The sequence below is a fragment of the Psychrobacter sp. H7-1 genome (assembly GCF_904846585.1).
Taxonomy (GTDB): domain Bacteria; phylum Pseudomonadota; class Gammaproteobacteria; order Pseudomonadales; family Moraxellaceae; genus Psychrobacter; species Psychrobacter raelei.
The window spans coordinates 115343-173013 of record NZ_CAJHBH010000002.1; the positions used below are offsets into that span (position 1 = coordinate 115343).

Sequence of the window (57671 nt, forward strand, 5' to 3'; positions counted from 1 at the left end):
TGGCATCTAACAAATCACAGGTCACAAAGTTGGTTTTGGTCATCTCAGTCATGGTTGTTCCCTCAAATAGTATTATGGTTGCACATCTTTTTGGCTTAAGACATCAGCCAGTTTGATTTTAAGCTAAAAACAGCCTTGTGTTTAGCTTAAGACTTTAATTGGGTCATCGCAAGCAGTTGTTTATTGTCTATAATGGTTACTTTATGTACTTGCGACTCTGTCTGGGCATCCATAAATCTATGGCGCTCATATAAATTTTGAGCGGTTACCGCCATAGCAGCGGCGACTCTTTGTGCCTCAATAGGACGAGCCTTCATGGTCTTAGGCACCAAAGGCGAGAATACCTTATAAATACTTTGAGCGGCATTTTCAAGTACGCGCCCTTTGTGTTTGCCAAGTAGTAAAGACGGCTGGAAGATGACCAATTCATTAAAACCCAGCTCGCTTACTGCTTGCTCAAGCTCGCCTTTAACACGGTTATAAAAAAAGCGGCTTTTGACATCTGCTCCAAGAGCGGACAATAAAAAGAAGCGCTGCACTCCTTTTTCGCGGCACACTTTGGCAAATTCGAAATTGTATTCATAATCAATGCGTCTAAAGGCCTCTTCACCACCGGCCTGTTTTTTGGTGCTGCCCAAACAGGTAAAAGCATCTGTATCTGAGCCAATGGCGATACTGGCCATGATTTCTTGTAAGTTGGTAAAATCGCCCAATTGATAAAACTGCATTTCTGCAGACATGCGCTTTGGTGGCTTTCTGGCCACGATGATCAAGCTGTCATACATTAAACTTAGGTGGTTTACCAGTTGCTTACCAACCAGTCCAGTTGCGCCTATAATTATGGCTTTACGTTTCATAACTTAGTACCTATTTGATAACGCTTCTTGTAACGCGCACAGCTTTTGCTGATTTTATAAAGTTTTTCAAAGGTAATCATAGTAGCAGGCTACTCTAAACATTTTTACCCCTTCGCTCAATCAGTTATTGAGGATTGAAACCATTTGATACAAAGCTTGTTAATATCGCCAATAACTGTTATAATCCGCCGCTTTATAGCAACAAGTAATTTTGAAAGGGCTTTAATTATACAGCCTTTATCCTAAAAATTATTTTATTGTAGATGGTTATTTTTATTATCTGTCTTTGCTATAAATCTCCTTGCTGTTGACATGGGGTCAATGGCTACTAATCCGTAAGGAGTCTTAAATGCGACATTACGAAGTGGTGCTTATCGTACACCCTGACCAAAGCGACCAAGTAGTCGGAATGGTTGAGCGATATATCAAATTAGTTCAAGACAACAATGGTATGGTTCATCGTCTTGAAGATTGGGGCCGTCGTCAATTGGCTTACCCAATTAACAAAATCCATAAAGCACACTATGTTTTATTCAACATCGAGTGTGATGGTGCAACTCTAGAAGAGCTTGAAGAGCTATTCCGTTACAACGACGCTATCATCCGTAGCTTAGTTGTTCGTCGTGACGACGCTATTACTGAACCTTCACAATTAGCAAAAAGTGCTGATGAGAAGCGTGCCCGTAAAGCTCCACGTAGCGAAAACTTTGACAACGATCAGGATGATGAGTCTAACGACGATTCTGACGAATAATTTAAGCTCATTTAAGGAGAAGATCCATGGCACGTTTTTATCGCCGTCGCAAATTTTGCCGTTTTACCGCTGAAGGTATTACTCACATCGACTATAAAGATGTTGAGCTACTAAAACAATACATCAGTGACAATGGTAAAATTGTTCCTAGCCGTATCACTGGTACGTCTAACAAATATCAGCGTCAATTAGCCACTGCTATCAAACAAGCTCGTTACTTAGCATTGCTACCATACACTGACAATCATCAGTAAGCCAACTTAGGAGTGACTCATGCAAGTTATTTTATTACAGCGTATCGTCAACCTTGGTAAACTTGGCGAAACTGTGGATGTAAAATCAGGTTACGGTCGTAACTATCTTATCCCACAAGGTAAAGCTCTACCTGCCACACCAGCTAACGTTGAGAAGTTCGAAGCACGTCGTGCTGAGCTTGAAGCAATTGAAGCTGAAGAGTTAGCAGCTGCTAACAAACGTGCTGAAGCTTTAACTGACGTTAACGTTATCATGCGCGCTAAATCTGGTGAAGATGGTAAACTATTTGGTTCAATCGGTACTCGCGATATCGCTGATGCCCTTACCAAATCTGGTCTTGAAGTGGATCGCGCTGAAGTTAAGCTACCTGAAGGTACTTTACGTCAAGTGGGTGAATACAACGTTGACATCCAACTACACCACGATATCTTTGCTAGCATCCTAGTTACTATTCTTTCTGAAGATGGTGATGTAGAAGCAGCACAACAAGAAGCTGAAGAAGACGCAGAGTAATTTATAGCCGAGAGCCAAGCGCCCTCACCTATTTCTTACTTTGATAGTTATCTACCGCTTTTGGTTGTAGAGATCAAAAAAAGACAGCTTAGGCTGTCTTTTTTTATGGGTAAGCGGTTTGGTAAAATTAGTTATCTATATTAATATGTTACCTAATGTAAGAGCCGGCTTACTTGGCTTGTGCTCGATGAAAAATGTCTATATAATTACTCGTTCAATTGGGGATGTTCTGGCTTCGACGCTGGTGATGAAACTCAATGATGCATGTCGAGAGTATATGTCCTCTCGTTAATCAAACATATATTGTTATAGTCGCAAACGACGAAACTTACGCTCTAGCAGCTTAAACCCTGCTTACTCCTCTGCCCTTTACCCATAGTGGGTTAGACGAGTTGAAGCGCACGCATATGGGTTCGCTTAAATGATTGCCTTAATCATTTAGGTTCAAACTTAAAGGATCGCCCTATCCAACCTGACTGTCGGTTCGGTGCGGGTTAAAGCCAAAGACAGACCCTAAACATGTAGATTCATGAGCGTAGTGCTGGCGGACGCGGGTTCAACTCCCGCCATCTCCACCATTTTCTTAATCAAGGCTTACCGTAACATTCGGTAGGCCTTTTTTAATGGGCGTTTGAGGGGTTTAGTGAACATTCTGAACCATAGCAAGCTATATAGAATGTTGGTATTATTGTTGGTATTGAGATTATCTAGTACCAACAATACCAACACAAGGACTAATAGCTATGGCACTCACTCATACCATTATCAATAAACTCACACCCTCCGATAAAGCAATTCAAAGCAAAGCACCTGATAAGTACAGCGATGGAAACGGCCTACAAATATGGGTACGTTATACAGGCGTTAAGTCTTGGATCAGTGCTTACAGATGGCAAGGCAAGCAACAGACCTTAACTATTGGCACTTACCCAGTGATGAGCTTGCAAGAAGCTAGACAGCGTAACCTTGAGATTAAAAGGCTCATTGCTGATGGTATTGACCCAAAAGAGGAAAAGAAAGAACAGCAAGCCAGCCAAGATGGCTCAAGGTTATTCGATAACATAGCTCAATCATGGTATGCAGAGCGTAAGACTTACTTAGCCTCAAGTACATTTACTCGTAACTATTCAGCTTATGAGCGTGATATTAAACCTGCCATTGGTCAAAAGCTTATAGATGAGATAACCCCACCTGATATCTTAGCTATTGGTAAGGCGGTAGAGGCTCGAGGTGCTAACGAGATGGCAAGGCGTACTATTAGAGAGGTAGGCCAGATATTCAAACACGCCATACGCACTGGCTTAGCTACTCACAACCCAGCAACAGACCTTACTGAGGCTATTAAACCCCATCGTACAACACACCACAGCCGAATAACTGCCCAGCAACTGCCAAAGCTTATGCAAGATATTGAGGACTATGATGGTGATATCTTAGTTAAATATGGCTTGTGGTTTATGTGCTATACATTTCTTAGAACTAATGAAGTTAGATATCTTGAATGGCAGGATATCGACTTTACACGCCAACTTATAACTATCCCAGCCGATAAGATGAAAGCTAAGAGATTGCATATAGTACCGCTTTCACCTCAAGTCACTGAGCTACTTAAAAAGATAAAGGCTTTAGGCTTTTCTGATCAGTACGTCTTTTTTAATCCATCAACTCGCAAGCCATACAGCCAAAATGCTTTTATTACTGCCTTATGGAGATTGGGCTATAAAGGCAGAATGACAGGGCATGGCTTTAGAGGTTTAGCTAGTACCACCTTACATGAGCAAGGCTATATGCATGAGGCGATTGAGCTACAACTGGCACATGATAGAGAGAATAAGATAAGCAAGGCCTATAACGGTGCTCAACACCTGCCCTATCGTACTAAGATGATGCATGAGTGGGCTAACTATGTTGATGATGCATACGCTGGCAAGATTGATAATTTAATAGTTATGCCAAAGGCTCAAAAAATACAGAATGGCTAAAAGTACAACTGACAAAACTGACAAAACCCCTAAATTAAGCCAAAAATATTTAAAAGTGCTCAGTTGACCAACTGACAAAACTGACAAAACCTCAAAGGAGATATAAATATGATGACCTTCGACACCAAACCAACCAGCCAGCAACTTGAAGATAAAAGCTTTTGGGACAACCTGCCACCAGAAGGGGCTTTATTTGATGGCTATCTTTATGCCCCAACTTTCGCAATCCTTAAGGACGGCCAACCTATCAGCTATCAATCAGATGGTGATAAGAATATGATTAACCAGTTTTCCTATAGCCTAGCACTAGAAGAAATACAGCGACTTAGTAAAGAGTACGATGATATTTCTATGGAAATAAATGGATACTTTCAAAGCTATGTTAAATATAAAGGTTAAGTGATTTATTGACCTACCCCATTGCAAGGCTAGGAGTAATTACCCGAACGACTGCCATTTACACCTTTAAGCAGTCACCGCCTTGCATCTTATTTAGTAAAGGTGTGGTAAAGGTGATAGCTATGGATAAACACCCTATTCAAGAGTTTTTTGAAATATACGAAGAAGTTACTGGAGTAAAGTACTCACTTGCTAGTGAAGATGCTGGTTTGTACACAGTTAAGTACATTAAAGATAATGCCAAGCAAGATGCACTATTAAGACATGACCCATCACATTTGTATAAGAATTTATGTAATATTTTTAACGATTATTTTTTAGGCGTACTATCTTCTGATGCGTTTGTTGAAACACTAAGCACGTCTGACAGGTTAAACCACTTATTTATTGAGGCCACAAGAGAGCCGAAAAGCAAAGACAAGCGAGTTGTGAAAAAGGACTTACAAAAGATGATACGCCATATTGATGCAGTTATAGACATCTACCAAAAGAACTATGCTGGTGCAGTTGTTGATGAGTTTATAGACACCAGTGGCCTCAATAAAAGGCGACCTACTAAAGCACTTGAAGAATTTAAGTTTACTTGTGAAAAAGCGTTAAGATTTTACTCACCAGAGCAAGGACGCAAAAAATCACAAGAGCGACAAGCTAGAATAAATATGATCAAAAGGTTAATACCTATCTTTGAATTCTATGGCTTGCCTACTGGCTCAGGCGAAGAAGGTCATTTTTTTGTATTTATTGTAGGCTTATATGAGTTATTAAAGATTGAGGTTAATATTCCAACAGCCGACATAAAAGAAGCCAAAAAAAGCTAATTAAGACACAAATCAAAAAATAATTGTCAGAGGAACGACTAAACGAGTTTTTAATCTACTTCTATTCTTTTTGACCTCAAAGCCACCCTATATCATTCATTCCATACCGTAGCACTCAATTAAGAGCCGTTACGGTTTAAATCAACCGATTTTATGGAGTGGATATAAATGAACAATCCTACCGACACTAAAGTAATTAACTTTAGCCAAAGCACTAGCGAACAGATTGAGCAAGTAGCACAAAGCCAGTTTGCTAAGTACCTGCCACCTCAAGGCATGAGCAGAGCTAGAGATATCCTACCTTTCTTACCTTTTGGCCGTACCACCTTGCATGAGTGGAGCAATGATGGCCGTTTTCCTGCTAGTGTGAAGTTATCACCAACTATGGTCGCATGGCGTAATGCTGATGTATTGGCATGGCTTGAGGCTCAACAGCCTAGCACTGCCTCAACTGATGTGGAGGCTTAATCATGCAATCAACCTTAAACCGCCAAGTAATCGACATAACAACCGCAGATGATGACGAAGTAATGTTATTACCGTCTGTCTTATTATCTGATGCCAGTTGTGAAGCCTTAAACGCCATTCAAGTACTAGATGATATTGCTAGCCTGCTTTACATCATTAGCAATAATCAGCTATCAGAGCATCAATATCAAGCTATGGCACGTTTTGCTTATGAAACAGTGACACACACCTCACAGGCTCAATATGACCTATTACAGCGACTTAATGAGCCATTAGAGCAAAGCAAGTTTGGCACTGTGGAGGTGAAGTAATGAGCATTATTAAAAACTTAATCTATATAGTCGCCTCACTTATCATCTTAGTCTTTACGACCTTAGAAGTGGTGAATATGTTAACTGCTATGGGGGTGCTATGAGTAAAGATAAGTTAATAACTAATCAGCAATTAGCTCAGTACCTCGATCAAGATGTACCACTTCAACAGCAAGCCACTGATGAGCCTATCCCTACCTTTATGAGTGCTCAATTAGCTTATGCCAAATCTAAGCACAGCAAACAGGCTGAGCAAAAGAAAAAAGCATATAAAAAGAGATGGTTTAAAAAGGAGGGTAAGCAATGAGAATAAATCCAAATGATTTTTACGTCATAGAGGTTAATGGTGAAATAGTTATTCCTGACTGTTTTGACTTTGTGATGGATTATTGGACGGCTGAGGCGGTGCAAGTGTTTATTCAAGCGGTTAACCCTAAGCTTGAGGTAACTATCCAAGAAGCATATCTCACTGATTTAGATGAGCCTATTGGTGGAGGTGAAGATGATTAACTCAGAGCAACAAAAAACCCATGCAGTAAGCACAGGTTTATTGTCAAAATTAACAGAGTTCAGACCAGCTACATTAGAAGATATAAAGCAAAGCCAAGTATTAAAAGACTTGTATGACCTTGAGCATGGCTTAGGTGAGCCATTAGGACTGAGCCACAAGCTTTTATACCTTGATAGTGATATTAGCATAGGAGGCGAATATCTGCCAACTGCCAACACTTTAGGCCTCGTATTAACTGACAACCAAGGCCAACCTGTTAGCATTGCAAGCGTTATTGATGACAGCAAACCACCTTTACTGACTGACTCAAGCCAGCCTTATGCTTTTGTTATCGGTAACTATAATGCTAATGGTGATAAGTGGGCGGTAACAAGCTTAGAAGATGGCAAAAAGCTATACTTTGAGCTTAACTCAACTAATGGCAGGCAGGATACTGTTTTAGTGAGCTTGCACCATTGGCAGTTTGATAGCATGGTTAAACATTTTGCCAAAGCCAGTACCATTAAAATTAATACCACGCTCGAAAATAAGACCAACCTTATTAAGTCGCTTAAAGGCCATGATGTTGAGCTAGTTACTACCAGCATACCTATTGATAGCTTATTAAATTATGATGATACCTTGATCAGTTTACTGAATGAGGCTGATACTCTTAATCTTAAGCACTTAGGCTGGGCAAAGCCAAGCGAGGTGAGCAAAACACTACCACAGGTTAAAACCTTTAATAAAGATATGATGCCTACCCTTCTATGGGATTATGCCTCAAACAGTGCAGAGCGTTTAAGTGTACCGATTGAGTATGTTTTGATGCCACTGATGGTGAGCCTAGGTAGTGTGATTGGTACAAAGCTGACTATCTACCCTAAGAGATATGATAATTGGGAAATATCGCCAAACTTTTTTGGTGCTATTGTTGGCAACCCATCAAGCAAAAAATCACCATCATTAAGCGAGGGATTAAAGCCAGTAACACACCTTGTCGCTTTATCTAAGGAGAAGTACAACACTGACAAGCTTGAGTATGAGGCTCAAAAAGAGCTTAATAAACACATGGCCAAAGCTACTGAGAAGCAGTTAGGTGATTTAGCCAAGAAACTGGCAGGCCAAGATGACGATGATGACAGTGAGGCAAACCATGAAGCACTAAAGGCTAAGGCTCAGGAACTTGCACAGGCTAAGCAGAATGATGAGCTTATCCCTGAAATGAAGCGTTATATTACTGATGATGGTACAGTAGAGAGCATTGGAGAGCTTGAGAGTAAGCATAAAAACGGTATGTTGGTTAAGCGTGATGAGCTGACTGGCTTACTGGCATCATTAGACAATGAGAGCAACTTACAAGCTAGATCATTCTATCTTGAGGGCTTTAATGGCCTTGGTAGCTTTCAAGTTGACAGAATAGGCAGAGGCTCAATATTTATTGATACTCATTGCTTATCTGTTATTGGTGGCATACAACCTGATAAGCTTGAGTTCTACCTAGGTAAGACAGTCAAAGGATTAGGTAATGATGGGCTTATTCAACGCTTTCAGCTTATTGTTTACCCTGACCCACTAGCCAACAGTAAAGAGAGAGATTTAGCACCTGACAAAGCCAGTCGTGATGCAGTGTATAGCTTGTTTGAAACAATCGATAATATGCAGTTGGGTGATTTTATGCGATATGGTGCAAGCCCTATTGATGAGTACCACAAACGGCCATATTACCGCTTTAGTGATGAGGCTTACCCTGTTTTTATGAATTGGTATGATGACCTCAAGGCTCGAGCAAATGAGGCTGAGCATAGTATCATTGCAGAGCATCTTATTAAGTACGCTAAAACAGTACCATCATTGGCTTTAATCTTTCATTTAGTGGATTGTATCGAATATGGCGGTAACTTAGGCTCAGTGAGCTTAACAGCGTTACAGGCCTCGCTTAAGTGGTGTGAGGTACTAGAGTCGCACATGATGAGGGTTTATAGTGCAGTTACAGACAGTGCAAACATCAAGGCCAACTATTTAGCTGATAAAATCTTGAGGATAGCTAAAAGAGGCACTGACAAAACCGACAAAACTGACTGGCTTGAGCATGGCTTTACAGCTCGCCAGCTTATCCGCAAAGGGTGGAAAGGTTTAACTGATGCTGATGACGTACTCAACGCTTTAGAGGTGCTTACTGAGCATGATTGGCTAAGATGGGAAACAGTAGAGAGCACTGGCCAAGGAGGTAGGCCTACTGAGCGTTATTACATTAACCCTAGATTGAGTGAGATTGGTTAGGTTTTGTCAGTTTTGTCAGTTGTGAATTGGGGCATTATTCAAAAATAGTGCCCTTTTTTGTGCCTGTTAATAGGTTTTGTCAGTTTTGTCAGTACTATATCTGAGCATATTGAGAAATTTTAAGGTTAAATTATTTAAAAAATAAGCAATCATACCTATTATTGTTATAATATAACAAAAATTACTAATGATTTAGATAACCATGCCAAAGCTCGCTACAGTAAAAAGCCTTGAGAACTATCCAAAGTTACCGATTAACTCAGTCACTCACCAACTGAGCAAGGCAGGTGCTTTTATAGTGAATGGTGAGCAAATCACAGTGACAGCGACATCATGCAATTATGGAGGTAGTCGCTATTGGTGGCAGTGCCCTAAGTGTGGCAGGCGTGTAGGAGTCTTATACTTCAATCAATCCTACCAGTGCAGGCATTGCATAGGAGCTAACTACTCGATACAGCTACAGCAACCCATTGACCGCTTATTTAAGCGTGTAGCAGTCATTAGAGAGCGTTTAGGCTGGCCTCAAGGCATTGCAAACGGTAAAGGTGAGAGGCCTCGTTATATGCACCATAAGACATATCAGAAACTTATTGCTGAGCATGATGAGCTGAGCCAACAGATAATAGAGAGATTAATATAATGGCGTACTTACCAACACTAGATGACCTTATCCAAGATTTACAGCTAGCAAAAGAAATAGCGATAAAGCATGAGAACGTAAACGGCCTAATTAATAGCGTTATGAGCCAAGCTAAGTTACTGGGATTAGACTCAAGTACCACAACAGCAACAGACAAGCCCACCACAATTGAACTGATAGCACCTTTATCACCAGAGGCAGTTAAGGCAATCAGTGATCAATTAGATGAGGAATACTAATGACAGTTGACGACCTGATAACAGAGTTAAACGAAGCTCGAGAAGTCGCAAAGGAGAACGGCAATCCAACAGCGATGATAAGTGCAACAATGAGCAAAGCTAAGTTGCTGGGCCTAGATAATCAAACCATAGCACCACAGTCACATTTGCCACCAGTGTTTAACATTGTAGGCGTGTCACCAGATGATATAAGAGTGAGTTAATTTTCGGACATCGTAGGGACTGAGTGGAGATAATCACCACAGAGGGTGGCATTTCAAATGCAGGGATAACCAAAACAGTTATACCAGCATCACTATTTTAGTGACTGAGATATTATATGCCTCATTCTAACCATCACCATTTTAGCCACAGATGGTCACTGACTGAGGTATGATCTTGCTTAGATTTTAGATAAGACCAAGATTGGACTTGTCCCCATCGGTGGGGATATCTCATTACTCAAAGCTGAGCAGTGAATAAGGTTAAATTACAAACCGTAACAATTTTATTTAAAGCTATGAGTAAGGTATTATTTATCGAGGTAAAAAAATCTATTGTTGGTATTATTGTTGGTATTGTGGTTTTTTAAATTCATTAAACCCTTATAAATCAATATCTTACAAGCTTAGTTTAGTTTCCGCCATCTCCACCAAACACTAAAAAAGCTTGTCACATTCATTGTGGCAAGTTTTTTTATGCCTAAAGCTTATATATCCATTTTAGGAATAGGGTTATAACTTACCAGTAATGCCCTATTTTTTTATCTTTGATAAAATGAGCTCACAGACTGAGCTCATAGACATAGATACCTACTCTTATCATGAGGAGATCATCATGAAAAAATTGTTATTGACCACTATTTCGCTGGTTTTGATTGCCAGCAGTCTTCCTGCTCAAGCCGCTCGGGTTAAGTGTTCTGACTTCAAATCGCAAAGAGAAGCACAGGCTTATTTTGATGCCAAAAAGCCCGGCTATCAATCCTTGGATCGCGATAAAGATGGCATTGCTTGTGAAGCTTTAAAATAACAAAGTTGTCTTGCTAACCCCGCTTATCACAATAAATGTGGTCTCATTAATCTGCACCCAAAAAAAAGCTTGCCACCAATTTGTGACAAGCTTTTTTTGAGCCTATTTAAGGTAAGCCAATTTCAAAAATAAATGTTGGTATAAAAACCCACGGTTGGTATTGCCTGACTATTTAAACAAGCCATTTTAATTTAATAATAGTTATTTATAGCCAGTGCTTTAAAAACAGATATATGGCCGTTTTCGCGGCTCTAATATGTACCGCTTGTCTGTCCCCAATAAGCTCACGTTCAATAATAGATATGTTGCCATCAATGCACAAAGCGATATAAAACCTCTTAGCACTTCTACCTGAGGCAACTTGCGTGGCAGGCAAGTCATGGCAGTGGAATAAACCGATGGCTTTAGCCAGCTGATTATCCTCAATAAACTGCATGAACTGCTCATTTACCATATGCTCAGTTAACGGCGGTGCAGCAAACTTGGTCACACTTAGTGTCACATTATCATGCTCATCATCGCAGCTAAGTAGCCTATGACTCAGATAAGCATTGGTATTCACCTCCAAAACACCAAAATCTTTGAGGTTATGACGGCTTAATGTCTGCTCTAAGCTTTCATTTTGCTCACTATATAAGTGCTCAGCTAAGCGCTGTTTTATACGTTGCACGGTAGGCGCAAAGTCATGCTCAGCCTCCTCTGCACTATTAGCCTTCACACTCAAACGCACGGTTATCTCACCAATGCCCGCATAAGGCGCCAAAGACACTTTGCCTTGGCTACTAATTAAGTCCTTGAGTCTATCCTCTACAGCCGACTCGCCGATACCGCCAAATTTCAAGTACTTTGAATACAGTTTACGGCGCTCACCCAGTAACTGATCGAGCCATGGCTTCAGCTCATGCTCAAACATATACGCCATCTCTCGAGGTGGCCCTGGTATCACTGCATAATAGGTTGCGTTGTACTGATGCACAAAACCCACGGCCAGACCCACTTCATTTTTTAATAAATGACTACCCTCAATGGTATTGGCCTGTCTTTTATTAGCGGTGATGAGCGACTCACTGCCGTCTTTGAACAGCTGCATGATTTTTGCTTCAGCCTCTTTATCTATCACAAGCTTAGCACCAGTAAATTCAGCCACGGCATCTTTGGTTAAATCATCTTCTGTGGGACCTAGACCACCGCAGCATACCACTAAGTCTGAGCGCTCACTGGCAATTTTTAGCGCCTCTTGGATCCGCGCCATATTATCGCCTACGACCCCTTGAAAATATACATCGACACCTAAATCGGCCAGTACTTCAGCCATATGCTGAGCATTGGTATTGACTATTTGGCCAAGTAATATCTCTGTGCCTACTGCAATAATTTCTGCTTTCATAAAAGATATCCTTATAATTTTTAGTTGAATGGAGCGCCATAAGCTGTTGTTGGTATTATAACGTGCAAGGGTGAAAAACTTGGTTGCTTTTTATGGCCTACCTTACTGCATAAGAAACCCGAGCACTTGTCTAAAACGGTATAAAAAATACAAAAAAAGCCTGACACGTCACCGTGTCAGGCCTTATGGTATAAAGCAATTAGTAATATTGGTAAGCTTTATCAAATTTTGAACAAAAAAAAGATGGCCCCACTAGCACATCCTCGGCACACCCTGTATCTACTACCGTTGCTACCTTCCGGTCCTGGCGGGGTTCGTAGTACAAAGTTGCGAGGCTACCAATGGAGCCACCAAGCACGTATTATACCTAAACTTTCAATATTTTCAAGTAGATTCACAAATTTATGCGCAGCAAACTTTGCTGTTAATACAGATTGTTCGCCCAAGAGATTGTCATTTGAAATCTAGGTCGAAAGGACGCTAAAAAAGCATTTACACCCTTATCTAAACCCAAAGTATTGCGTAACAATTTTCACATCGATTGCACTTACTGCAAACATGTAACATGATATTATCCAGTTATCTTAGCTACTATAAGCTTATTTAAAGCGCTAAGCCTTTGTTAAATCCTATCAAGACTTAATTATATTAACAACACTAACAAACACAATTAAAAGGATAAATTCATGTCTAATTTACTATCAAAATCATTATCTAAAGTAGGCCTACTATCAATTATTGGCTGTGCTGCAGCTTTTGCTCAAGGCGCACAAGCAGAGCCGACAGGTTATAACCAAATTAGCTTTAATGTAGAAGCCAATCAAGAAGTAGAAAATGATGAAGTAACCGCCACTTTATATAAACAGGCTCAAGCAAGCACCCCTAAGCAATTGGCAACCCAGCTAAATACAGCCATCAATCAGGCACTAAGTATTGCTAAGCGCTACCCCACAGTGACAGCCACTACCGGTCAACAAAACACTTATCCAAAGTACAATGATGACGGTAAAATTGTTGGCTGGACAGGCACTGTAAGCGTTGATTTAAAGAGCAATGACTTTGCTAAGACCAGTGAGCTTGTGGCCAACTTACAAGAAAACTTAGTGGTACAAAACCTTCAATTTGGTGTCTCTGAGAAAAAACAAAAAGAACTTGAAAAAGAGCTGATCAAAAAAGCTTCTTTACAATTTAAAGAGCAAGCCAAATCATTGGCAGAAACGTGGGGCATGAGTGGCTATCAAGTTATTAACGTATCTATTAATACCAACAGTGGCTATAATCCGCGTCCGATGATGATGATGCGTGATGCGTCTGCTAAAGCGGGCGTGCCTGCTCAAAGCTTTGAGGGCGGCAACTCACGTGTGGCTGTTACTGCCAATGGTACCATTGAGCTTATCCCATTTATGAGATAAATATTTAAGACGCTTTATTTATCAAAAAAAATCCCAGCACATGTGCTGGGATTTTTTATTTTAACCTAAATCTTTGAAGATTATAGGCTGTAGTACATATCAAATTCTACTGGATGCACAGTGGTATTTAGACGACGTACTTCTTCAGTTTTTAACTCGATAAACGCATCTAGCATATCTTTAGTGAACACATCACCTTTTAGTAAGAAGTCATGGTCATCTTTTAGTGCTTGTAGCGCGACTTCTAAGTTTTCGGCCACAGTTGGGATTGAACCTTCTTCTTCTGGAGGTAGATCATACAAGTTTTTATCCGCAGCATCGCCAGGATGGATTTTATTTTGGATACCATCAAGGCCGGCCATTAATAAAGCAGCAAATGCTAAATATGGGTTAGCAGTTGGATCAGGGAAGCGAGCTTCTACACGCACACCTTTTGGTGAGCTGACGTATGGGATACGGATAGACGCTGAACGGTTACGCGCTGAGTAAGCAAGCATGATTGGCGCTTCGTAATGAGGTACTAGACGCTTATAGCTGTTAGTCGATGGGTTAACAATCGCGTTAAGGGCGCGAGCATGCTTAATGATACCACCGATATAATAAAGCGCTGTTTCTGAAAGACCGGCATACTCGTCACCAGCAAAAGTATTTACGCCATCTTTAGAGATTGACATATGCACGTGCATACCTGAGCCGTTATCACCAACGATTGGTTTTGGCATAAAGGTCGCTGTTTTACCAAACTGGTGCGCTACGTTATGTACCACATATTTGAATTGCTGTACTTCGTCCGCTTTACGAACCATGGTGTTAAATGACACACCGATTTCTGATTGGCAAGAGGCCACTTCATGGTGATGAACCTCAACACGGTCTGGGCCCATAATGTCTTCTAAACGTTGACACATCACTGAGCGCAAGTCTTGTGAGCTATCTACTGGAGGTACTGGGAAATAACCGCCTTTTACACGTGGACGGTGACCCATGTTGCCCCAATCATATTCATTATCCGTTGACCAAGCTGCTTCTTCTGCTGTGATACGGTGGCGCGCGCCTGACATATCAATAGACCATTTAACGTCATCAAATACAAAAAACTCTGGCTCAGGACCAAAGAAAGCCGTATCACCGATGCCGGTTGATTTTAGATACTCTTCAGCACGGCGAGCGATTGAACGAGGGTCACGGTCATAGCCTTGCATGGTGGTAGGCTCAATGATGTCACAAGTTACCACAACGGTTGTCGCATCAAAGAATGGGTCGATAAATGCGGTCTCTGGATCAGGACGCAAAATCATGTCAGAAGCTTCAATGCCTTTCCAGCCAGCAACAGATGATCCATCAAACATTTTACCATCTTCAAGAACATCTTCATCGATGCTTGAGGCAGGATAGCTGATGTGCTGCTCTTTACCGATCGTATCAGTAAAACGGAAGTCTACCCACTTGGCATTAGACTCTTTGATTAGATCGAATAGTTTGTTTAACATTATATGTCTCTCCATTAATTGGTTACTAAGAACTCGGTTGTGGTAGTGATATTAGCTGCACTTGATTTGAACTTATTATGCTGTACTTAGCTTTTTTAGTTAGTTAGGCAAGCGGCACATCATTTTCATTTTATCAAAATTCAGTATAGGTGACAGTAATTTAAAATCATAGCCAAAATTTAAAGATCAACTGGTTTTTGGTGTGTTCACTTTATTTTGGCATTTTTAGCATTGCTGCTTTCATGACCTAACTGTTGCAACTGACATGCCAGATTTTCAAAAACAGGTTAAAAAGTGGCGCAATATTTTTGTTCTGGCTCAAAATGCCCCAAAAACCGCTATATTTAAAGCAAGTTTAGCGCATTTACGCCATAAAATGTGCGTCTAAAAACATTCATAAACCAAATTGGGGCAAAATATGGCATATTAACGCACCAATATTGTGCATAATATATTAAATTTTATAATTTTGGTGCAATATCTAGGTTTATGGGCACACCCGATAGCTCATGGTTTAATTACCGATTGACGCCAGCGTTAAAGCTTGCTTTTATATTTGCTTAAGCCCTTATCACGGCGTGATGTTTGGGTATAATTGGGCACTATGTATAAGGCAGTTAGCTTAAGCAGCTGCTTTTTTCCGTTTATCATTGCCAGTCCTATCTGTTATTCATAGGCGCGATAACTTTTGTGATAATAATTTATGATTTTGCTTTTAGATAACTACGATAGCTTTACTTATAATATTGTTCAGTATTTACAGCAATTAGGCGCCAAGGTTAGGGTTTGTAAAAACGATCAGGTAAGTTTGGCTGATATTCATGCTTTACAGCCGCAAGCAATTGTCTTTGGACCTGGCCCTGGCACACCAGATGATGCCGGTATTACACTGCCGTCTATCAAACACTTCGCCGATAAGCTGCCCCTACTTGGGGTGTGCCTAGGACATCAGGCCATCGCGCAAGCCTTTGGTGCCCGTGTCATACACGCGCCACAAGTGATGCATGGCCGTATCTCACAGGTACATCATGATCAAAAAGGGGTATTTGAAGGCTTGGATAATCCTAGCGTCTTTACCCGATATCATTCACTGATTGTTGACAAAAGCAGCTTGCCTGATACTCTTAAGGTCAGCGCTTGGACACAAAGCATACACCCTAATGAGCCAATCAGTGAGATTATGGCCATTCGTCATACGCAGCTGCCCATCGAGGGGGTACAGTTTCACCCTGAGTCTATCTTAAGTGAAGCCGGACTGCAGCTGTTTAATAACTTTTTGATGCAGCACAATTTATTACCAAGCTAACATCATAAGCTTGATTCTGTATAATAAATAACACCCACCCCTTTATTCCTTATCCCAACATAGTGTTCGAACTTATGCCAAATACCGCCTTATCTACCGCTGAGCTGACTGATGATCAAGTTCATGACATTCTCACCACAGCCTTAGCCCGCATACTCAGACGTATTGATCTAACGCAACAAGAGATGCGTCAAATTATGACCATTATTATGGATGGTCGTTGCCCTGATGCCATGCTAGGCGCCCTACTTACAGGGCTTAATATGAAGAGTGAGTCTATTGATGAGATTACTGCCTCTGCCAGTGTGATGCTCGATTTTGCCAAAAAAATTGAACCAAAAAACCGCACAAATATGGTCGATATTGTTGGTACGGGAGGCGATGGCAGTAACTTATTTAACGTCTCTACTGCCTCAGCATTCGTGGCCGCTGCTGCAGGTGCGACTGTCGCCAAACATGGTAACCGCGGAGTATCATCAAAATCTGGTAGCTCAGATTTACTGGAGCAGGCAGGTCTTAATCTGAACATCACCCCAGAGCAAACGCGCGAATGTATTGAGACTCAAGGCATCGGCTTTTTGTTTGCACCCAATCACCATACGGCGATGAAGCATGCCATTCCCGTACGCCGAGCTTTAAAAGTACGAACCATATTTAATATTCTAGGCCCACTGACCAACCCAGCTGGGGTCAAAAACTTAGTGGTTGGGGTATTTACTGATAATATGTGTGAGCCTTTAGCACACGTATTCAAAAACTTAGGCGCCAAGCATGTGATGGTGGTCGGCTCAAAAGATAGACTGGATGAAATCAGCCTGGCAACCAGTACCAAAGTGGCCGAATTAAAAGACGGTGAGGTTACCGTGTATGACATCTTCCCAGAAGATGCCGGTATTGACTCTCAGACCTTAGTCGGACTTGACGTCAACTCTTCTGAACAAAGCCTGCAACTGATACAAGCCGCGCTATCTGGTAAAGAGACCAATGACTTTGGTATTGCCCAAAACAAGGTCAATAAAGCGCGTGACATGATTGCCTTAAACGCAGGCGCTGCCATCTATGTCGCCGGATTGGCCAGTAACTTCCCTAATGGGGTAAATCAGGCCCAAAACATCCTCCAAAGCGGTAAAGCCCTGCAAAAAATGCAGGCATTGGCTGAATATACCCAAACCTTTGATCGCTAGTTTTTGCTAAATTCATTATTGATAACCCTACGAGCCCAATATGACGCATGATGCCATCCCCTCAATCCTAAAAAAAATTGTGCTGACCAAAGAGTCTGAAGTGGCCAGTGCCAAAGCACAACAAGCGCTGCCTGCGATTAGAGCTGAGGCTGAGCAGCTTGCTGCCTCTCAAGAGGCCCCTCGCCGCGGTTTTGCCCAAGCGTTATTGGCCAAACAAAGCGCTGGCGTGCCAGGCATCATTGCTGAGGTCAAAAAGGCGTCACCATCAAAGGGGATTATCTCACCTAACTTTGATCCTAGCCGAGTCGCTAAGCAATATGAGCAAGCTGGTGCTGCCTGTCTGTCTGTACTGACTGATGAGCAGTATTTTCAAGGCCATAACAGCTACTTACAACAGGCCAAAGCCGCTTGTGGCTTACCCGTACTTCGCAAAGACTTTATGATTGATGAGTATCAGATTTATCAGTCCTACCTACTGGGCGCTGACTGTATTTTGTTAATTGTTGCCTGCTTAGATGACAAGCAATTACATCATCTACATGAGTTGGCCTGCAAGCTTAGCATGGATGTCCTTATCGAAGTGCATACCCTTCATGAGCTAGAGCGTGCCCTAAAGCTACCGGCGTCTGAGCACAATATTTATGGCATCAATAACCGCGATTTAAACACCTTTAATACTGATCTACAAACCTCCATAAAACTCAAAGAGTTCCTTGATAATCAGTCAGCCAAACCTCAGCTGTTGGTGACCGAAAGTGGCATTCATAGCACTGAGGATATGCAGCTAATGCTCACTCATCACATAAACTGCTTTTTAATTGGCGAGCAGTTTATGAAAACTGAGCATCCGGGCGACACCCTAGCCGCCCTACTCAGCTCACTGTAAGAGCGATAACCTTCTAAATTCATTTAATATAAGTGGTACCTATTACTATGGCAAATTCATTATTTTCAAAAGAGATGCAAGACCAGCTCAAAGAGCTAAAAAGCGAACTTAGCAAAGGCCGTGCTACCTCTCCTAGCGATCCTGAGAATGAAAAACCCACTGATCCTGTTACCCTACCGACCAAAAAACAGGTCGAAAAAACCGTTAAGCAATTAGACAGCGCTCATGTTGATGATGGCAAAGTGCTGTTTATGCAGGCCATGGCAGGTGTTCAGCCCATCAAAGACAACAACACCTTATCGGATGTCGCCAAGCCCAAATCAACCAAACCTGACGCAGCCACGTTATCAAAGCGTGCAGCGGCTCAAGGCGCTGACTCTGAAAAGTTAGAAGCGGGATTGTCAGACATGCAGGCACTATTAAACCCTGTGAGCGGCGACTCTTATCTTATTTATAAAACCCCAACGCTACAAAACAAAGTCTTCACTCAGTTAAAACAAGGCAAATTACGCTGGTATGATGCTGTAGACGTGCACGGCTGTACTATTGATGAGGCGCGTGAAGCCATGACTACCTTGATTACGCAGGCACGTAGCAATAATGAATCTGTGGTAAAAATCGTCCATGGTAAAGGTACTGATGCGGTTCTAAAAACTTGCGTTAACGGCTGGCTACGCCAATTACCCGAAGTTCTAGGCTTTTGCTCAGCTCCGCCAAAAGATGGTGGCAATGGCGCTGTACTGGTGTTATTAAAGAAAAATAAATCACAAGACTAACACTCTAGCAACAAGCTATTTTTTGTCATACAGCCTTAGCGCTTTACGCTACAAATGTTAAGCATTAAAAAAGCCACTATCTACAATAGTGGCTTTTTTAATGCCATGTGGTTGGCAGCTACTCTTCTGTATCATGATGACTTTGAAGAGCAGCAGTTGGGCTGTCTTTAGATGATGCGTTATCTTTATTAGCATCAGAGGACTCTACAATCATTTTTTGCGTGGCTAACGCATGCTCAACAGGATACGTTTCTATCTCTTTTAAGATTTCAATTAGCAACTGAGTCTGTTTGTCATAAAACTCATCAGCGCCGCTGGCATAAATATAGGCACGGAATTCTATCACCATAGAGTCCTGACGCAGCTCTGAAATTCTTACCTGGGTCCATTCAGAGTTGGTGACTTCATGGTTAACTAAGAACTCCTCCATCTCTTTTAAAAACTTCTCCAACGTGGAGGCCGCCACATCGCGTTTAATATAAATATTATGCAAAAAGTGAAACATATCACGGGAGGCAAAGTTTTCAATCGACATAGAGGAAAACTCGCCGTTGGGCACTGTCACAATGGTACGGTTTAAGGTGCGCAGTCGAGTGGAACGAATTCCGATGTCTACGACCGTGCCTTCTAGCGAACCAAACTTACAATAGTCACCGACACGCACTGGCTGGTCTGCTACCACCACCACACTACCGACCAAGTTTTCAATCATCTTTTGCGCACCTAGGGCCAAGGCCAAACCACCGACCCCCAGTGCTGCAATCCCTGTGGTTAAATCAAAACCTAAATTACCAAAAATGAAGATACAGGCTAATATTAACAGCACTGTCTTAATAATTTTGTGCAGTAAGCTTAAAATCGATACGCGTTCAGTCTGATTGCGCTTATAACTTTGACGCTCTGCACGACTGAAAATGGCATCGACCACTCTGAGCAGTAGCCACGTTGAGGCAAACCAGCCCACAATATCCTTAATACGGTTCACCGGCTCTCGCACTGTTACCGAAACCCCAGCATACACCATAACCTCATATAAAATCAGCGAGGTCATGACCAAGGCCAGTGGTAACACAAACTTAATATCTATCGGTAGCGGCTTATTACGTACTTTGGGATAGAAAACTTTAAAAATAAAATACAACACAGCGAAGAACACATATGAGGCGGCTATACAGAATAACGCCAACAAAAACACCGCAAAGATATCGGCCAAGTTATAACCACCAATCATTTTATCTTGCAGCGGCTTGAGCGTGTACTTATCAATGATTGAGGGATTGGCTGAAATATCTGATTTTTTTATGGCCTGCAACGTCTCATTAGAGATCTGCCAGTACTGATTACCATGCTCTGAAGTCTTTCTTGCCAGTACAATATCAATCACTTGATCTTGAGCGGTAATGGTGCCCACCTTCTCTAAGGTCGGTGGCAACTGATCGGCAAAATTACCCGAAGGGGTATTATTAATCTGCAGCTCAGCGTCTAGGCGTCCCCCCATGTCTAATGCAAGCTTTACCTGACGCACGGCCTCTACCGAGTTCTCTCCGGCATCTAAGCTTAGATAATTAGCGGCTAATGACGCATTGTTTTCGGCTAATGACTTAATGAAGCCTTGCACTGTGCTGCGCGGCGTCTGTCGACCAAAAGGGTCAACGACTTCTTCTGCGCTCGGGGCTGTATCACTGGCCTCATCGGCTGCTGTCGCAGTCACCGATAGTAGGGATAGGATAAGTGCCAATATTATCCCCAGTGTTACACTGAGCAGCTTCATAGGCTGCAGGCTGACTGAGTTAGCTGAGCTGGAAATATCACGTTTCTCAAAAAAAAGCATGGTTTATAGCCTAATACTTGGGCCTCAGTTATAGAGGTATAAAAAATTGTTTGGGCAATTTTAACATGACCTGCACCAGTGATAAGTAACGGTCAGTGTCTTCTAAATAAAATTAGGTGGCAACAACACTAAAAAAGACAATATATTAAGACCGTATGACGGGTAAACACGCCTATTTTAATGACAAGTTGAGTATTACTAATCAAAACATGAGTAAAAATCGCTTAATTGTTGTTTATTTTTTAATTAGATACGGGATAATAGCCACATTATTTCTTAAGTGTTATTTTATTTAAACGATTGGAACCAGACATGAAAACCTCTTACAGCCCTTTGTATCGCAGTGTTGTTACCGCTTTGGCATCTTCTAACTTGACCCCAAAAGCTTTGACTATAGTGTCTGCTCTTGCAGTTTGTATGCCTGCTATGGCCGCTCAAAATCAAGGGGAAGTGGATGCTGAGCAGCCTAGAATAAATTTTCCAGCGATTACGGTTACTGCAACCCGCACACCGACTGCTGTGAATAACACCATTGCCCAAACTCGTGTTATTGATAGCCAAGAGTTAAGTACTTATAAAGGCCAAACAGTGCTTGATGTTTTAAAGCGTCAGCCGGGCTTTAGTTACTATCAAAGTGGTGGCATGGGAACAAAAAGCAGTTTTTATCTGCGTGGCTATGATAGCCAAAGTATTTTAGTACTGATTGATGGCATTCGCTACAATGCAGCTTCTACAGGGCGTGCTGCTCTTGAACTATTTCCTGTAGACCAAATCGATCATATAGAGATTTTGTATGGTGCTTCTGGTTCTAGTATCTATGGTGCGGATGCTGTTGGCGGTGTGATTCAGATCTTTACCAAAGGTCAAAATGTTGATCAAAATCAATTCTCGGTAACCGCTGGTGCTGGTAGTAATGACCACTATCTGTATGGCGCTTCAGCTCAGATGCGTAATGAAAAAGGCAGTAGCTTAAGCTTAGCAGCTAGCCGTAATCAAACTAAAGGGATTGATGCTATAAAATCAGGCGGTGATGCTTATAAAGATGATGATGGTTTTAATTCTAACAATTTCAGCTTATCTATGCAGCATAAGCTTAACGATGCTGTGACTATTGGTGCAAATGGCATATATGCTAAATCAAATACAGAATACGACTCTGGTTCTACTTTTATAGATGCAAACCAAGACAATAAAAATTATGTATTTAATACTTTTGTAGATATAGAAAATAAGGGTTTAAATACCAAACTTCAATATGGTGAAAGTACGGACAAAAGAGTCAATTTCGATAAAAACTCACCTAATGGCAGTTTCTTTGACACAAAAGATAAACAAGCTAACTTGCAGTTAACTTACCCTACTAATATGGGCACTTTGACTGGTGGTGCAGAATGGTTAAGACAGGAAGCAGATACTAGCTTATATGCTGGGTCACATGAACGTAAAATAAAGAGTATTTTTACAGGCTATTTGCTAAATACCGATCAGTTTGATGCACAAGCTAATGTGCGCTATGATGATAACTCTCAGTTTGGGTCAGAGACCACCTATAATGTTGGAGGCGCATATAAATTTAGCCCTGAGCTTCGCGCTGGTGCTTCTTTTTCAACGGGTTTTAGAGCGCCGTCCTTAGATACAATGTACGATAACTTTAGCGGTAACCCTAACTTAAAGCCAGAGACCTCTGATAACTACGAAGTTTTTATTGAGAAGAGTGATGACCATCACAAAACTCGTTTGACAGGCTATTACTCAGATGTAGAAGACCTAATTGACTATGATGGTGGCAATAACTGGAGAATGGGTAACATTGATAAGGCGCGTATTAAAGGCATAACTCTGGTTTCTGACTGGATCGTAAATCAGTATATCTTTGGAATGAACTACGACTACCAAGATGCTAAGAACCTTTCTGGTGATTACAAAGGTGAACAAATTAAGTTTCGCCCAAAGCATAAGGGGTTGGTATACGCAGGCTACAGAAATTCAGAATTTGATGTTCGTGCAGAAGTGCAGCATATTGGTAAGCGCTATGCGCTTGATGGTGAGTGGTATGGCCCAACCAGACTAGGGACTAAAATGCAACATGCTAATCTTGTTAACTTAAGCGCAAACTATTATGTATCCCCTAATTTGACCATTAACTCACAGATTAATAACTTATTTAATAAAGAGTATACGTCAATTGATACCTATGGGACTCGTTATAATGAAGACGGCACCAACTTCTTTACCTCACTAACCTACACCTGGAAATAATCCCTTTCACATCGTTACCCTTTTATCAAAAAAACCACTCGCTTAAGCGGGTGGTTTTTTTATAGAAGAAAAAAGTTTTTTATTGATGCGCTGCCTTTACTCATTTATAGCATTATATCAATCAAGACAGCTATCTGCGTGGCAAATGCTCAGGTAAGTAACAGCGTAAATAAGCCACTGAAGCCTTTATCGTTTCCTCACACATCTCAGCCGTGATTTCATCAAATTGCTTAAATGATAAGGCAAATATGCTATAAATAATGCCATAAACGATTAAGAACAAATCATCTATATCCTCAAAACTAGACATATCATAATAGTCTGATAATTTACCCACAATCATACCGACCATGTTGATATCGATTCGTTCATCATAATCATGGTCCTGAAACTCAGGGGCATTTGCTCCGTACATCAGTTTGTTCTTAGTCACATCGTTATTAAACACTTGCCCTGACTGTCTAATAACTTGAGCCAAATAGTCTTCCCAGCGCTTGAAATCATGCACTTCTATTTTTTCTAAGGTCTTAAAGGTTTCTATATAGCTTAAGAACCTTAGGGCCAAAAAGATAGATTCTACATTCGGAAAAAAGTGGTAAGCCGAAGCACGAGGGATGCCGGCTTTTTCACAAACATCGGCTAAGCTGATGTCCTGAATATCACGTGTTTCACTCAATTTTTTTGCTGCCATTAGCAGTTTTTGCCGGCGTGCCCGACCTTGCTTGCTGGTGTGCTTAAATTTATTTGGCACGATATTTTTTGCCAATTCAGAGTCAACGAGGACATCTTTAATCAAGTCGCTACTTCTTTCTGTCATAACACGCTCTAAGTCTCTTGGTAGGTGAATAAGACCACTAATCTCTCATTGTGTATTTTATTGTAACACCCCAGTAAATATAGGGTTATGCTATTTATACTCACACAAATGCCTACTATGACTTATTAAGCATAACGTTAATAATACGACATGAGGATCTATTCCACTGTTACTAACTATTTACAGCTATTTATCGTTGTTAAAGCAGTTTTATTTTTGCGCGTACAATACCGTGGTCAGAATACCTGTCTTGATAGTCTTGCTTGAGATGATCATTAAAGTAATCAACCCGCTCCACCTCACCTAGTGAAAACTTACCATCGACCAAAAACTCCTCTGAGACAAACAGCTGGTCGATTACCTCTGGCATGCCTTGGTATAGATGTGTATAAGCCACATCCCGCATCCAGCCATAACTGGTCTGTACGCGTGCCGCATCAAACAAAGCCACATCACGCATACTCTTATCATAAATCACTTCGCTGGTCTCAGCCAGTAGCTGAGTAGTCACACTATCAGTCACATCATTCATATCACCCAACAAGATGAGGGGATGACGAGTATTGTGCAGCTTATCAATCATAAATAATCTAAGTGCGGCTGCCTCTGCTGCACGCATGCATAAGCTTCTAAGCTTAGCCCGTACTCGCAGCAAGGGGTCATTGTAATCCTCAACTCGCCCGCCCGCTTCATCACGGATATACTGTGGACGCTTACTTTTTAGATGAGCAGTAATGACCGTAATCGGTTGACCGTAGACGTCTAAAGTCACGACCAAAGGTGGACGATTGAAGCTTTTATACAAGCCTTGGTCAGGAATATCCACCACAGCCAAAGGATCAAAATCGGTGAGCAATTGCCAGTCAATCACGTTGAATTTGGAAATAATACCCAGTGCAGGTGTGTCCTGTGCCCCTTTGCCTTGGGTTAATTGGCTCGAGGGCTTATTACTTGCCATGGGCGCCAGCACTTGTGACGGCTCAAATCCTAATTTTACTGCCAAGTCTTGTAATGCCTTTTCGTCCCACACTTCTTGAAATGCATAAATATCTGCTTTGGCATTTCGTAATAACTGATGCAATCCATTAAGCTTATGCTGATATTCACTCTGACTATAGGCGTCCATATTAGCGTAATAAGTGCGATTGGGCAGGGCAAAATTAAGCAGATTGCTGGTGGCAATATAAAAACTTTTGTCTACTTTTTGGGTTTGATGCGGCGCCATACTTATTTTATCCTTTTTTTATTATTTCACTGCGTCACTTGTCGTAAGCGAGCTTTATTATGGGTTGTGGCCCTCCTCTTTTATAACATAACAGGGTGTAAGCCGTCTTGTGGTGCCCTGTAATATAAGTTGCAGATTATTGTAGAGTCTTGGTAATTGCTTTATGCCATTTATCCAGATGCGCCTCACGCTCATCAGCAGACATCATCGGCTCAAAGCTATGGTCTAAGTCCCAAGAGTCATCAATGGTGGTCTCATCATAAAGACCGGCTGTAATACCTGCCAGCAGCGCCACCCCTTTGGCGGTAATCTCAGTATCTTTGGGCCGTAATACTGGCACCCCAAGCATATCTGACTGAAACTGCATCAACAAATTATTATTAGCAGCACCGCCATCTACCCTTAACTCAGTCAATGGACTGGGGCTGTCTTTTTGCATGGCACTAAGCACGTCATACGTTTGAAAAGCAATGGATTCTAAAGCAGCTCGGGCAATATGTGCCTTAGTGGTACCACGGCTCATCCCTGAGATACTGGCGGTAATATCTGATCGCCAATAAGGGGCGCCAAGGCCGGTAAAAGCAGGCACTAAGACCACCTCTTCACTGCTTGCAACCTCTTTTGCCAACCGCTCAACATCTTCTGACTTGTTAAATAAACCTAAGTTGTCGCGCAGCCACTGCACAATGGCACCAGCCATAAATACCCCGCCCTCTAGCGCATAAGTTACCTCACGCTTGGCAGGGGTCAAGATACGCTGACCGGACTTAACCAGCTTAGATAATGAAGGATGCTCCATTTGATTGGTACGCAGCGCGGCAGTATCGACTCGGCGCTGCCAGCCCACGGTGGTCAACAACTGATGCTGGCTCAGCTGCACCTCACTACCAATATTCATTAGCATAAAGCAGCCGGTACCATAAGTATTTTTGGCCATACCTGTTGAGATACAGCCTTGACCAAACAGCGCTGCCTGCTGATCTCCCAAGACAGCTTGAATTGGGATTTGCTTGGCAAACAGTCCTTTTTTTGTCTTGCCAAAGTCACCATCTGAGGGCAGCACTTTGGGTAAGATGTTTTTGTTAATACCAAATTTGGAGAGCAGCTCATTGGACCACTCAAGCTTATTGATATCGTACATCAAGGTGCGAGAAGCGTTGGTAATATCTATCACATGCTCACCACCCGTTAATTTAAACATAAGCCAACTGTCGATGGTGCCAACAGCCACTTCACCGCGCTGTGCTCTATCTTTTAGATTGGGGTGATTATCAAGCATCCATATAATTTTACTGGCGCTAAAATAAGGATCGAGACGCAGGCCGGTGATTGACTGCACGTACTGCTGCATGGTCATATCCTGCTTAGCTACACGCTGCTGCTGCATCTGCTGACACCAAGCATCAGAGCGCCTGTCTTGCCAAACAATGGCTGGGGCCAATGGATTACCAGTACGCTTGTCCCAGATCACAATGGTTTCGCGCTGGTTGGTAATCGCCAAACTGCTGATGTCTGTCGCCAGTAAGCCGGCTTGGTTGATGGCATCATGAGCACAGCTAATCTGAGTGTGCCAAATTTGCATAGCATCTTGCTCGACATACCCAAGCTTTGGGGTAAGCAGGGTGGTCGGCTTTTGTGATATCTTAATGGGCCGCGCTTGGTCATCATATATAATGGCACGACTCGAGGTGGTACCTTGATCCAATGCTAAAATGTAACCTGCCATGGGCTCTCTCCTAAGTACAATACTGGATGTCTAACTGTTATCCGCCAGACGCAACACATGTGTCTTGCTCATCATTTTATATAAATGGTAAAGCGAAAGGCACTATCTCATACATACCGCTACAAAAACGCTTGTAAAACCTGGTTAAGATAACGGCGCCCCAAAGCCGTCGGTTCGATCCAATCGGCTTTGGATACCAGTAAGCCTTGTTGCTTTAACTGGCGGATAATCGGCTCAATATCCATAGCGGCCAAGCCTGTTCTGGCTGTATACAGCGTTAAAGGCACACCTAAGCTTAAGCGCAGTACATTGAGCATAAACTCGCCGCTGAGCTCATCTGCGGCGATAGGGGCACAGCCTACCATTTTGGGATAATCCTCATAACTTAGATAGTCTTTGGGCAGCCGAGTCTTACTAAAGCGGTAGATGCCTGGCTGCGTGATCCCCAAGGCATCAATATCCTCCTTGATATCCGGCTGATCAAAGCTTTGTTGCCCGACAGTCACTTTGCCATGAGCACCGGCCCCAATCGCCAAATAATCTCCGAATTGCCAATAATTGATATTATGACGTGAGCCACTATCCGCCTCACTGACCCAAGCCGACACCTCATAATTGCGATAGCCAAGCTCAGTGAGCAGTGCACTACCCTGCTCTTCGATATCTGCCAATCTATCATCATCAGGCAATATCGGGGTATCTCGATAAAACACAGTATTAGGCTCAATGGTCAACTGATACCATGAGATGTGTGTCGCCCCTACTTGATGCGCCATTTTAATATCGTACAAAGCTTCCTCAAGAGTTTGCTCTGGTAAACCATGCATAAGATCGATATTAATGCGCTTAAAACCGGCTTTTTTTGCCGCTTGCGTGGCACTTTGAGCTTGATTGGCACTGTGAATGCGTCCTAAAGCCGCAAGCTTACTATCCGAGAAGCTTTGTACCCCCATAGACAGCCGATTAATCCCCACTTCTAAATACTGCTCAAAGGGAGCATGCTCCAAGGTGCCTGGATTGGCCTCCATAGTGACTTCAATATCATCACTCATAGGCAGCACCTGCTTAAGGTGATCAAATAGGCGCCGATACTGAGTGATGGGCAGCAAAGATGGTGTCCCGCCTCCAATAAAGATAGAGCGAATGATTCGATTTTGCAGCAAAGGCAGCTGCGCATCGATATCCTTGATCAGCGCATCAACATAAAGCGCAAATAAATCACTGTCTATTGAATTACCTTGACGGTCTAAAGCTTTGGTGTCAACGCTTGGCAGGGTATGTGAATTAAAGTCGCAGTAAGGACACTTTTTGACACACCAAGGAATATGAATGTATAAAGCTAGTGGGATATCAGGAACATGAATTAAAGAGGACATAAAGATAAGGTCTTATACTCGCAGGCAGATAGTGGTATAGTCACGCCTTTATTGTTGTCAACAAGTCTCATTCTATAACTCACGCTTTGGGCCATAAAATGCAGCTGAGCTTCCAATAAAGGCAGTTAGCCATAAGACTCTTATTATACGTGCTCCTTGAGCAGATGATACAGTGATTGAGTGGCTGTCTTGATAATGAAGTACTCAGTGGTAAAATAGTACCCCACTCAAGCCACTTTACTGACTCAAAGTATTATCCAAGATGACCTGCCTTTTGGCAGGTTATTTATTTGCCTGATGTTAAAACTCTATATAAAAGGCGGCGCTGCATTGCTATCGCTATAAAAGCGTCTTCTTTTTGTCTCACTCTTTGGGCTGTCACCCTTATATTTAGAAGTTATGTTATGTTGTCTAATTTATCTTTTTCTGAGTTTAAACAGCACAGTTTACGCTTAGGTACCTTAGTTCTTCCCATCTTAATTACTCAGTTTTGTCAGGCAGCGTTAGGCGTGGTCGATGCGCTGATGGCCGGCGGCGTTTCTGCTCTAGACTTGGCAGCAGTGTCCATTGGCTCAGGTATTTGGCTGCCTTTGTTCTTGTTAGCCACAGGGACTTTGATTGCTACCACACCACTGATTGGCGAAAAGATGGGGGAAAAACTGCCCCATCACGTACCGCATATCACTCAGCAGTCCTTGTGGGCAGCATTATTTATTGGCGCCATTGGCCTGGTAGTGGTGTCCTTTACGCCTAATATTCTAGGCCCTATGGGCGTGCCAGCCGATATTCAGCCTAAGGCAGCGCAATATCTACGCTTCGTAGCTTGGGGCTTTCCTGCTATTGCCTGCTATGCGGTACTGCGCAGCTATTGTGAGGCGCTCGGTAGACCTGAGCCGGTCACTATTATCAGCTTAATTGGCTTATTTATTAATATTCCAATCAACTACATCTTTATCCACGGTTTATTTGGCATGCCAGAGCTTGGTGGCGCAGGCTGTGGTCTGGCTACCGCTTGTGTGCTGTGGATTAATGTCATCTTACTATCTATTTATTTGTTTTTCTCGAAGCACACAACCTTTGATGAGACCCGCTTCTTTTACAACTTTGCCAAACCTGATCGTCAGCAAATCGGTAAGCTGTTTCGCTTAGGTGTCCCCATTGGCATCTCGATATTTTTTGAGGCAAGTTTGTTTAGTCTGGCCTCTATCGTAATTAGCCCCTTGGGTGCAGTGGCTGTGGCCTCTCACCAAGTGGCACTGGCGGTGACCTCGCAGCTGTTTATGATTCCGATGTCAGTGGCGATGGGTCTTACCATTATGGTCTCTAATCGCTATGGCGAGAAAAACTGGCTGGCCTTACAGCAAGTGCAGCGCACGGGACTGATTTGGACCGTGGGTATCGCGTTGGTGAGTATGCTTGGGGTATGGTTGTTCCGTGAGAACTTAGCCGATGCCTTTACCGATAATCCGGCCGTAAAAGCACAAGCGATGTATTTATTGCTATTTGCCATTGCCTATCAATTGGTAGATGGATGGCAGGTCAACATAGCGGGTATCTTACGCGGTATGCAAGACACACAAGTGCCGATGTGGATCACTTTATTTTGTTATTGGCTGGTGGCTTTACCATTAGGAACCTATTTGGTTCGTTATACCGACACAGGTGCACAAGGATTTTGGATGGCATTGGTCACTGGCCTGAGTTTATCTTCGGTGTTATTGACATTAAGGCTAATTTATCGTCAGCGCCAAGTTTTGAGCATACCTGCGCGCTAGCCCTTTAAATATAAGGGCTGTATCAAACCGCTTTAAATACTTATAGACAAAAATATGTCTGAAAATTCACAAGATTGGTCACAATTTGTTAATTTTTGCAGAAATAAACGATTTGTGACTCTTCAGGCATGAAAAAATTTGTTACAATATAGTTTACATTATAAGAAAACCGGTAGGGAACCGTATGGAAATTCAGAAAATTCGTACGCTCATCGAGCTAATGGAAGAAAAAGACCTTGTTAATCTTGAGATTAAAACAGGCGATGACAGTGTCAGCTTAACTCGACACTATAATACTCCAATGCCCTCTATGATGGCGGCCAGTCCAACTTTTATGCCAGAATCGCAGCCTGAGGTGGTGCATTCAGGTAGTATTGAAACCTCACCTATGGTAGGTGTGTTTTATGCCGCACCAAGCCCAAATGATCCACCTTTTGTGACCCCTGGTCAAAAAGTTCAAGCTGGGGACACCTTGGGCATCATTGAAGCAATGAAAATTATGAACCCACTTGAGGCCACTCAAAGTGGTATCGTGGATGCCATCTTGGTGGAAAATGGTGATGTGGTTCAGTTTGGCCAACCCGTAATCCGTTATAGAAACTAATATATAGGCACCTTGATGATAAAAAAATTGCTTATCGCCAACCGTGGCGAAATTGCTTTACGCATCGTCCGTGCCTGCAAACAGCTGGGCATTAAAACGGTAGGGGTTTATTCTACTGCCGATGAGGATTTGATGCACTTACGGTTTGTGGATGAGGCCATCTGTATTGGAAAACCCAATGCCAACCAAAGCTACTTGAATATCAATGCGATTATTACTGCCGCAGAGATTACAGGCAGCGATGCCATTCATCCCGGCTATGGCTTCTTGGCAGAAAATGCTGAATTTGCAGAGAGCATTGAGGATGCGGGCATTATATTTGTCGGCCCCCATCCCGATCACATCCGCTTAATGGGCAATAAAGTCTCCGCCATTAATGCCATGAAACAGGCTGGGGTACCGACGGTGCCAGGTTCAGTGGGCACAGTCACTTTAAATAACGCTGAAGAGCAGGCGAAAAATATCGGCTTTCCATTGTTGATTAAAGCAGCTGCCGGTGGTGGTGGTCGAGGCATGCGCATTGTTGAGCGCTTCGATCAGCTTAATGAACAAGTACAAGCTGCCAAGCAAGAGGCAGAACTATGGTTTGGTGATGACAGCGTCTATATGGAGCGTTATCTGCAAAATCCACGCCACATCGAAGTTCAAGTCTTAGGGGATGGCAATGGTAATGCTATTCACTTATATGACCGTGACTGCTCACTGCAGCGTCGTCATCAAAAAGTGTTAGAAGAAGCCCCTGCTCCAGATATCCCAGATGACATTCGTGAACCCATTTTACAGGCGTGTGTTAAGGCGTGTGAAACCATTGGCTATCGCGGTGCAGGCACGTTTGAATTCTTGTTTGAGGACGGTGAATTCTTCTTTATCGAGATGAACACCAGGGTTCAGGTAGAGCACCCAATTACTGAAATGGTCACCGGTGTGGATGTGGTGGTAGAACAGCTAAGAATTGCTGCAGGCTATGGCCTATCGTATCGTCAAAGCGATATCAGCGTTCATGGTCATGCTATTGAATGCCGTATAAATGCCGAGGACCCCAAAACCTTTGCCCCCTCGCCTGGTAAGATTACTCAGTATTTCACGCCTAGTGGGGCCGGTGTCCGCTTTGACTCTCATTTGTACCCCAATTATGAGATTCCCTCGTACTATGACTCACTTATTGGCAAGCTTATCTGCCATGGTCAGACTCGAGAACAGGCCATTGCTAAGACGCTTCATGCCCTTGATGAGCTAATCATCGAAGGCATCAAGACCAACATTCCTATGCACCGTGATCTGATTTTAAAAGATCCCGATTTTGCCTCACGTGCCCAAAATATTCATTATTTAGAAAAATGTCTATTAATGCCAAAGGCTGAATAGCACAGCATAGGCTGTTTGGTTACTTATATTAATGATATAACCATAAAAAAAGCAGAAGTGATATCACTTCTGCTTTTTTGGTGTTAACCGTCACTAATCGATTAAGACAAGTCACGACCACGGCTGGCTTCGATAGACAGACGCAGACCATTTAGGCGGATGAAGCCCTCTGCATCTTTTTGATCATACGCACCTGCATCATCTTCAAAAGTCGCAATCTTCTCATCGAATAAAGAATAAGGAGACTTGCGGCCCACAACGCTGACATTACCTTTATATAGCTTAACGCGCACTGTACCGGTCACATATTCTTGCGACTTATCGATCAAGGCTTGTAGCATTTGACGCTCTGGGCTAAACCAGTAACCGTTATAAATGATTTTTGCATAACGAGGCATAAGCTCATCTTTTAAATGTGCCGCTTCACGGTCTAGGGTCAATGATTCCATACCACGGTGCGCTTTTAGCATAATGGTACCTGCTGGCGTCTCATAACAGCCGCGAGACTTCATACCCACGTAACGGTTTTCTACGATATCTAGGCGGCCAATACCATGCTTACCACCCAGCTCATTTAACTTAATCATTACCTCATAAGGCTCTAATTTTTCGCCATTGATGGCCACGATATCGCCTTTTTCGTACTCAAGCTCTAGATATTCTGGTGTATCTGGTGCTTGCTCTGGGCTAACTGACCAGCGCCACATATCATCTTCAGCTTCCGCATAAGGGTCTTCTAAGATATCGCCTTCATAAGAGATATGCAGTAAGTTGGCATCCATTGAATAAGGAGATTTTTTCTTATTGGCGGCAAAGTCGATAGGAATGTTATGCTCTTTGGCATAGGCCATTAAGCTTTCACGGCTGGATAAATCCCACTCACGCCAAGGGGCAATCGTTTTTACATCAGGCGCCAGTGCAATGGCACCCAGCTCAAATCTCACCTGATCATTACCTTTACCGGTAGCACCATGGCTGATGGCATCGGCATTGTGCTCTTTGGCAATCTCAACCAAGCGCTTGGCAATTAAAGGACGTGCGATAGAAGTACCTAGCAGATACTCACCTTCATAAATGGCATTGGCACGAAACATAGGGAACACATAGTCACGCGCAAACTCAGCTCGCAGATCTTCGATATGTATGTGCTTAATACCCATGGCTTCAGCCTTAGCACGGGCAGGCTCTACCTCTTCACCCTGGCCAATGTCTGCGGTAAATGTGATTACTTCTGCATCATAGGTATCTTGTAACCACTTGGCGATGATCGAAGTATCTAGACCGCCTGAGTATGCCAAAACAATTTTATTAATATTGTCTTTGTTTTCTATCGACATAATGCATCCTTTATTGAGTACGTTTTAAGTGAGTATTGATTAAATATTAAGTGCCTCTAGCACTTATAACACTAAATCTAATCGCCAACCTTGGTATAAGCCAAATTTACCCTTATCATCTAAGCCCGTAAAGCGTGATCAGGCTTAAATCTGGCAGCTTATTGCTTTTATATCTGTTTAAATGACCGATTTTAAATCAGCAGCTCTACAACGCAAACTGCCTTAAACCACTGCGCCCATTCAACATTTCAGTTTACACTATTTAATTGAGCAACAAAAGCTGAGTGGCCCGTATTTACCACTTAATTCAAACAGCTTGGGGGCAATATTGCACATATTTGGTCATGGATAAATGTGCTGATGGCCGAATTTATCAGCAAAACCTGTTATCATTAGCCTATCAGATGCGGCTTGAAAACTGGCGTATAAAAACCTTACTGATTCGCTTAGGCCTATCAAAAGCCCAATGATGGCGACAAAGCCAAGTCAGGCTGCATGCTTACCTACTCTATTAAATAACGACGGCGATAACTTATGACTCATAATACTGCCCCCACCACTGCGGATACCTCTGACACTGCGGCTGCGACACAAGAGGTCCGTCACATTACGCTAACTCGCCCAGATGATTGGCACATCCACCTGCGTGATGGACTATCACTGAGTACCACAGTGGCCCATGCGGCGGCTAATTTTAGCCGAGTTATTTGTATGCCAAACCTTGTGCCACCCGTAAAAAATACTGAGCAAGCCTTGGCTTATCGCAGCCGCATCATGCAGGCATTGGCCCACGCAGATATTGATGACACTGCCAAACGCGCTTTTGATCCACGTATGACCTTATATTTAACCGACAGCACCACTGCCGAAGACATCAAGCAGGCCTCAGAGTCAGGTATGATTCAGGCCGTTAAGTTATATCCTGCAGGCGCTACGACTAACTCAGCCGATGGTGTCACCAACTTAGGCGGGCGCAGTGCGGTATTTGAAGCGATGCAAAAGTACAAACTGCCTTTATTAATCCATGGCGAGGTTACCGATGCACACGTCGACATCTTTGATCGTGAAAAGCAGTTTGTCGATACCACTTTGAGTAACTTGGTGCGTCAATTTCCTGAATTAAAAATTGTGGTTGAACACATTACCACAGGCGATGCAGCAGACTTTGTGCTGTCACAAAGTGCACTGGTGGCTGCCACCATTACCCCTCAACATTTGTTATTTAACCGAAACCATCTGCTGGTAGGCGGGGTAAAGCCGCATTTTTATTGTCTGCCAATCTTAAAGCGTCAGCAGCATCAGCAAGTACTGCTTGATGTGGCGACCAGTGGTAACCCTAAATTCTTCTTAGGTACAGACTCAGCGCCGCATGCCACCAATGCCAAAGAAAATGCTTGTGGCTGCGCAGGCTGCTATTCGGCATCTATTGCACTGCCTTTATATGCGACCGCCTTTGATAGTGTTGGCAAGATTGATCGTTTAGAGGGATTTGCCAGTCATTTTGGTGCCCAGTTTTATGGCCTACCCATCAATGACAGCACCATTACCTTAGTCAATGAGCCCATGACTGTGCCACAAAGCTACCCATATCTTGACACGCAAAGCCTGACGCCCTTAATGGCCGGTGAGACCCTACCTTGGTCTATCAAAAGCTAATAGATAAGAGAGTAGATGGCCTTATTTTTGAGTTGCTTAATTTTTTATTTACTTAATATGTGATTTTTGATTTATGACTGATTTAACTGTACTGGCAGATGATGAGCAAAATGGGTTGAACGATAATCAAGCAGAGCCCAGAACGTGTAGCAATACCTCCACCAATGAAAACAGCTCGGATGCCACCTCAGATCATGGCAATGGTCTAGCAAAGCAGCCGGTATTAAAGATGGTGGAGCGTTTTCGCAAATTTTTACCCGTGGTGGTGGATGTCGAAACCGCCGGCTTTAATGCGGCAACGGATGCGTTATTAGAGATTGCCTGTATCCCTATTGTGATGGATGATGAAGGCAAATTTGTCCCAGGTGAGCCGCTAAGCGCCCACCTAAATCCTTTTGAGGGTGCAAACTTAGAGCAGCGGGCATTAGATTTTACCGGTATTGATCCTAATAATCCAATGCGTAAAGCCATTGCTGAAGAAGAGCAGCCTGCGCTGCGCCGTATTTTTAAAGAGCTAAAAGCGGTACGAAAAGATAACGACTGTTTAAAATGTATTTTGGTGGGTCATAATGCTCACTTTGATCTGTCCTTTTTAAACGCCGCCATTGAGCGTACCAACAGCAAAAACCACAACCCTTTTCACCAGTTCTCTGTACTCGATACGGTGACTCTATCAGCGCTTGCCTTTGGTCAAACGGTATTGGCGCGCGCCTGTAGAGCGGCTGGTATTGAATTTGATGGCTCTGAAGCTCACTCAGCACTGTATGACACTCAAAAAACCGCAGAGCTTTTTTGCAAAATCTTAAACCATTATTCGATGATGCCCATTAGCTTACCTGAAGACAACACAACCGATGAGCAATCAGGAGTAGAGTTGGTTAATAAAGATGATGGTTAGAATGAGGGTGACTGATTCAATTCTATAACTGTCATGTGAAGACAGTGGCTGTAACGACTGTCTTACTTTAAGGCGACTACAGTTAAGGAATGACTATGCAATCAACTCAAATTATCTGGGTAACTATTGTCAGCTACATGCTCTTAGCAGTGACGATATCGTTCATCACCAGTTTATGGATAAGATATCATTTAAGACGTCCCACCGTGTTTCCACACTGCTTATTGACAGACAGACCGGCGCGCAGCACCTATTGCTTACTAACCGATAAGCCGATTGTGCGCTCTTTTTGTCTGCTTTCAGAAAGGCCCGATAAATAATCATACTTTTTTTAAAAAACATGTTGACACATCGAGGCGATATCATTAGAATACGCTCCACTTCGACATTAACGGTGAAAGCGGTCGAAGTGGTCTGTGTCCCGTTCGTCTAGAGGCCTAGGACCCCGCCCTTTCACGGCGGTAACAGGGGTTCGAATCCCCTACGGGATACCACTATTTTGTGATATCTAGTAAGCATTATCCGGTTGATAAATGCTGACACCAAAAAGCCAAACTCGCAAGGGTTTGGCTTTTTTTATGGCTGTTATTGTGCCATCCAGTTGGCTCATTTTGATAACCTGTGATTGGTTTTGGTTTTTTTTGCTATTTTCAAAAAAATATGTTGACACATCGAGTTGATATCATTAAAATACGCCCCACTTCGACATTAACGGTGAAAGCGGTCGAAGTGGTCTGTGTCCCGTTCGTCTAGAGGCCTAGGACCCCGCCCTTTCACGGCGGTAACAGGGGTTCGAATCCCCTACGGGATACCACTATTTTGTGATATCTAGTAAGCATTATCCGGTTGATAAATGCTGACACCAAAAAGCCAAACTCGAAAGAGTTTGGCTTTTTTTATGGCTGTTATTTTAATGGTTTTTAAGCGGTTGACTCATCGCTTTATTGGCCTAATGACTGGCCAATATACGCTCAATTAAGCTTAAATCTTCAGGATAAGTCAGTTTTATATTTTGATGGTTACCCTGTACAATCTGGATAGCATGCCCCATCAGCTCAAAAGCACTGGCTTCATCGGTAATCATCAAATCACGTTTGGCCACCTGCGTTAATACCTCGCGTAATTTGCCGGCACGGAACACTTGGGGGGTCTGAGCCTGCCATAGCTGACTGCGGTCCACTGTGGCCTCAATACGACCATTTAAACCCACTTTTTTGATGGTATCAGCCACAGGTACGCCTAAGATAGCGCCAGAAGAGTGATTATGTGCAGCGGCAATCACAGCATCTATGTGCTGCGCCATGACACAAGGGCGAGCCGCATCATGAATTAAGATCAAATCTTCACAATCAGCGCCTGCTTCAAAAATGGCCTCCACCCCAGATTGGACAGATTGCCAGCGCTCAGCGCCCCCCGTAGCAAAGTTGATGGGTAGACTAAAAGATAGGGTTTGTGCCACAGTGTCATCGGCGGCTATCACCAAAAACACCTCTGTTATATGCTCACTGCGACTAAGCGCCAATACGCTTTGTTGAAGAATGGTCTTGCCATGCACCGGCGTATATTGCTTGGCTATTGTAGAGCCAAACCGGCTCCCCTTTCCCGCAGCCACAATAAGGCCATACACTTTAGGCTTCTTAAGCGTAGCGTCACAGTAAGCGCTGGTTGAATCAGTTAAGGGGGTATCGAGATAAGCGTCAGATGCGGTCATTATCGAGCTGCCTAAGGAATACTTTCAATGGCGTCGTCAGGGTTGATAGGCGGTGTGGGCTGAGTGGTATGGGTCACGGGTGCGGTAGATAACTGCACGAAGGTTTCGCCAGGCTTAATCAGGCCTAAGTCTAATCGTGCATGCTCTTCTACGGCTTCAAGACCATTTTTTAGGTCATTTACATCGGCCAGTAGTACCTTGTTCTCATCCACTTTTTGATCATTAAGCTGCTGCTGTACTTGTATATCTGCATGCAGTTTGTCTAATTCAGCGCGTCCACTTTTACCCAGCCAATATTGATATTGCAAACCCAGCAATACGGCCACTGCAATTAAAAACAACATGAATTGGCTAAAATATTTCATAGGACGACTTATGTTAATTCCAAAATAGTACGCATTAAGATAGCGACTATTGGCTAAAAAATAAAGAAAAGAGGGCTAAGGTTAATAAAAAAAACCATCCCAGCAATAAATGAAAAACACCAAACAACCAGACTGCCCAGCCTTAAATCACAGGCCAAGCAGTCTGGTTGAGTTATCTGAGTAGATAGCAACTAGCCACGTAGGCCGATGAACTCTTCACCGCCACGATAGCTGGCACGAACTTGCTGCTCGATACGCAGTAACTGGTTATATTTAGCGACGCGGTCTGAGCGGCACAGTGAACCGGTTTTGATTTGACCTGCTGCGGTACCGACTGCTAAATCAGCAATGGTGCTGTCTTCAGTTTCACCAGAGCGGTGTGAAATAACGGTCGCATAACCATTTTTCTTAGCTAGGTAGATGGCATCTAAGGTTTCTGACAACGTACCGATCTGGTTGAATTTAATCAAAATGGCATTGGCGATTTGTTTATCGATACCTTCTTGCAAGATGGCTGGGTTGGTTACAAATAAATCATCACCTACCAGCTGTACTTTTTTGCCAAGCTTGCTGGTTAAATACGCCCAACCTTCCCAGTCTGACTCATCTAAGCCATCTTCAATTGAGATGATAGGATATTGCTCAGTTAATTTTACTAAGTAATCTGAGAAGCCTTGGCTGTCAAAGGTTTTGTTGCCCTCACCGGCTAAGATGTACTGACCATTTTTGTAAAACTCACTGGCAGCACAGTCAAGCGCTAAGTGGATATCTTTGCCCGCTTTGTAGCCTGCTTGCTCAATGGCCTGCATGATAACGGTGATGGCCTCTTCATTGGTGCGTAAGTTAGGTGCAAAGCCACCTTCATCACCCACAGCTGTGTTTAGGCCTTGTGATTTTAGAACAGACTTTAGACTATGGAAAATCTCAACACCTGCACGTAGCGCTTCTGAGAAGCTGCTAAAACCTGTCGGCTCAATCATAAACTCTTGGATGTCTACAGTGTTGTCTGCGTGCTCACCGCCGTTTAAGATATTCATCATAGGTACCGGCATGGTCAATGAAGTTTGGCCACGAAGGTTTGCGATGTACTGATGTAGCGGTAGGTTTTGTGAGATGGCCGCCGCTTTCGCTGTCGCTAAAGAAACTGCCAGCATCGCGTTAGCGCCTAGATGATCTTTATTGGCTGTGCCATCAAGCTCGATTAATATGTTATCAATGCCTTGCTGGTCTGTGGCCTCGCTTTCAAGTAATGCGCTTCTGATTTGGCTATTCACATTAGCAACAGCTTTGGTCACGCCTTTACCTAAGTAACGTGATTTATCACCATCACGTAATTCTAAAGCTTCACGAGAGCCTGTAGAGGCACCACTGGGCGCTGCAGCACGGCCCATAGAGCCATCTGCCAAAATAACATCCGCTTCAATAGTTGGGTTGCCGCGTGAATCCAAAATCTCACGAGCACGAATGTCTTGAATTTCAACTGCGTTAGTAATATTTTCTGCGTACATAGCGTCTACAAGCCTCTTTGATTGAGTTATAAAAGATAGGTTTTGAGCCGATTACGGGGCAATTATAGGCAAGAAAAAGCCATCATAGCTTCAAACTTGCCTGCGCTTAAAATCAAAACCTAGTCTCAAAAACAGTTAAAAACACCAATATTTTTAACGTCAATTTTTGCAACAAATAAGTTGCGCCATCATAGCATAAAATGGCAAATTCTTGGATGCCAAAGCCTATCCAGCGCTCATTATACTTTATATCGGGTCAAACGTAACGCATTCATTAGCACCGAGATTGAGCTGAGCGCCATGGCTGCAGCCGCTATCATAGGGTTTAACAATCCAAAGGCGGCTAAGGGAATACCTAGACAATTATAAATAAAGGCAAAAAACAGATTTTGCTTTATATTACGCACTGTGGCTTGGGCAATATCTACCCCAGAATGCACCTGCATAATAGAGTGGCCCATCAAGCGCGCAGAAGCACTGTGTTTGGCCACCTCTGTGCCATCCAGCATGGCGAAGCTGGCATAAGCGGTGGCCATAGCAGGCGCATCATTTACCCCATCTCCGACCATCGCCACTTTATGACCAAGCTGTTGGTAATTCTCAATCCACTGAGACTTATCACGGGGTTTAAGATCGCCATGTGCCACCATAATGCCCAGCTGCTCAGCCACATAACTGACAACAGTAGGCTTATCGCCACTTAATAGCACCACCTCTAGCCCATCAGCTTTTAGCGTCTGTACCGCCTCTAAGCTCTCAGGTTTTAACTCATCGGCTAAAGCGAATATACCCAGCGGCATATCCTCCACACTCACTGCTATGGTACTGGCAATCACCCATGCTTTGGGCAGTTGCTTAGGTAGTTTTAGTCCCGTAAATTCAGCCGTACCTACTTTAACCAAGCCAAAACCTTCTACATTGGCCTGAATACCCATACCGGCCACCACATCGACTTGGCTGGCCGCCAAAAGCGTGATACCCCTCTCAGCTGCAGCATTGACCACGGCGGTCGCAAGGGGGTGGCTGGCGTGGGCCTCGACACTGGCCGCCAGTTGCAGCACATCATCACTATTAATCTGATTGTTAACCATCATAGAGGCGACAATATGCGGCTTGCCTTTGGTTAAAGTCCCCGTTTTATCAAAGACGACGGTGTCAATACTACCGGCCACCTCCAAGCTTTGCGCATCTTTGAACCATACCCCATTGCGCGCGGCCACGCCCATACCCGCCATAATCGCTGCTGGTGTGGCAAGCCCTAGCGCACAAGGGCAAGCAATCACAAGCACAGAGACTGCGTGCAAAACTGCCTTATCCATTGCCCCAGTCAGCCACCAAGTCAGCCCAAAGGTCACCAGCGCAATCATCACCACCACAGGGACGAATACCGCAGCCACTTTATCGGCAAGACGTGCCAAGTCCGCTTTACTGCCTTGCGCCTCACTTAATGCCTTGACCATATCGCTCAATTGGGTCTCGCTACCGGTAGCAGTCACCTGATAATTTAAGCTACCATTATCTATCATGGCACCTGCCAGCACCTTATCACCCACTTTTTTACTCACAGGTACCGACTCACCAGTTAAATGGCTCTCATCACACCAGCCTTCACCAGATACCACGATGCCATCGGTGGCCACACGAGCGCCTTGCTTAGCGCGCAGCACATCCCCTTTGTGTACCTGCGCTAAGCTTACTTGCTCAAAAGTGGTGTCTGTGTCAGGTGACTTTGATCCAACCCGTCTTTCAACGGTGGTGGGGGTCAGCTCAAGCAGCATATTAATACTATTTAAGCTGTGCTTTTTGGTACGCTGCTCTAAGTATTTGCCCAATTTTACAAAGGCAATAATCATCACTCCCGCTTCAAAATACACGGGAACATGGGCGGTATGTGAATGCAAAATATCCGCCCAGCTTAGCGTAAAGCTGCTGCTATCTGCCAGATTTACCCCTAAGCTATCAAACCAGATATAAGTCGAATATGCCCAAATGGTAAAGGTGCCTATCACCACCAGCACATCCATATTGGCCAATCCGCCTTTTATAGACGCCCAAGCACTGCGATAAAACGGCCCTGCCAGCCCAAATTGCACCAAAGTGGCCAGCACAAATTGCAGCCACAAAGGCGGCATCCAGTGCATGCCTTGACCTACTAGCATACCGGCCATACCAATCAAAAATGGAATCATGCACAACCAAATCAGTAGTAAGCGCCAGTCCATCGCTTGTTCAATGGGCTGTGGTATCTGATTGTCAATCATAGGCCGCGCTGTAAATCCGGTCTTACCGACCCACTCAGTGATTTGATCAATACTGGCCTGATTGGGGTGATACGCTACGTTTAAAGTCTCTCCGGCAAAACTGACACTGGCAGACTCAATGGCAGGCTTCTTATTTAGCACCTTTTCAATTCGAGTGGCACAGGCCTGACATGACATGCCCTCAATTTGAAACTGTGTTTTCGCCAAGTCATCCCTTGGCGGCTCATTCATAGGGCTATGGGTGGTATCGGTATTGACAGAAGAGGTAGATTTAGACGTATCTAGGACGTGCGGAGTAGACATAAGGGGTACCACATTTTGGTTAAAAACAGTTATCTAAAGCCTGAAGGAGGTTTGGTATCAGTATCTTAGTATGGCTTTAGTATATAGATTATAACGTACAGTACTATCATATAAGAGATTAAAAAAAGCCAGCATCACTGCTGACTTTTTAGGTAACGGGCATCAGTCAAAACAAAATCTGGCTCAAGTATGACAAGGATTATCTAGCCACCGTGGCATCAAAACCGGCATCTTCGATGGCTTCTAGCACCGACTCAATTGAGGTGACATCATTATCGAAGCTCACCACTGCTTGATTGGCCGCCAAATCCACATCAATGCTTTGCACAGCCGATAACTGACTGACGGCGCCCTCGACACTTTTTACACAGCCACCACAGGTCATGCCCTCGATATGAATAGTCGTTGTCTCTAGACTCATTTTATACTCCTTTTATGGTTATCTTTACCCCAATCGTTAGTTAATGGCTATCAGCAGTTAACTGTTATCAGGTATCAGGATTTTGCGGCGCCCCTTCGGGGAAAGGCTGAGTGACGTAATCTACCATAGAAAGCGCTGCTTCAATGGCATGACTGGATGTTTTAGTATCTTCAAACTCAACCCTACCATTCTGGCTATCCGGCAATAGCTCAGCGGCCACTACCCCATCAATATTTTTTAATGCGGTCATCAAACTGTCGATGCCATAGTCATCATCGATGTTTTTTATACTAAACCGCACCTGTTGTCTTGCCATAACCGGTATCCTTTTTTACATCGCCCTAAAGCTATAGGTTTGATTAATGAGTGTCTAACACACTAAAGTCTTTCACCAAGTCATCAATCTGTTTTAACTGTGATAAAAAGGCTTCTAATTGGCTCATTCTCAGCGCACAAGGGCCATCACATTTGGCCACTTCAGGCTCAGGATGCGCCTCTAAGAATAGCCCTGCAAGCCCAGTGGCCATACCTGCACGTGCCAGCGTGGTAATCTGCTCGCGGCGTCCACCGGCACTGTCACTGCGCGCACCTGGCTGTTGTAAGCTGTGTGTCACATCAAAGAACACCGGCACATCCATCTGTTTCATAGTATCAAAGCCAAGCATATCTACCACTAGGTTATTGTAACCAAAAGCTGTGCCTCGCTCGCATAAGATAATCTTATCGTTACCTGCTTCTAGACACTTATTAATGATATGGCGCATTTCGTGAGGGGCTAAGAACTGTGCCTTTTTGATATTAATAATTACCCCTGTTTTGGCCATAGCTTGTACCAAATCAGTCTGACGACTCAAAAACGCTGGCAATTGAATAACATCTGCCACCTCTGCCACAGGCTCGGCTTGATACGGCTCATGTACATCTGTGATGATGGGCACATTGTATTTTTCTTTGATTTGACTCAGCCAGTCTACCCCTTTTTCTAAGCCGGGTCCACGGTAAGAGTTTAAGCTTGAGCGGTTGGCCTTATCGAAGCTGGCTTTGAATACATAACCGATACCCAAACGATTACAGATATCGATATAACCTTCTGCAATTTCAAAGGCCAGCTCCTTGGATTCTAATACGTTCATACCACCGAACAACACAAAAGGCTGATCATTGCCAATGGTCATGTCGTTTAACTGAAGATGCGATTGTGCTTGAGTTAATGCCGTCATAAGGGACTCTTTTTATTTTATGAAAGGGACGAATAAAGGGTTGTTACCAAGCTGCATGGTATCCCCATAGCGTAGGTTACCCATAGCGTAGCAAATACAAACCTTGAATACAAAAAGGGTGATAAAATTAAGTTTGACTTCCTCCCCTCGCTAAACCGAGGGGATTCCTTCTACAAGACGGTCAAGCCCGACCGCAAGGATGTTCTTAGCAGCATTGATATCTCTATCATGCCATGTGCCACACTCAGCACACCTCCATCCTCTTATTCCAAGACCTGCTCTACCTTTTGGACTACTATCACTTATTTTAAGACAGTGCGAACAGGTTTGGGTAGTGTAACTCTCATTCACTATCTCAAGCTGACAACCTGCATGCTTGCATTTGTATTCCAGTTGTCTTTTGAGTTCAAACCATCCTGCATCGTATGTCGATTTAGCTAGGTTGGTCATCGAATTGGTAAATGAGCGTGATTTAATATCACCAACCACAATTAAGGCATTATCCTTAACTAATTGGGTGGTGAATTTGTGTATGGCATCTAATCTTGAGTTTTTGATTTTGGCGTGTATTGCCTTTGCCCGGCTTTTATTGTTTGCACGCTGGGCGACTGCTAATTTATTCGCCCATTTTTGAGTCTGCTTAATCTGTAGTTTATCGCCCGTTGATGTGGTAGCAGATTCCTTTAAGCCTAAGTCAATACCAACGCTGCCTTTGCCACTTGCTTGTCTAGGAAAATCTTTGACGGTAATACAGGCATACCAACGATGACGGCTGTCTTGCACTATCTCAAGCGTATTGATTTGATACAAAGACAAATTGTAGCTATCGAATACGTCTATGATAAGCTTTTGACCTTTACAGAGCGATAGCTGTATGGTTGATTTAAGTGTTTTCTTCCCCGCTTGCCTTGTACTTAGGTATTTGATAGCAGACTTTTTAAAGGGTATCCAGCCTAGGCTTTTACGTTTGGCATCAGGTCGGTTGGTTCGCCAATTGAGTTTGGCTTTTTTAAACTGTTTAAGAGATTTGGCATGAGTTTCGTTGATGGCTTGCAAAGTTTGCGAGTGCAAGCCTAAATACTCACCACTGCCTTTGGTGTATTGGCTTAAATCATAGGCTGAAAAGTACTTACCTGTGCGTCTTAAATGCTCAAAGCTTAACGCATTAACATAGTTCCACGCATAGTTAACACTCCCAGCTAGTTTGTTTAGCTGGTTTGCATGTTTGTCTTTGATGCGTAGCTTGAGTGTTTTCATAGGGTTAGTATGGCGAGGTTAATTTTAACTTGCAATACTTTAAATACTGATCACGACAGTTTGTGTCGCCTTATATCCACCCCCTGAAGTGGGTGGTTTTACGGCGACCGGTGATAAAATACCTGCCAATAAAAAAGAGGTCGGGATAACCAAACCTCTTTTTTTATATAACGCTTAGAGCATCACTGTCAGCTATAGACAGCTTGGCGCTGCCTTAGATATTTTGATGGTCAATGGCTGCTTTTACAAAGCTTGCAAACAAAGGATGACCTTCGCGTGGCGAGCTGGTAAATTCTGGGTGGAATTGCACCCCGATAAACCAAGGATGATCCGCAATCTCTACCGACTCGACCAAATGCTGCTTGGCAGAATAACCTGAGATGCTCATACCTGCCTGCTCTAACGGCTCAATATAACGATTATTCATCTCATAGCGATGGCGATGACGCTCAGTAATTAACTTAGCACCATAGATTTGATGTAGTTTTGAACCCTCTACCAACTCAGCTTTTTGGCTACCCAAACGCATGGTACCCCCTAAGTCTGAATCATCAGTGCGAACTTGCAACTCACCTTTTTCATCCAACCACTCAGTGATTAAACCAATAATAGGCTCAGCCGCTTTACGATTAAACTCTGTAGAATCCGCCTCTAGACCAAGCACATTGGTGGCATATTCGATAACCGCCAACTGCATACCCAGACAGATACCCAAATAAGGCACTTTGTTCTCACGAGCAAATTTAATGGCGCGCATTTTACCCAATTTGCCACGCTCACCAAAGCCGCCTGGTACTAAGATAGAATCTGCTTGCTCCAAACGTGCTAACAGGCTGTCATCCGTCTCTAAGGCTTCGGCATCTACATAATCAATCTCAACTTGGGTTTTGTGAGTGATACCTGCATGCAATAAAGCTTCGTTAATTGACTTATAAGCATCTGGTAATTCAACATATTTACCAACGATGGCAACCGTCACTTTGCCTTGGGCATTTAGCAGACCATCTACTACCTTATCCCAATCTGACAAATCAGCTTCTGGCGCATCAATACCAAAGCGCTCACAAATGATGTCATCTAAATCTTGCTCATATAAGGTGCGAGGAATCTGATAAATGGTGTCGGCATCTTCACAAGTAATGACCGCGCGCTCTTCTACATTGGTAAATAGTGCAATCTTGCGACGGTTCTCTTCACCAATCGCATGCTCAGAGCGGCAAATCAACACATCAGGCTGCAAGCCAATTGAACGCAGCTCTTTTACTGAATGCTGAGTGGGCTTAGTCTTGGTTTCACCAGCACTTGAGATATAAGGCACTAACGTTAGGTGCATAAGCATAGCACGGTTGCGACCTAACTCCACTTGCATCTGACGTACCGCTTCCATGAAAGGTAGCGACTCAATATCACCCACAGTACCGCCAATCTCGATAATGGCAATATCATGGCCTTCACCACTGGCATGAATGCGGTGTTTAATCTCATCAGTAATATGCGGAATAACCTGTACAGTACCGCCTAGGTAGTCACCACGGCGTTCTTTATTTAATACGGTTTGGTAGATACGGCCACTGGTAAAGTTATTGGTTTTACTCATTTTTGAGTGGCGTAAAAAGCGCTCGTAATACCCTAGGTCTAAATCAGTCTCAGCCCCATCTTCAGTAACGAATACTTCACCGTGCTGAAACGGGCTCATGGTACCTGGGTCAACGTTGATGTACGGATCCATTTTGGTCATGGTCACTTTTAAACCACGTGCTTCCAAAACGGCCGCTAAAGAGGCTGCGGTAATACCTTTACCTAGTGAGGACACAACCCCACCAGTCACAAATATAAATTTAGTCATAAGAATCAGTCGGCAGTTGGTAAAAGGGGATTTTACTAAATTTGAGGGCGAATTTATAGGGTTGACTTTGTATTTAGTTTACGCTTAGGGCGATTTGATCCTATCCAGCATCAACTTTTTATTATTCAAATAGAAGCAGCTGTCTATATGGGGGCTTATTGTTATAGCACAATGGGACAGCTCAGCTTCATCTATTTATAATGCTGAATCTCTCATAAGACGTCGCCTTTGATGATAAGCTCTGGCCACTAAGCTCAACACCACACAACAAAAAAACTCATCCCCGAAGGGATGAGCTTTTTGAGAATAAGATTCTAATTTAGATTAGAATTTGTATTCTAGACCGCCACCAACTGCAAATACTTTACCGTCAACACCATTAACACCGTTAACGTTGTCAGCATCGTTTTGACCGATGTAAGCATGAGCAATCATGTTTTTCTGATAGTAGTACTTACCACCAACAACGATTTGACTTGAGTCAAAACCATCTTCACCATCAAGGTTAGAAGTGTTGTTGTACTGAGTGTAAATAGTTGCTGGCTTAGCGAAGTTAGTTAGACCCATTTGAGCACTAATTACATAGCCTTTTTCTTTCTTATCGCCGTAATCATAGTCAGCTTCTTGGTATAGACCACCTAAAGTTACAGGTAGACTTGATAACTTAGCTAGATCTACAGTAGCTGTACCACGTACTAAACTACCAGCAATGTTTACGTCGTCATCATAAGATAGACCTGCTGTGAAACCTTGACCTTGATCATACATTAATGACGCACCCCAACCACTATTGTTTTCGCCACCAATATCATCATCATTGGCATACATAGCAGCAAACTGTAATGGAACACCGTCAATTCTTGGTGCTTGCCAAACCACAGAGTTTGATACACGACCACTGTCAGCCATATTTAAGGCTTCAACTACGTCATCTCTGTCAACTCTAGTAGTGCCTAAGTTATCCCAGAAACCTTCGTTAACTACTACGTTGTTGATGTAGTCAGTAGTTGATTGGTTATGACCAACACGGAACTCACCAAAAGTGTTGTTTTTAACACCTAAGAAAGTGTCACGGTTTTTGAAAGTTTTTTCGTCATCGTTATCAACGTCAATAGCGTATTCTAATTGATAGATTACATCTGTATTAGCAGATAATGGCTCTGAGCCTTTAAGACCTAAACGTGAACCATTAGAGTTAATTTGAACACCGTTTTCGTCGTAGTTTGAACCAAATTCTTCATCAACGTAATCAGCAGTCATAAAGATTTTGCCGTAAAACGTTGGAGCAGCGTTAGCCGCAGATACAGATAGAGCAGCAACAGCTGATGCTAAAAGTAGTTTTTTCATGGGGTAAATCTCCACTTTACAATTTTAGTTATGGGCTGCCCTAACAAGCTAACGCCCAATATGTTCAAAGATTTCTAACTTAATTACAGTATCCAATATTTGGAAATGCATTGTTTAGAACTGGATTAAATATCAGTATGGCAACAAAGTGTGACAAAACTGTTAAAGTAAGTAACTTAAGTCCTAATTATTTAAGCAACTTCCCTATTCAAGAAGCTAACAACGGATAAGCTTCTGTTACATCACTCACCAAACTCATACCTCATTTATAAGCATATCAACTTTGAAATAATTTGCAACATTTATTTGTGGATTTTATTGACACAATTTAGCTACTAATTAAATTAAGTTGTTGAAATAAAAAACAATAATAACCCTAAATAATTTGTTAAGCAGGTATTTATAAGACAGGGATAGGTTTATTTTTACCTTTAATCGGTCAGTTTTTGACTAAAATTCAGGTCATATAAGCCTAAAGCTGTACAGAATATGGGTTTACAAATGTTCTATTTTAGGGTTGAACAACTTATTGGTTGCTATTTTTTAGGATAAATAAACAAAGTATGTCTCTAAATATGACCAGCTTATGCCGGGTATGGCGTGATATATAGTAAAGATCAAAACAAATATGACTACTTTTGTATTAGATAAATTAAGACTAATGATACTGGCTAAGTATGTTGACTCAGGTTACTAGTTATCTTTCATACTCAGCGTTATATCTGCCTAGGGTCACCTATTACCGCTGTGTATTGCGTACTATATATACCAAACCCCAGAAACTTTAAAAAAATTAACCAATAAGTCATCTAATTATGAGTGTTCTGAGCCATACTGCAATATTTTGGACAGAAAATAATGTAATAAATTTACATATATAAGTAAAGCTGTAACAATCTAAAAATCAGCAATTTACATGATTTTTTATGACCCCTGAGTCAGATACGCCCCCAATAGATTACGCTTTATGAGCAAGATGAGTAGCTGACTGGCATATTTACTTTTATATTGACAGCTATTTTTGGCAAAAAAAACTCTGCCAAACTCAAGATTTGGCAGAGTCAACGGTAGGGTTACCTAACAGGCTATGAGCTTAAGCATCTATTAGCCATTGGAAGCAGCTGTTAGCCATTGGCTTTTAACTTTAAGCGCGCCGCATGCAGTAATGGCTCAGTGTAGCCACTTGGCTGCGCGCGTCCTTTGAACACCAAATCACAGGCGGCTTTAAAAGCAATAGAATGATCAAAGTTATCCGCCATAGGCATATAGCTTGCATCACCTAGGTTTTGCTCATCGACCACTTTTGCCATACGCTTCATGGCATCCATTACCTGCTCTTCGGTTACGATACCATGGTGTAACCAGTTAGCGATGTGCTGACTTGAGATACGTAAGGTAGCACGGTCTTCCATTAGGCCTACGTTATTGATGTCTGGCACTTTTGAACAGCCCACGCCTTGATCTACCCAGCGTACTACGTAACCTAGGATGCCTTGAGCATTGTTCTCAAGCTCTTGACGCTTCTCTTCATCTGTCCAGTTGGTGTCTTTGGCCAATGGAATGGTTAAGATATCATCTAAGCTGGCACGCTCACGGCCCTTAAAGCCCTCTTGAATCTGTTGTACATTGTTTTGATGATAATGGATGCTATGTAAAGTAGCACCTGTGGGCGAAGGTACCCAAGCAGTCGTGGCACCAGCTTGTGGATGGTTCATCTTAGTCTCAACCATCTCTTTCATCTCATCAGGCTTAGCCCACATGCCTTTACCAATCTGAGCGCGGCCAATTAAGCCGGTCTCAATGCCAATATCCACGTTCCACTGCTCGTAAGCAGGCTGCCAAGCTTGCGACTTCATATCCCCTTTGCGTACAAAGGGACCTGCATTCATACTGGTATGAATCTCATCACCTGTACGGTCTAAGAAGCCAGTATTAATAAAGATAACGCGCTCTTTAGCTTGGCGGATACTTTCTTTTAGGTTGACTGTGGTGCGGCGCTCTTCATCCATAACCCCCATCTTTAGGGTATTGCGAGGCAGATTAAGGGCATCTTCTACTGCAGCAAATAGGTCATTGGCAAATTTCACTTCTTCAGGGCCATGCATTTTCGGTTTTACAATATACATAGAGCCTTCACGAGAGTTTGAGCGTGTGCTCTTGCCTTTAATATCGTTGATGGTCAATAGTGGCGTGATAAGCGCATCCATCATACCCTCGAAGATCTCTTCTTGACCCTCACCTAAGTCTACCAAGATAGCTGGGTTTTGCATTAAGTGACCCACGTTACGGATTAACAATACCGCACGGCCAGGTAGTACCAGCTTGCCGCCCTCAGGTGTAGTGTATTCACGATCTGGGTTGAGTTGACGGGTCAGCTCTTTGCCACCCTTCATAAACTTCTCAGTTAAGTCACCATTCATCAGACCAAACCAGTTACGATAAGCTTCTACTTTTTCTTCCGCATCTACAGCCGCTACTGAGTCTTCACAGTCTTGAATGGCGGTGATTGCCGATTCTAATAACACATCTTTTATGTGCGCTGGGTCATCTTGACCTACTGGATGGCTGGCATCAATCTGAATCTCAACGTGTAAGTTATTGTTCTTTAGTAAGATGCCGGTAGGGCTTGATGCCTCACCCACATAGCCTGCGAACTGAGCACTGTTGGCCAAAGAGGTTGTGCTGTCGCCTTGAGCGATGTTTAACTTGCCATCTTCAACGCTAAAGCCAGTCACATCGGTATAGCTGCCTTCAGATAAGGCAAAGTTGTCATCTAAGAAGGCTTTGGCATAGGCCACGACTTCTGCCCCACGCTTTGGATTGTAGCTGCTACCCTTGTCTTTGCCATCGGCAGTATCAATTACATCTGTGCCATACAAGGCATCATAAAAGCTGCCCCAACGTGCGTTGGCCGCATTCAATGCATAACGAGCATTACGAACCGGCACCACCAGCTGTGGACCAGGAATAGTTGCGATTTCGGCATCGACATTTTCGGTAGATACTTCAAAGTCATCGCCTTCTGGCAATAAGTAGCCAATGTCGGTCAAAAACTCTTTATATTTTGGATAGTCAATCTCCCCGTCTTTGGCAGGATTGTCTAAATGCCACTGATCAATTTTGGCTTGTAGCTCATCACGCTTGGCCAATAGCTCTTTATTACGCGGGGTAAACTGCTTTACGATTTTTTCGAAATTTGACCAATAAGCTTGTGAGTCCACACCAACGCGGGGTAACACATCATTTTCAATAAAATTATAAAGTTCGCTATCAATGGCAAGAATGCCTTTTTGAACACGGTTCTGGTTGTTATTAACAGAGTTACTCATACCATATGATCCTTTGTTGGTGAATGGGGTTATCGGTGCCTTTAGTACCTTAGTGTTTATTGTGCTTATTTATGGCTTTATGTCGCTTAAGTAATGTCACTTAAACCATTCTGTATTCATACTACTATCAATCAGATAAATAAACAAGAAACAGCCATTTATTAAATAAATGTTTAGTCTTTAATCAATTGATAATACCCCTTAAAGCCAATAAAATCAGTCATTTGTGATTGAAAATTGACAAGCGACCCACCATTCATTATTAAGTAAAGCTGTGTTAATCACAGTCCATATCGTCTCTACGACCTCTTCCTCTATGTTAAAAGAGGACAAAACGCTTATGGCAACTGCTGAGGCGACTCTAACGCGGTCACTTAAGCAGACGCATCAGGCTATATTTGTTAAAATAGCGCCCAACAGATTATTTTATAAAACCTTGTCCTTACTTTATGACTTGATAATACCTATCAAGTGAGCGGTAATACCTCAGTGATAAATGAGCCCTACTATGAATGATGATCTTCTTAATGACAGCAGCAATACCGTTCACGCGCCTGCCCGTACTGACATCTCTCACATTCATCAGTTTTTGGGTGCGCCCACACCGCAGGCTTGGCTAGATGCTGCCTTACAAGATATTCCCACGCTGATACAAGACCATGCCAATTGCGAAAAAAAAGCCGCTGGCACAGCGATGAATTTAATTTTTCGTTATGAGTTCCATCAAGACTTACAGCTTAAGCTTGCGCAGCTGATCCGAGAGGAGATGCTGCACTATGAACAGGTGGTGGGGATAATGAGAGAGCGTGGCCAGCCCTGGAAACATTTGAGTGCCAGCCGCTATGCTAAAGGCATGCTCAAGCACAAGCGTACTTATGAGCCGGCAGCTATGATTGATATTTTAATTATTGGTGCCTTTATTGAGGCGCGCTCTTGTGAACGCTTTGCAGCCTTAAGCGAAGTGATTGATGATGAGCGCTTAGCAAAATACTATCGCTATCTACTAAAGTCAGAGAGTCGTCATTACGAGGACTATATTACCCTAGCCCGCTCGCTTGAACCCAAACGTCAGCAGTCAGAAGCTCAGCTTGACTTTGAGGCATTGCAGCAAGCCACCAATGGCAGCATAAATTTAGACCAACAAACCATGGATGTTGATCAGCGTATTGCTTTTTTTAGACAAATAGAAGCTGAGTTAATTACCAGTTCTGATAAAGAGCTACGTTTTCACAGTGGCACGCCTGCTTAAGAGGCCATTATTACTGAATTTATGACAACGTTGTTTTCAGCTTGTACAAAAAGGCCTACTAAAATTAAGTAGGCCTTTTTAATGCATTAATATTCGTGTCACCCTCTACTTTAAGTCTTCATTTAAGACACGAGCTTGGGCATTATCAATAGTGGCATAACGATTACGATCTGTGATTTCACCACTTTGTGGCTGTTCAGTACCGGTAGTATTCTCATTAATATTACCATCAAACGCAGTACTGCCTTGCTGATCTCGTCTGTCAGGTTGGCGAGCGGGGTTGTCCCCATCGTTAACATGCTCACTTTGAACATAATCATTGTTTAGGGTTTGGGTCCCGTTAGTGTCAGAAGACTCTGCATATCGGCCCGATTTATCGTTAACTGCGTCGTCAGTCGTGGTTGCGTCGATTGGTGTTTTGGTTAAATTTGGGTCTCGAGTTTGCATCATACTTCCTTAATTTATTGAAATAAATATATCGAACTGAACCGGTGTATTAACCACCTATGCCTGTTATGACGCCTGTTATGACTTAAACTTAGTCTTGCTTGAATTTAGGTCTGAATTTAGATCTAAATGTTTAACATGCTCAGCAGCTTTAAGACATAAGACTGGTCGGTGGTTGGGCTTGATTACCATTACTATATAGTCATCTATAAAACTATTAGAAAACTATCATAACACTAGTCGTTATCATGTCGTCCTAAATCAAAAGCATTCAAATCGCCCACATTCTTGCCTGCAGGTGGCAGACCAGAGTTCATTTTACGGGTATCTTCATAGACATCGTCGGTCTCTTGTGAAGCTTGCTGTGGGCCGTCGATTTCTGGTAAGTTCTTATTACCGCCATACGTCCCCACTTCTAAAGCGCCCTTATCTGAAGTTGCTCCGGTTTTATCAACCGCACCCACTTGTTCATCCTCAGTAGACACAGTAGACTCATTGGCACCTTCTATCGCATCATTTTCGACTTGTGCATCTTGAGGTAATTTGACAGTTACTGATTCATTGATTGACATAATATTCCCTTATCGTATTTTAGTTATTGGTAGATTAGTTATCATTTATGATTGGCTGTTTGTAGCCGAGCTCTTATTATTTATCTTTACGCAAATTATTTATCTGTACGCAAATCATCTTCAATAAAAGGGGTTTGCTCTTGCTCAGTCAGCTGCTCTGGCTGCTCTTTTTGCTCTGAAGGCTTTAAGTTTTCTTTTACCTCATCAGGCTTTACCTGATTGGCTGCTTGTTGCAAGTCAGAGTCTTTATCAGCTTGTGGATTTGAATTACTCATAACATTATCCTTTTTTTTATTGGGTATTTTTTTATTTGCGAGCAATTTTTTATTTGCGAGCAATTTAAGTCATATGTCTTATCATATAACCTGCTAGGGTCGATAAACTATTAGTAACTCGTAGCTTTGTGTTTAGATATGTTGAAAAAAAAGCAACTTTGTAAGTCAAAGTTGCTTTTTTATTGAGTCAGGTAGATGTCTTTTAAATGTAGGTGTCTTTTAAATAATGATAAGCTTTGAGACAACGCCTAGTTGCTTTGGGAGGTTAGATCAGAAACTTTGTTAATCTTTTGTAGTAAGTAATCTTGTGCAATAAAGACTGCCTCACCTTTGGCCGGCTGTACTTGATTCCAGCTGCCATCGCCTTTTAACTCCCACGCCTGCACGTTATCAGTTAAGTAGCTCATTAAGCCATCTTCATAAACACGTTTGAACAGCTTAGGATCTTCTACTGGAAAAGCCACTTCTACGCGGTGGAACAAGTTGCGACTCATCCAATCTGCACTGCCACAGTACAGACGCTCATCACCACCATTATAAAAATAATAAACCCGAGTATGCTCTAAGAAACGCCCCACCACCGAACGAACTGTGATGTTCTCAGATAAGCCTTTAACTTGAGGGCGAATACAGCTCATTGAACGCAAAATAAGCTCAATCTTCACGCCCGCTTGTGAAGCATCATACAGCTTATCGATTAAATGACGCTCCGTTAAGGCGTTACATTTGACGATAATATGCGCCTTTTTGCCCGCTTTGGCATTGGCAATCTCATCATCAATAAATGACATGAGCTGTGTGTGCAGCGTAAAGGGCGCATGTAGTAGCTTGTTGACGTTAGCCGCTTTGCCCATACCAGTCAGCTCTTGGAAAATCTTATGCACATCCTCTGATATATCAGGGTCAGAGGTAAACAGTCCATAATCAGTATAGGCCTTGGCATTGCCCTCATGATAGTTACCAGTACCTAAGTGTACGTAACGACGAATCTTATTATCTTCACGGCGCACAATAAGCATCAACTTGGCATGAGTCTTATAACCGACGATACCATACACCACCACTGCGCCTGCTTCTTGCAGCAAATTGGCCACCTCAATATTTGAGGCCTCATCAAAACGGGCACGCAGCTCAATAATGGCGGTCACCTCTTTACCATTTCTTGCCGCAGCTGCTAAGGCTTTGACAATCTCGGAGTTTTTGCCTGAGCGGTATAAGGTTTGTTTAATCGCCAATACCTTAGGGTCTAAAGCGGCTTGCCAAATCATATTAACCACGGGGTTAAACGACTCATACGGGTGATGCACCAACACATCTCCTCGGCGAATGGCCGTAAACATGCTCTCGCCTTTATCGAATGACTCACGTCTAAAGGCTTTTGGCATCATGTGTGAAAATGGCTGAAAGCGCAGGCTTGGGATATCAAAGTCAAAAAGTAAGCGGGTGAGGTTCACCGGACCATTCACACGGTACAGCTGACTTTCGTGCAACCCAAACTCTTCCAACAGATAATCGCTGACTTCAGTAGGACAATTGGTGGTCACCTCTAGGCGCACCTTGTCACCAAAGCGGCGGTTATTAAGCTCACCCTCTAAAGCTTTAGCGATATCCTCTACATCATCCGCCAGCTCCAAGTCAGCATTGCGTGTTAAGCGGAACTGATGGCAGCCTGTCACGCTCATACCTGGGAACAGCTTACCGACATGTTCATGAATCACCGCTGAGAGCATGATGTGGTGCTCTTTGCCGTCGGTCAACTCGTCGGGCAGACGAATCACGCGCGGTAGGCTGCGCGGCGCGGGTACCACAGCCAAATTGATATCTCGGCCAAAGGCATCTTTGCCCTCTAGACTCACCATGAAGTTTAAGCTCTTGTTCACCAGACGTGGGAACGGGTGTGCCGGATCAATACTGATTGGGGTCAGTACTGGCATGACCTGCTCGATGAAATATTCCTTCATCCACTGCGCCTGCTCCGCATTTAACTCATTGCGCTTAAGATAGCGAATGTCCTCTTGAGCCAAGGCTGGCAAGATATCTTCATTTAAAATACGGTACTGCTCTTCAATCGCTTGATGCGCCACATCAGATATCTCTTGTAATACTTCGCTTGGACGCATCTTGTCAGGCTTATGCGAGATATTGCCATGATTGAGCTGCTGCATTAAGCCTGCCACACGAATCTCAAAGAACTCATCTAAATTGGATGAAAAAATAATCAAAAAGAACAAACGCTCAAGCAGTGGGTGACGAGGATTCGTCGCTTGAGCCAACACGCGCAGATGAAACTGTAGCCAAGACAGCTCACGGTTAATATAACTATTAGAGGAGTAAGTGCCATCTTCATAGCGTTCCCAATCTAGCTCAGTTAATGACTTAGATTTGGTAGTGTCATTGGTTTTATTGACATGACTGTTTTGAGAATTGTCTTGAGAAGTTAAGGCGGTATCGGTCATAGTTTGCTCTGCTTTGGTTTGCCGGCTTGGGGAGGAGTCTTGATTATTTGGCGCATGATTGGATGCATTATCTGACGTAGTGGCTGCACTATTTTTTGGATTACGAGCGGGTCTGGTCATGACAAATAGGCCTCCTTTATGTCTGCGCCAAAATAAAAATCGCGCAGACTTAGTATATAAGATTCATTTTACAAGTTTATTAAAATCAAATACTTAAATTAATTAGGGCAAAACTGCATTGTTCATACGGCGCATGATAATACGCTGCTTATTGCGCAGACGCTTATCGCTCATATGTCCTTGATAATACTTGGGATTGGTGAGCATGCTAATCAGCAGCGCCGATTCGTCTCGATTGAGCTTGCTTGCCGGCTTATTAAAATAGTGATGCGCAGCCGCCTCAATGCCATAGATGCCATTGCCAAATTCGGCCACATTTAAATAAGCGGTTAAGATACGCTGTTTGTCCCACATCCCCTCTATCATTAAGGTGATACTTGCCTCAAGTCCTTTACGCACATATGAGCGGTGCGAGGTCAAAAATAAGTTTTTGGCAAGCTGCTGAGTGATGGTTGATCCGCCAGCTGCCACTGTGCCTGAGCTTTCATTTTTTTTCATGGCCGCCTCGATACCTTCCATATCAAAGCCGTTGTGGCTGGCAAATCGAGAATCTTCACTGACAATAGCGGCTCGCTTAGCAGACTTGGCGATATCTTCATACTCTACCCAAGTTTGGGTCACGCTGCCACCCCCTAAGCGGTGGGCAATCATAAACAT

At 43.1% G+C, this 57671-nt stretch carries 53 protein-coding genes, 2 tRNA genes and 2 other RNA genes (2 of these 57 running past the window's edge); 30 read left to right on the forward strand and 27 right to left on the reverse strand.

What is annotated here, in order from left to right:
- Both rraA and JMX92_RS01185 read right to left on the reverse strand, forming a co-directional pair.
- On the reverse strand, positions 1 to 43 hold the 5' portion of the coding sequence (gene rraA / locus JMX92_RS01180) for a ribonuclease E activity regulator RraA (protein ID WP_041773731.1). 476 nt of this gene lie to the left of the window's left edge; only the first 43 of its 519 coding nucleotides appear in the window; its start codon is at positions 41 to 43; the stop codon falls past the left edge of the window.
- 103 nt (positions 44 to 146) lie between these two features.
- Positions 147 to 857: an NAD(P)H-binding protein gene (locus JMX92_RS01185; RefSeq protein ID WP_201543416.1), complete on the reverse strand. Its 711-nt coding sequence runs from the start codon at positions 855 to 857 to the stop codon at positions 147 to 149.
- Positions 858 to 1206: 349 nt separating this feature from the next.
- Here JMX92_RS01185 and rpsF point away from each other — a divergent pair, with 349 nt between their 5' ends.
- The 15 genes from rpsF to JMX92_RS01260 all read left to right on the forward strand — a co-directional run bounded on the left by rpsF (position 1207) and on the right by JMX92_RS01260 (position 11017).
- Entirely contained in the window at positions 1207 to 1611 is a 405-nt protein-coding gene (gene rpsF / locus JMX92_RS01190) for a 30S ribosomal protein S6 (RefSeq protein ID WP_011960859.1), read from the forward strand.
- Between the two features lie 26 nt (positions 1612 to 1637).
- Complete coding sequence (gene rpsR, locus JMX92_RS01195) at positions 1638 to 1865, forward strand: 30S ribosomal protein S18 (protein WP_007395263.1); 228 nt, start codon at positions 1638 to 1640, stop codon at positions 1863 to 1865.
- Positions 1866 to 1884: 19 nt separating this feature from the next.
- Positions 1885 to 2379, forward strand: coding sequence for a 50S ribosomal protein L9 (gene rplI, locus JMX92_RS01200; RefSeq protein WP_011960860.1), 495 nt, complete (start codon positions 1885 to 1887; stop codon positions 2377 to 2379).
- Between the two features lie 220 nt (positions 2380 to 2599).
- Positions 2600 to 2957: a transfer-messenger RNA gene (gene ssrA, locus JMX92_RS01205) on the forward strand.
- Between the two features lie 165 nt (positions 2958 to 3122).
- A complete protein-coding gene (locus tag JMX92_RS01210; RefSeq protein ID WP_201543418.1) occupies positions 3123 to 4361 on the forward strand; it encodes a tyrosine-type recombinase/integrase in 1239 nt (412 codons plus the stop codon).
- A gap of 108 nt (positions 4362 to 4469) precedes the next feature.
- Entirely contained in the window at positions 4470 to 4760 is a 291-nt protein-coding gene (locus tag JMX92_RS01215; RefSeq protein WP_201543420.1) for a hypothetical protein, read from the forward strand.
- Between the two features lie 122 nt (positions 4761 to 4882).
- Complete coding sequence (locus tag JMX92_RS01220; protein WP_201543422.1) at positions 4883 to 5578, forward strand: hypothetical protein; 696 nt, start codon at positions 4883 to 4885, stop codon at positions 5576 to 5578.
- Positions 5579 to 5746: 168 nt separating this feature from the next.
- Positions 5747 to 6046: a helix-turn-helix transcriptional regulator gene (locus tag JMX92_RS01225; protein WP_201543424.1), complete on the forward strand. Its 300-nt coding sequence runs from the start codon at positions 5747 to 5749 to the stop codon at positions 6044 to 6046.
- A 2-nt stretch (positions 6047 to 6048) separates the two neighbouring features.
- Complete coding sequence (locus JMX92_RS01230) at positions 6049 to 6357, forward strand: hypothetical protein (RefSeq protein WP_201543426.1); 309 nt, start codon at positions 6049 to 6051, stop codon at positions 6355 to 6357.
- A gap of 100 nt (positions 6358 to 6457) precedes the next feature.
- Positions 6458 to 6664 carry a hypothetical protein gene (locus tag JMX92_RS01235; RefSeq protein ID WP_201543428.1) on the forward strand — a complete coding sequence of 69 codons (207 nt, stop codon included), beginning with the start codon at positions 6458 to 6460 and terminating at the stop codon, positions 6662 to 6664.
- Entirely contained in the window at positions 6661 to 6867 is a 207-nt protein-coding gene (locus JMX92_RS01240; protein WP_007394786.1) for a hypothetical protein, read from the forward strand. The genes JMX92_RS01235 and JMX92_RS01240 overlap by 4 nt, the downstream gene beginning before the upstream one ends.
- Positions 6860 to 9130, forward strand: a complete 2271-nt coding sequence (locus tag JMX92_RS01245; protein WP_201543430.1) for a YfjI family protein — start codon at positions 6860 to 6862, stop codon at positions 9128 to 9130. Before JMX92_RS01240 ends, JMX92_RS01245 begins: the two co-directional genes overlap by 8 nt.
- A 639-nt stretch (positions 9131 to 9769) precedes the next feature.
- Entirely contained in the window at positions 9770 to 10009 is a 240-nt protein-coding gene (locus JMX92_RS01250) for a hypothetical protein (RefSeq protein WP_201543432.1), read from the forward strand.
- Positions 10009 to 10212, forward strand: coding sequence for a hypothetical protein (locus tag JMX92_RS01255; protein ID WP_201543434.1), 204 nt, complete (start codon positions 10009 to 10011; stop codon positions 10210 to 10212). The genes JMX92_RS01250 and JMX92_RS01255 overlap by 1 nt, the downstream gene beginning before the upstream one ends.
- A 613-nt stretch (positions 10213 to 10825) precedes the next feature.
- Entirely contained in the window at positions 10826 to 11017 is a 192-nt protein-coding gene (locus JMX92_RS01260; RefSeq protein WP_110816765.1) for an excalibur calcium-binding domain-containing protein, read from the forward strand.
- Between the two features lie 205 nt (positions 11018 to 11222).
- Here the strand turns inward: JMX92_RS01260 and JMX92_RS01265 are convergent, their stop codons facing one another.
- The gene (locus JMX92_RS01265) at positions 11223 to 12404 is read right to left on the reverse strand and encodes a CinA family nicotinamide mononucleotide deamidase-related protein (RefSeq protein WP_201543436.1); all 1182 of its coding nucleotides are present in this window, start codon (positions 12402 to 12404) and stop codon (positions 11223 to 11225) included.
- A 247-nt stretch (positions 12405 to 12651) separates the two neighbouring features.
- Positions 12652 to 12748, reverse strand: an RNA gene (gene ffs, locus JMX92_RS01270) — signal recognition particle sRNA small type.
- Between the two features lie 342 nt (positions 12749 to 13090).
- Here ffs and JMX92_RS01275 point away from each other — a divergent pair.
- Positions 13091 to 13816 (forward strand): SIMPL domain-containing protein, encoded by a 726-nt coding sequence (locus JMX92_RS01275; protein WP_011960862.1) that lies wholly within the window; start codon positions 13091 to 13093, stop codon positions 13814 to 13816.
- A gap of 80 nt (positions 13817 to 13896) precedes the next feature.
- Here JMX92_RS01275 and glnA read toward each other — a convergent pair whose 3' ends face one another.
- Positions 13897 to 15306 carry a type I glutamate--ammonia ligase gene (gene glnA / locus JMX92_RS01280; protein WP_201543438.1) on the reverse strand — a complete coding sequence of 470 codons (1410 nt, stop codon included), beginning with the start codon at positions 15304 to 15306 and terminating at the stop codon, positions 13897 to 13899.
- Positions 15307 to 16009: 703 nt separating this feature from the next.
- Between glnA and JMX92_RS01285 the strand changes: the two genes are divergently transcribed.
- The 4 genes from JMX92_RS01285 to JMX92_RS01300 all read left to right on the forward strand — a co-directional run bounded on the left by JMX92_RS01285 (position 16010) and on the right by JMX92_RS01300 (position 19458).
- Complete coding sequence (locus JMX92_RS01285; protein ID WP_110816768.1) at positions 16010 to 16612, forward strand: anthranilate synthase component II; 603 nt, start codon at positions 16010 to 16012, stop codon at positions 16610 to 16612.
- Positions 16613 to 16686: 74 nt separating this feature from the next.
- Positions 16687 to 17796, forward strand: a complete 1110-nt coding sequence (gene trpD, locus JMX92_RS01290) for an anthranilate phosphoribosyltransferase (protein WP_011960865.1) — start codon at positions 16687 to 16689, stop codon at positions 17794 to 17796.
- Positions 17797 to 17836: 40 nt separating this feature from the next.
- Positions 17837 to 18682, forward strand: a complete 846-nt coding sequence (gene trpC / locus JMX92_RS01295; protein WP_155587041.1) for an indole-3-glycerol phosphate synthase TrpC — start codon at positions 17837 to 17839, stop codon at positions 18680 to 18682.
- 47 nt (positions 18683 to 18729) lie between these two features.
- Positions 18730 to 19458, forward strand: a complete 729-nt coding sequence (locus tag JMX92_RS01300; RefSeq protein ID WP_201543440.1) for a Smr/MutS family protein — start codon at positions 18730 to 18732, stop codon at positions 19456 to 19458.
- Positions 19459 to 19576: 118 nt separating this feature from the next.
- Here JMX92_RS01300 and JMX92_RS01305 read toward each other — a convergent pair whose 3' ends face one another.
- Entirely contained in the window at positions 19577 to 21289 is a 1713-nt protein-coding gene (locus tag JMX92_RS01305) for a mechanosensitive ion channel family protein (protein ID WP_201543442.1), read from the reverse strand.
- Positions 21290 to 21739: 450 nt separating this feature from the next.
- On the opposite strand from JMX92_RS01305, the gene JMX92_RS01310 reads away from it, so the two are divergent.
- Positions 21740 to 23548 carry a TonB-dependent receptor domain-containing protein gene (locus JMX92_RS01310; protein WP_227675223.1) on the forward strand — a complete coding sequence of 603 codons (1809 nt, stop codon included), beginning with the start codon at positions 21740 to 21742 and terminating at the stop codon, positions 23546 to 23548.
- Positions 23549 to 23678: 130 nt separating this feature from the next.
- Here JMX92_RS01310 and JMX92_RS01315 read toward each other — a convergent pair whose 3' ends face one another.
- The 4 genes from JMX92_RS01315 to hemW form a co-directional block, all read right to left on the reverse strand.
- Positions 23679 to 24365, reverse strand: coding sequence for a TetR/AcrR family transcriptional regulator (locus JMX92_RS01315; RefSeq protein WP_201543446.1), 687 nt, complete (start codon positions 24363 to 24365; stop codon positions 23679 to 23681).
- Positions 24366 to 24564: 199 nt separating this feature from the next.
- Entirely contained in the window at positions 24565 to 25590 is a 1026-nt protein-coding gene (locus tag JMX92_RS01320) for an endonuclease/exonuclease/phosphatase family protein (protein ID WP_201543448.1), read from the reverse strand.
- A gap of 136 nt (positions 25591 to 25726) precedes the next feature.
- Positions 25727 to 27316: a glycerol kinase GlpK gene (gene glpK / locus JMX92_RS01325; RefSeq protein ID WP_011960872.1), complete on the reverse strand. Its 1590-nt coding sequence runs from the start codon at positions 27314 to 27316 to the stop codon at positions 25727 to 25729.
- 119 nt (positions 27317 to 27435) lie between these two features.
- Positions 27436 to 28692 (reverse strand): radical SAM family heme chaperone HemW, encoded by a 1257-nt coding sequence (gene hemW / locus JMX92_RS01330; protein ID WP_201543456.1) that lies wholly within the window; start codon positions 28690 to 28692, stop codon positions 27436 to 27438.
- A gap of 404 nt (positions 28693 to 29096) precedes the next feature.
- On the opposite strand from hemW, the gene JMX92_RS01335 reads away from it, so the two are divergent.
- The 3 genes from JMX92_RS01335 (at position 29097) to accC (ending at position 32436) form a co-directional block, all read left to right on the forward strand.
- The gene (locus tag JMX92_RS01335) at positions 29097 to 30467 is read left to right on the forward strand and encodes an MATE family efflux transporter (protein WP_011960874.1); all 1371 of its coding nucleotides are present in this window, start codon (positions 29097 to 29099) and stop codon (positions 30465 to 30467) included.
- Between the two features lie 184 nt (positions 30468 to 30651).
- Complete coding sequence (accB, locus tag JMX92_RS01340; protein WP_011960875.1) at positions 30652 to 31071, forward strand: acetyl-CoA carboxylase biotin carboxyl carrier protein; 420 nt, start codon at positions 30652 to 30654, stop codon at positions 31069 to 31071.
- 15 nt (positions 31072 to 31086) lie between these two features.
- The gene (gene accC, locus JMX92_RS01345; protein ID WP_110816777.1) at positions 31087 to 32436 is read left to right on the forward strand and encodes an acetyl-CoA carboxylase biotin carboxylase subunit; all 1350 of its coding nucleotides are present in this window, start codon (positions 31087 to 31089) and stop codon (positions 32434 to 32436) included.
- A gap of 101 nt (positions 32437 to 32537) precedes the next feature.
- On the opposite strand, the gene JMX92_RS01350 is transcribed toward accC, so the two are convergent.
- Entirely contained in the window at positions 32538 to 33773 is a 1236-nt protein-coding gene (locus tag JMX92_RS01350; protein ID WP_011960877.1) for an argininosuccinate synthase, read from the reverse strand.
- A 534-nt stretch (positions 33774 to 34307) separates the two neighbouring features.
- Between JMX92_RS01350 and pyrC the strand changes: the two genes are divergently transcribed.
- The 5 genes from pyrC to JMX92_RS01375 all read left to right on the forward strand — a co-directional run bounded on the left by pyrC (position 34308) and on the right by JMX92_RS01375 (position 37141).
- Positions 34308 to 35429: a dihydroorotase gene (gene pyrC, locus JMX92_RS01355; RefSeq protein ID WP_227675224.1), complete on the forward strand. Its 1122-nt coding sequence runs from the start codon at positions 34308 to 34310 to the stop codon at positions 35427 to 35429.
- A gap of 229 nt (positions 35430 to 35658) precedes the next feature.
- Positions 35659 to 36327, forward strand: a complete 669-nt coding sequence (rnt, locus tag JMX92_RS01360; RefSeq protein ID WP_049751092.1) for a ribonuclease T — start codon at positions 35659 to 35661, stop codon at positions 36325 to 36327.
- A gap of 95 nt (positions 36328 to 36422) precedes the next feature.
- Positions 36423 to 36647 carry a hypothetical protein gene (locus JMX92_RS01365; RefSeq protein ID WP_201543458.1) on the forward strand — a complete coding sequence of 75 codons (225 nt, stop codon included), beginning with the start codon at positions 36423 to 36425 and terminating at the stop codon, positions 36645 to 36647.
- Positions 36648 to 36745: 98 nt separating this feature from the next.
- Positions 36746 to 36821, forward strand: a tRNA-Glu gene (locus tag JMX92_RS01370).
- A 244-nt stretch (positions 36822 to 37065) separates the two neighbouring features.
- Positions 37066 to 37141 (forward strand) — tRNA-Glu (locus tag JMX92_RS01375).
- A 135-nt stretch (positions 37142 to 37276) separates the two neighbouring features.
- Here the strand turns inward: JMX92_RS01375 and ispD are convergent.
- The 11 genes from ispD to JMX92_RS01430 form a co-directional block, all read right to left on the reverse strand.
- Positions 37277 to 38038, reverse strand: a complete 762-nt coding sequence (ispD, locus tag JMX92_RS01380; protein WP_201543460.1) for a 2-C-methyl-D-erythritol 4-phosphate cytidylyltransferase — start codon at positions 38036 to 38038, stop codon at positions 37277 to 37279.
- An 11-nt stretch (positions 38039 to 38049) separates the two neighbouring features.
- Positions 38050 to 38403: a septum formation initiator family protein gene (locus JMX92_RS01385; protein WP_011960881.1), complete on the reverse strand. Its 354-nt coding sequence runs from the start codon at positions 38401 to 38403 to the stop codon at positions 38050 to 38052.
- Positions 38404 to 38594: 191 nt separating this feature from the next.
- The gene (gene eno, locus JMX92_RS01390; protein WP_201543462.1) at positions 38595 to 39911 is read right to left on the reverse strand and encodes a phosphopyruvate hydratase; all 1317 of its coding nucleotides are present in this window, start codon (positions 39909 to 39911) and stop codon (positions 38595 to 38597) included.
- Between the two features lie 239 nt (positions 39912 to 40150).
- Positions 40151 to 42475, reverse strand: coding sequence for a heavy metal translocating P-type ATPase (locus JMX92_RS01395; protein WP_413786850.1), 2325 nt, complete (start codon positions 42473 to 42475; stop codon positions 40151 to 40153).
- A 199-nt stretch (positions 42476 to 42674) separates the two neighbouring features.
- Complete coding sequence (locus tag JMX92_RS01400) at positions 42675 to 42896, reverse strand: heavy-metal-associated domain-containing protein (protein WP_011960884.1); 222 nt, start codon at positions 42894 to 42896, stop codon at positions 42675 to 42677.
- Positions 42897 to 42963: 67 nt separating this feature from the next.
- Positions 42964 to 43212 carry a hypothetical protein gene (locus tag JMX92_RS01405; RefSeq protein WP_201543464.1) on the reverse strand — a complete coding sequence of 83 codons (249 nt, stop codon included), beginning with the start codon at positions 43210 to 43212 and terminating at the stop codon, positions 42964 to 42966.
- Positions 43213 to 43255: 43 nt separating this feature from the next.
- On the reverse strand, positions 43256 to 44116 hold the full coding sequence (gene kdsA / locus JMX92_RS01410) for a 3-deoxy-8-phosphooctulonate synthase (protein WP_201543466.1): 861 nt from the start codon (positions 44114 to 44116) through the stop codon (positions 43256 to 43258).
- 150 nt (positions 44117 to 44266) lie between these two features.
- The gene (locus JMX92_RS01415; RefSeq protein WP_201543467.1) at positions 44267 to 45373 is read right to left on the reverse strand and encodes an RNA-guided endonuclease InsQ/TnpB family protein; all 1107 of its coding nucleotides are present in this window, start codon (positions 45371 to 45373) and stop codon (positions 44267 to 44269) included.
- Positions 45374 to 45587: 214 nt separating this feature from the next.
- The gene (locus tag JMX92_RS01420; RefSeq protein WP_110816783.1) at positions 45588 to 47219 is read right to left on the reverse strand and encodes a CTP synthase; all 1632 of its coding nucleotides are present in this window, start codon (positions 47217 to 47219) and stop codon (positions 45588 to 45590) included.
- Between the two features lie 324 nt (positions 47220 to 47543).
- Positions 47544 to 48566, reverse strand: a complete 1023-nt coding sequence (locus JMX92_RS01425) for a porin (RefSeq protein ID WP_201543469.1) — start codon at positions 48564 to 48566, stop codon at positions 47544 to 47546.
- A 1124-nt stretch (positions 48567 to 49690) separates the two neighbouring features.
- Positions 49691 to 51895, reverse strand: a complete 2205-nt coding sequence (locus tag JMX92_RS01430) for a malate synthase G (RefSeq protein WP_011960890.1) — start codon at positions 51893 to 51895, stop codon at positions 49691 to 49693.
- Between the two features lie 508 nt (positions 51896 to 52403).
- On the opposite strand from JMX92_RS01430, the gene JMX92_RS01435 reads away from it, so the two are divergent.
- Positions 52404 to 53144, forward strand: coding sequence for a tRNA-(ms[2]io[6]A)-hydroxylase (locus JMX92_RS01435; protein ID WP_264765392.1), 741 nt, complete (start codon positions 52404 to 52406; stop codon positions 53142 to 53144).
- 105 nt (positions 53145 to 53249) lie between these two features.
- On the opposite strand, the gene JMX92_RS01440 is transcribed toward JMX92_RS01435, so the two are convergent.
- From JMX92_RS01440 to mtgA, 5 genes are all read right to left on the reverse strand, one after another.
- Complete coding sequence (locus JMX92_RS01440) at positions 53250 to 53591, reverse strand: hypothetical protein (protein WP_201543471.1); 342 nt, start codon at positions 53589 to 53591, stop codon at positions 53250 to 53252.
- Between the two features lie 236 nt (positions 53592 to 53827).
- Positions 53828 to 54163: a hypothetical protein gene (locus JMX92_RS01445; protein WP_201543473.1), complete on the reverse strand. Its 336-nt coding sequence runs from the start codon at positions 54161 to 54163 to the stop codon at positions 53828 to 53830.
- Positions 54164 to 54258: 95 nt separating this feature from the next.
- A complete protein-coding gene (locus JMX92_RS01450) occupies positions 54259 to 54438 on the reverse strand; it encodes a hypothetical protein (RefSeq protein WP_011960894.1) in 180 nt (59 codons plus the stop codon).
- Positions 54439 to 54686: 248 nt separating this feature from the next.
- Positions 54687 to 57014 carry a polyphosphate kinase 1 gene (gene ppk1, locus JMX92_RS01455; RefSeq protein WP_011960895.1) on the reverse strand — a complete coding sequence of 776 codons (2328 nt, stop codon included), beginning with the start codon at positions 57012 to 57014 and terminating at the stop codon, positions 54687 to 54689.
- Between the two features lie 102 nt (positions 57015 to 57116).
- Positions 57117 to 57671, reverse strand: partial view of a monofunctional biosynthetic peptidoglycan transglycosylase gene (gene mtgA, locus JMX92_RS01460; protein ID WP_011960896.1) — the 3' portion only. Its footprint extends 123 nt past the window's final position; the window shows 555 of its 678 coding nt (coding positions 124-678); its start codon lies off the right edge, out of view; its stop codon occupies positions 57117 to 57119.

What these genes read in the sequence shown, in the direction of transcription:
- JMX92_RS01185 (WP_201543416.1), bottom strand. Translation starts at nt 857, where the DNA reads ATGAAACGTAAAGCCATAATTATAGGCGCAACTGGACTGGTTGGTAAG.
- rpsF (WP_011960859.1), top strand. Translation starts at nt 1,207, where the DNA reads ATGCGACATTACGAAGTGGTGCTTATCGTACACCCTGACCAAAGCGAC.
- rpsR (WP_007395263.1), top strand. Translation starts at nt 1,638, where the DNA reads ATGGCACGTTTTTATCGCCGTCGCAAATTTTGCCGTTTTACCGCTGAA.
- rplI (WP_011960860.1), top strand. Translation starts at nt 1,885, where the DNA reads ATGCAAGTTATTTTATTACAGCGTATCGTCAACCTTGGTAAACTTGGC.
- JMX92_RS01210 (WP_201543418.1), top strand. Translation starts at nt 3,123, where the DNA reads ATGGCACTCACTCATACCATTATCAATAAACTCACACCCTCCGATAAA.
- JMX92_RS01215 (WP_201543420.1), top strand. Translation starts at nt 4,470, where the DNA reads ATGATGACCTTCGACACCAAACCAACCAGCCAGCAACTTGAAGATAAA.
- JMX92_RS01220 (WP_201543422.1), top strand. Translation starts at nt 4,883, where the DNA reads ATGGATAAACACCCTATTCAAGAGTTTTTTGAAATATACGAAGAAGTT.
- JMX92_RS01225 (WP_201543424.1), top strand. Translation starts at nt 5,747, where the DNA reads ATGAACAATCCTACCGACACTAAAGTAATTAACTTTAGCCAAAGCACT.
- JMX92_RS01230 (WP_201543426.1), top strand. Translation starts at nt 6,049, where the DNA reads ATGCAATCAACCTTAAACCGCCAAGTAATCGACATAACAACCGCAGAT.
- JMX92_RS01235 (WP_201543428.1), top strand. Translation starts at nt 6,458, where the DNA reads ATGAGTAAAGATAAGTTAATAACTAATCAGCAATTAGCTCAGTACCTC.
- JMX92_RS01240 (WP_007394786.1), top strand. Translation starts at nt 6,661, where the DNA reads ATGAGAATAAATCCAAATGATTTTTACGTCATAGAGGTTAATGGTGAA.
- JMX92_RS01245 (WP_201543430.1), top strand. Translation starts at nt 6,860, where the DNA reads ATGATTAACTCAGAGCAACAAAAAACCCATGCAGTAAGCACAGGTTTA.
- JMX92_RS01250 (WP_201543432.1), top strand. Translation starts at nt 9,770, where the DNA reads ATGGCGTACTTACCAACACTAGATGACCTTATCCAAGATTTACAGCTA.
- JMX92_RS01255 (WP_201543434.1), top strand. Translation starts at nt 10,009, where the DNA reads ATGACAGTTGACGACCTGATAACAGAGTTAAACGAAGCTCGAGAAGTC.
- JMX92_RS01260 (WP_110816765.1), top strand. Translation starts at nt 10,826, where the DNA reads ATGAAAAAATTGTTATTGACCACTATTTCGCTGGTTTTGATTGCCAGC.
- JMX92_RS01265 (WP_201543436.1), bottom strand. Translation starts at nt 12,404, where the DNA reads ATGAAAGCAGAAATTATTGCAGTAGGCACAGAGATATTACTTGGCCAA.
- JMX92_RS01275 (WP_011960862.1), top strand. Translation starts at nt 13,091, where the DNA reads ATGTCTAATTTACTATCAAAATCATTATCTAAAGTAGGCCTACTATCA.
- glnA (WP_201543438.1), bottom strand. Translation starts at nt 15,306, where the DNA reads ATGTTAAACAAACTATTCGATCTAATCAAAGAGTCTAATGCCAAGTGG.
- JMX92_RS01285 (WP_110816768.1), top strand. Translation starts at nt 16,010, where the DNA reads ATGATTTTGCTTTTAGATAACTACGATAGCTTTACTTATAATATTGTT.
- trpD (WP_011960865.1), top strand. Translation starts at nt 16,687, where the DNA reads ATGCCAAATACCGCCTTATCTACCGCTGAGCTGACTGATGATCAAGTT.
- trpC (WP_155587041.1), top strand. Translation starts at nt 17,837, where the DNA reads ATGACGCATGATGCCATCCCCTCAATCCTAAAAAAAATTGTGCTGACC.
- JMX92_RS01300 (WP_201543440.1), top strand. Translation starts at nt 18,730, where the DNA reads ATGGCAAATTCATTATTTTCAAAAGAGATGCAAGACCAGCTCAAAGAG.
- JMX92_RS01305 (WP_201543442.1), bottom strand. Translation starts at nt 21,289, where the DNA reads ATGCTTTTTTTTGAGAAACGTGATATTTCCAGCTCAGCTAACTCAGTC.
- JMX92_RS01315 (WP_201543446.1), bottom strand. Translation starts at nt 24,365, where the DNA reads ATGACAGAAAGAAGTAGCGACTTGATTAAAGATGTCCTCGTTGACTCT.
- JMX92_RS01320 (WP_201543448.1), bottom strand. Translation starts at nt 25,590, where the DNA reads ATGGCGCCGCATCAAACCCAAAAAGTAGACAAAAGTTTTTATATTGCC.
- glpK (WP_011960872.1), bottom strand. Translation starts at nt 27,316, where the DNA reads ATGGCAGGTTACATTTTAGCATTGGATCAAGGTACCACCTCGAGTCGT.
- hemW (WP_201543456.1), bottom strand. Translation starts at nt 28,692, where the DNA reads ATGTCCTCTTTAATTCATGTTCCTGATATCCCACTAGCTTTATACATT.
- JMX92_RS01335 (WP_011960874.1), top strand. Translation starts at nt 29,097, where the DNA reads ATGTTGTCTAATTTATCTTTTTCTGAGTTTAAACAGCACAGTTTACGC.
- accB (WP_011960875.1), top strand. Translation starts at nt 30,652, where the DNA reads ATGGAAATTCAGAAAATTCGTACGCTCATCGAGCTAATGGAAGAAAAA.
- accC (WP_110816777.1), top strand. Translation starts at nt 31,087, where the DNA reads ATGATAAAAAAATTGCTTATCGCCAACCGTGGCGAAATTGCTTTACGC.
- JMX92_RS01350 (WP_011960877.1), bottom strand. Translation starts at nt 33,773, where the DNA reads ATGTCGATAGAAAACAAAGACAATATTAATAAAATTGTTTTGGCATAC.
- pyrC (WP_227675224.1), top strand. Translation starts at nt 34,308, where the DNA reads ATGACTCATAATACTGCCCCCACCACTGCGGATACCTCTGACACTGCG.
- rnt (WP_049751092.1), top strand. Translation starts at nt 35,659, where the DNA reads ATGGTGGAGCGTTTTCGCAAATTTTTACCCGTGGTGGTGGATGTCGAA.
- JMX92_RS01365 (WP_201543458.1), top strand. Translation starts at nt 36,423, where the DNA reads ATGCAATCAACTCAAATTATCTGGGTAACTATTGTCAGCTACATGCTC.
- ispD (WP_201543460.1), bottom strand. Translation starts at nt 38,038, where the DNA reads ATGACCGCATCTGACGCTTATCTCGATACCCCCTTAACTGATTCAACC.
- JMX92_RS01385 (WP_011960881.1), bottom strand. Translation starts at nt 38,403, where the DNA reads ATGAAATATTTTAGCCAATTCATGTTGTTTTTAATTGCAGTGGCCGTA.
- eno (WP_201543462.1), bottom strand. Translation starts at nt 39,911, where the DNA reads ATGTACGCAGAAAATATTACTAACGCAGTTGAAATTCAAGACATTCGT.
- JMX92_RS01395 (WP_413786850.1), bottom strand. Translation starts at nt 42,475, where the DNA reads ATGTCTACTCCGCACGTCCTAGATACGTCTAAATCTACCTCTTCTGTC.
- JMX92_RS01400 (WP_011960884.1), bottom strand. Translation starts at nt 42,896, where the DNA reads ATGAGTCTAGAGACAACGACTATTCATATCGAGGGCATGACCTGTGGT.
- JMX92_RS01405 (WP_201543464.1), bottom strand. Translation starts at nt 43,212, where the DNA reads ATGGCAAGACAACAGGTGCGGTTTAGTATAAAAAACATCGATGATGAC.
- kdsA (WP_201543466.1), bottom strand. Translation starts at nt 44,116, where the DNA reads ATGACGGCATTAACTCAAGCACAATCGCATCTTCAGTTAAACGACATG.
- JMX92_RS01415 (WP_201543467.1), bottom strand. Translation starts at nt 45,373, where the DNA reads ATGAAAACACTCAAGCTACGCATCAAAGACAAACATGCAAACCAGCTA.
- JMX92_RS01420 (WP_110816783.1), bottom strand. Translation starts at nt 47,219, where the DNA reads ATGACTAAATTTATATTTGTGACTGGTGGGGTTGTGTCCTCACTAGGT.
- JMX92_RS01425 (WP_201543469.1), bottom strand. Translation starts at nt 48,566, where the DNA reads ATGAAAAAACTACTTTTAGCATCAGCTGTTGCTGCTCTATCTGTATCT.
- JMX92_RS01430 (WP_011960890.1), bottom strand. Translation starts at nt 51,895, where the DNA reads ATGAGTAACTCTGTTAATAACAACCAGAACCGTGTTCAAAAAGGCATT.
- JMX92_RS01435 (WP_264765392.1), top strand. Translation starts at nt 52,404, where the DNA reads ATGAATGATGATCTTCTTAATGACAGCAGCAATACCGTTCACGCGCCT.
- JMX92_RS01440 (WP_201543471.1), bottom strand. Translation starts at nt 53,591, where the DNA reads ATGCAAACTCGAGACCCAAATTTAACCAAAACACCAATCGACGCAACC.
- JMX92_RS01445 (WP_201543473.1), bottom strand. Translation starts at nt 54,163, where the DNA reads ATGTCAATCAATGAATCAGTAACTGTCAAATTACCTCAAGATGCACAA.
- JMX92_RS01450 (WP_011960894.1), bottom strand. Translation starts at nt 54,438, where the DNA reads ATGAGTAATTCAAATCCACAAGCTGATAAAGACTCTGACTTGCAACAA.
- ppk1 (WP_011960895.1), bottom strand. Translation starts at nt 57,014, where the DNA reads ATGACCAGACCCGCTCGTAATCCAAAAAATAGTGCAGCCACTACGTCA.